The sequence below is a fragment of the Duganella sp. FT27W genome (genome assembly GCF_009295655.1).
GTDB classification, from domain to species: Bacteria; Pseudomonadota; Gammaproteobacteria; order Burkholderiales; family Burkholderiaceae_D; genus Rugamonas; species Rugamonas zoogloeoides.
The window spans coordinates 1375843-1417760 of record NZ_WHIV01000001.1; the positions used below are offsets into that span (position 1 = coordinate 1375843).

Consider the following 41918-nt stretch of genomic DNA (forward strand, 5'->3'; position numbering starts at 1 on the left):
TCGTCCATCGCCACTTCCAGCGCATGCACGCCGTGGGCAGCGCCCGGGGCGCGCATGTCCATCGGGCTGGCGTGGTCGAGATCGACGATCTTGTAGCCGAGGCGGATATGCTCGCACGCATACAGCTCGCCCGACCAGTTGACCACCACTTCCACGTAGTCTTCGTAGCGCGAGGTTTCGGCCACCGCTTCGTGCACGATCGAGGTCAGCGTGCCATCGGCATTGGCCGACAGTTTCAATCGCTGCTGGGTTTCCGGCCGGTGGCCGAAGGTGAACATCTGCTGGCGCGTGAGCACCACGCGCACCGAGCGCTCGAGCTTGAGCGCAGCCATCACGGCCAGCGGCAACTGGTACTGCGGCCGCAGCCCGGAGCCGAAGGCGCCGCCCACGTACGGGTTGCGCACGGTGACCTTGTCCTTCGACAGTCCGAATACGTGCGAAACGTACCAGCGGCTGTTCTGCGAGCTTTGCGTCTTATCGTAGATGGTGAGGTGGCCGTCCGCGCCGTGAATCACGGTAGTGGCGAACATCTCGAGCGGATTGTGGTGTTCCACGCCGCTGTAGTACGACGCCTCGACTTTCACGGCCGCCTTGTCCCACACTTCGTCGGGATGGCCCTTGACATCGGGCGGCGGCGTATAGCCGGCCTTCAGGCGGCTCGGCTTGTGGGCACGGCCCTGGTGTTCGAGCAGATAGGTTTCGTGCGGTTGCACATCGTACTCGACGCGCACCAGCGCTGCAGCGTAGCGGGCCGCCTCGAACGTTTCGGCCACCACCAGCGCCACCGGCTGGCCGCTGTAATGCACCTCGTTGTCGTACAGGGGCCGGTAGGGCGAGCCGCCCGGCGCCGTCATGTCCTTGTAAAAAATGTCGAACGAGCGGATCTTGGGACGGTTGTGGTGCCAGATCACGTCCACCACGCCGGGTACCGCCAGCGCGGCATCGGTGTCGATGGCCTTGATATGGCCCCTGGCGATGGCGCCGCTCACCACCACGCCGTACAGCAGGCCAGCTTCGGTGGCGTCGGGCACGTATTCGGCAGCATAGCGCGCCTGTCCGGTTACCTTGTCGCGGCCGTCCACGCGCGAGACGGCGTCGCCGATTTGAACCTGGCCAGTGCCGGGGTCCGCGCTCGGGGTGCGCAATGCGTGGATCAATTCGGTCACAGTGATGCCTCGTCGTCAGTCAATTCTTCGGTGTTGTCATGGGTGCCCTCGACAGCTTGCGTAAGGGCGCGGATCACGGCGCGGCGCGCCATGGTGAGCTTGAAGTTGTTCTGGCCCTGCCCCTGGGCGCCGGCCAGCAGGACGTCGGCCGCTTCGGCAAACGCTGCTTCATCGACCTGGCGGCCGATCAGCACCGCTTCGGCGGCCGGCACGCGCCACGGCTTGTGGGCCACGCTGCCCAGCGCAATGCGGGCGTCCCGCACCATGCCGTCCTCGCCCATGTCGAGCATCACGGCCACCGACACCAGCGCAAACGCGTACGACGCCCGGTCGCGGAACTTCAGATAGGCCGAATGACGGGCGAACTGCTGGGCCGGCGGCAGGTCGATATAGGTAATTAGGTCGCCGGCAGCGAGCACGGTATCACGCTCGGGCTGTTCGCCGGGCAGGCGGTGGAAGTCGGCAAAGTCGATGCGCCGTTCACCGGCGCTCGAGCTTACGCCGACCACGGCGCCCAAGGCAGCGAGCGCCACGCACATGTCGGACGGGTGGGTGGCAATGCAATGTTCGCTGGCGCCCAGGATCGCGTGCTGGCGCGTGAGGCCGCCGATCGCCGAGCAACCGGTACCCGAGGCGCGCTTGTTGCACGGCGTGGTCGTGTCGTAGAAATAGTGGCAGCGCGTGCGTTGCAGCAGGTTGCCACCGTTGCTGGCCATGTTGCGGATCTGCGGCGAGGCGCCGGCCAGGATCGCAGCCGTCAGCACCGGGTACTGTGCGCGCACCAGCGGGTGATACGCGGTATCGGCATTGCGGGCGATCGCGCCCAGGCGCAGACCACCGTCGGGCGTGGGCGTGATCTGGTCGAGCGGCAGCGCATTGATGTCGACCAGCTGCTGCGGTCCCATCACGCGCTCCTTCATCAGGTCGAGCAAGTTGGTGCCGCCGGCGATAACCTTGGAGGGGCCGGCATTGGCATCGACGCCCGCGTACAGGTGGGCCAGCGCGCCGCTCACGTCTTCGGCAGAGAAATAGGTGATCGGGTTCATGCGGGCACCGTGCCAGGCTGGAACGGACGGGCCGGATCGTCACGACCCGGGATGCCCATCACCTCGGTAACGGCGGCAACGATGCCGGGGTAAGCGCCGCAACGACAGACGTTGCCGCTCATCAGCTCGCGCACCTGGCCTGCGGTGCAGGCTTTGCCTTCGTTCATCAGGCCCACGGCCGAACACAGCTGGCCCGAGGTGCAGTAGCCGCACTGGAAGGCGTCGTGGTCGATGAAGGCCTGCTGCAGCGGGTGCAACTGGTTGCCGTCGGCGAGTCCTTCGACGGTGGTGACTTCCTTACCGTTTTGCATCACGGCCAGGGTCAGGCAGGAATTGATGCGACGGCCACCGACCAGCACGGTGCAGGCGCCGCACTGGCCGTGGTCGCAGCCTTTCTTGGAGCCGGTCAGGCCGGCATGTTCGCGCAGCAGGTCCAGCAGCGTGACCCAGGCTTCGACCTTGAAGTCGTGCCGGCTGCCGTTGATGTGCAGGGTAAGCGGATACGTTTGCGCTGCTGCGCCCAGGGGCGCGAGGGTTTCGGGAGCATTCATGGGGGGCTTTGCCAGGTAGTGGAGTAACCCCACTGTAGCCCCGCGCGTCGCCGCGCTTTGTGGGACAACTAACGCTGCCCCGTCCCCCACCTGAATTATTCGGCTGCCATACCCGCCTTGACGTCGCGACAAGACACTTTGTTGCCTTTTTTGAGCTCGGCAGCCTCGATGCGCTCGCAGTCGGTGTAGTCCGCCACCACCACGAACACGTAGCCGACGACGGACAGCGCCACGGCGGCCATGGCGCCGAGGATGAGAATCTTGGATAACTTCTGGGAGGACATGGTATTCATCTAGAGCAAAAAGGCGGATGTCGATGATACCACGCCCGGTCTACCGGCAAAATCGGGGCATGCGCTAGAATTTCGGCGGAAATCCTGCGCCCGTTCGTCTGGTTGCTGTTGAGCGCATCGCGCGGCACCACCACGGCCGGCTCATCCCCTGCGGCCGAACGCACCGTGTAACCCCGCAATGTAACGCCCCCCCCCCCAGCCGGTCACAACGGATTTCATGTTTGCGCTACCGAAAACAACAACATTGCTCGACAAGTTGACTATTACGCTCCTGCCCGGTTTGCGGCGGTAACTTGCATTTTTACTGAGGTAACTTACGCAGGCCCGCGCGACGGGCCCATAACCATATCCAATGGAGACAAAACCATGAATGTACGCATCGCCTCAGCGGTATCCATCCTGATCGCCACGCTTGCGGCCGGCACGGCCACCGCAGCGAACAAGCAGATCGAACGACTCAATCGCGGCGCCGTGGCCGTCACGTCGGGCAACGGCGTGTTCGTCAGCTGGCGCCAGCTGGCCACCGACGCTGCCGGCACCACCTTCAATGTGTATCGCGACGGCATCAAGATCACTGCCACGCCGTTGAATGCGCTCAACTACAGCGACAGCGTCGGTAACGCCGGCAACCAGTACGCGGTGCGTGCGGTAGTGGGCGGGGTGGAACAGGCCAGCTCGCAGTTCAGCGCCGGCGCCACCTGGAGCCAACCGTACAAATCGATCCCGGTGCAGGCGCCGGCCGGCGGCACCACGCCCGACGGCGTGGCCTACACGTATGAACTCAACGACGGCGCGCCCGCCGACCTCGATGGCGACGGCACCTACGAGATCGTCGTCAAGTGGCAGCCGACCAATGCCAAGGACAATTCGCAGTCCGGCTACACCGGCAACACCTACCTCGACGCATATAAACTCGATGGCACCCTGCTGTGGCGCATCAACCTCGGCAAGAACATCCGCGCCGGCGCCCACTACACCACGTTCCTGGCCTACGATTTCGACGGCGACGGCAAGGCCGAGGTGATGGCGAAAACGGCCGACGGCACCGTCGATGGTCAGGGCACGACCATCGGTTCGGCCACCGCCGACTACCGCTCCAGCGCCGGCTACATCCTGACCGGGCCGGAATTCCTCACCGTGTTCAACGGCCAGACCGGCGCCGCCATGAAAACCGTCAACTACCTGCCGGCGCGCGGCACGGTGTCGAGCTGGGGCGACAACTATGGCAACCGGGTAGACCGCTTCCTCGGCGGCGTGGCCAACCTCGACGGCGCCCGCCCGAGCGCGATGTTTTCGCGCGGTTACTACACGCGCGCCGTGATCGCAGCGTGGGACTGGCGCAACGGCAACCTGACCAGCCGCTGGGTGTTTGATACCGACGTGGCCGGCAGCGCAGCGCGCGGCCAGGGCGCGCACTGGTTCGCCACCGGCGACGCCGATGGCGACGGCAAGGACGACGTCGTGTATGGCGCGGCCACCATCGGCAGCAACGGCCAGTTGCTGTACACCACCGGCCTGGGCCACGGCGACGCCCTGCACTTCGGCAAATTCGACCCGAACCGCAGCGGCCAGCAAATCTACATGGTCCACGAAAGCCCGAGCAGCTACGGCGCCAACGGTTCCGGCCTGCACGACGCCGCCACCGGCGCGCTGATCTGGGGCGCCAGCGGCTCGAACACCGACGTCGGTCGCGGCGTGTGCTTCGACATCGACCCGAATCACGCCGGCGCCGAATGCTGGGCCAGCCGGGGCGGCCTGCACACGGTCACCGGCACCCAGCTGAGCACCAGCGCGCCCAGCTCGATGAACTTCGGCGTGTGGTGGGACGGCGACCTGCTGCGCGAACCGCTGGGCAGCACCATCGTGCAGAAGTGGAATCCGGCCACGTCGAGCATGAACAACCTGCTCGACCTGGGCGCCTATGGCGGCGCCACCAACAACGGCACCAAGGCCACGCCGGTGCTGACCGCCGACCTGTTCGGCGACTGGCGCGAGGAAATCGTGGTGCGCAACAGCAGCAATACCGCGCTGCTGGTGTTCAGCACCACGATTCCGACCACCACCCGCATCACCACGCTGATGCACAATCCGCAGTACCGCAGCCAGGTGGCGGGCCAGAACGCCGGCTACAACCAGCCGCCAAACCCGAGCTTCTACCTGGGCCATGGCGCCACCTCGTTCCCGCAGGAACCGGTGCAGGTGACGGCGCAGTAAGCGTTTGATCCAACGCGTGTTTTGCAGGCTTGAGGTTGCTTGACGATCGCAAGCCTGCGCTCTACGATGGTTGGATGGACATCGAAAATCGCTTCGTCAGGCTGGAGGAATTTGCTGCCGTTACCGGAGAACGGCTGGCGCGGATCGAGGCGCGCCTCGATCAGACGGCCACCAAGGCCGACCTGTCCGACCTGCGTGCAGAGTTACGGGCGGAAATCCACCGCAGCGCCAACGAAACCATCCGCTGGATCGTCGGCATGGGTATCGGCCTCGGCGTGGCCGGTATCACCATCATCACCTTCGTGCTCAACAACGCCACACCAAAAGTCCCGCCGGCACCTGGCGCACCAATCACCATCTATACGCAACCTGCGCCAGCCACGGCGCAAGCACCGGGATCGGCCGCGCCACAACAACCGTAGGTTTGCTCTGCTACACGGTCGCTGTCGCCAACTGCAAATCCTCGAGCGACGCCGGTTTGGTCAGGTGCAGGTCGAAACTGGCCGCATACGCGCGTTCCACGTCTTCCTTCTGGCCGTAACCGGTCAGCGCCACCAGCCGCACCGCCCTGCCGCCGGCTTCGGCCCGGATCGCCCCGGCCAGCGCGTAGCCGTCCATGTCGGGCAGGCCGATGTCGAGGATGGCCACCTGCGGCATGTGTTCGCGCACGGCCGCCAGCGCTGCCGCGCCGCTGTGGGCCGTGCGCACGGTGTGGCCCATCAGGGTCAGCAGTTCGGCGCCGGCGTTGGCGGCATCGACATTGTCGTCCACCAGCAGCACGTGCAACGCCGCCTGCGTCGCACCGGCCCCGCCCGGCGCCACGGCTTCGGGCGCCGCCGCCAGCGGCAGCACCACCTCGAAACGGCTGCCCTCTCCCAGGCCGGCGCTGCTTGCCGTGACCTGGCCGCCATGCAGCTCCACGATCTTGCGCACGATCGCCAGGCCGAGGCCGAGGCCGCCGGTACGGCGCGCCAGCGATTGCGGCGCCTGCTGGAACGGCTCGAACACGCGGGCCAGCAGCTCGGTATTCATGCCGATGCCGTCGTCGCTGACCACCAGCCGGGCGATGCCCTCGGCAGCGTCGGCGGTCAGCGTGACGTGCGTGGCAGTGCTGCCGAAGCGCGCGGCATTCGACAGCAGGTTGTTCAGTACCTGGGTCAGGCGGCTGTCGTCGCCCTGCACCCACACCGCCTGCGGCAGGCTGGACGACACCGGCTGGTCGGCCACCGCCGCCACCGCGTGGCGCACCACGTCGGCCAAGTTGAGCGGACGCACGTCGATCTGCAGCTTGCCGGAGATGATGCGCGAGACGTCGAGCAGGTCGTCCACCAGGCGCCGCAGGTGGTTGACCTGGCGCCGCATCACGCCGCGTTCGCGCCGGCTGGCGAGATCGTTGCGCAGGTCGAGCAGATCGAGCGAGGTGACGATGGGGCTGAGCGGATTGCGCAGCTCGTGGCCCAGCACGGCCAGGAATTCATCCTTGGCGCGGCCGGCCTGGCGCGCATCGGCCAGCGCCGCCTGGTGGCTGGTGAGGGCCTGGTTGAGCGAGTCGAGCAGCAGCTTGCGTTCGTGCTCGCGGGTATTGCGCTGGGCGTCGGCCAGCGCCAGCGCGCGGCTGATCTGTTCGACCTCGGTGATCGACGATGGCGACGGCGTGAGCGCAGCGCCCGACCCGAGCGCGGCGGCGTTCTGCTGCAAGGCGCGGATGGTATCGACCAGCCGCGCCGCCAGCAGCGATGCCAGCACCATCGCCACCAGCAGCGACACGGCGATACCGGCGCCGTACATGCCCAGTCCCTGCATGGAGGCGGCAGTCAATTGTTCGGCGGGCCGGCCCACGACCGCGAGCCAGTTAAAGTGCGACAAGGTGGTGTAGGCCGTGACCATGTCGCGGCCCTCGGTGGTGCGGGCCGAGCCCACGCCTTCGGCGCCGTGCTGCGCCATCAGTTCGATCAGCGACGCACTGGGCGGGCCGCCCACGCTGCCATCCTGGTTGCGCGACCGCGCCACCACCGCCTGGCTGCTGTCGCGGATCGCCGTCACGGCGCCGCCCAGCGCCTGCTGGCGGTCGAGCAGGCGCACCATGCGGTCGGGCCGGATCACGGCAGTCAATATATACAGTTTGCCGGATGCGGTGATCACCGGCACCCGCACCGGAAACGCCGGCTGGCCACGCTGGCCGCGGGCAATACGGCCCACCACCGGCTGGCGCGTGGTAAGCGCTTCGCGCAGGCTGTCGGGATCGGCAATCGGCGCTGCAGGTACGCCGAATTCCGTCATGGTGCGCAGCAGCGGCTTGCCGGCCTGGTCGGTGAGGATCACGCCCAGCCATTCCGGCTGGGTTCTGACCAGCGCCCGGGCCACCTCGTGGAACGTGCGCAAGTCGCCGTCCTGCAATTCCGGCGCTCGCCCCAGGCCGGTCAGAATGGCCACTGCGCTGTCGAGCTCGGCATCGGCAGCGCTGGACAGGGCCCGCGCCAAGTCCAGCATCAGGCGTTTTTGTTCACGCTGCTGGTATTCGCTGGCGTTGTGGATGCTCCACGCACCCAGCAGCGCCAGCGGCAGCAGTCCGATCGCGGTGAGCATGATCAACAGGTGCCGCAGGGGCCAGGTACGCCGGGAACGAGGAAGCATGGAATCAGGGAGCACAAGGATCGAAAGTCGGTGCAGCAGTTTAACTTAAGATAACTGTTGTTGCACCTCCGCTTCGAATCGTCTCCCCTGCCGCTGGTACTTCGGCTAGAAGCGGCTGCCCAGTTGCAGGTACAAGGTGCGCGGCTGGGCGATGTATTTGCCGAGGTTGTTGTCATCGAACGAGCGGGCGAAATACGCGTGGTCGAACAGGTTTTTCACGCCGGCACTCAGGCGCCAGGAGGCCGATGAGCCCGGACCGCCGCCCAGGTCCACGCTGCCGCGCGCGGCCCACACGCCGTAACCGGGCACGCGGCCATTGTTGCCGGCGGCATTTTCAGGCACGGTGTTGGCGCTGTCGGCAAACTGCGCGCCCTCGAACATGCCGTCCAGGCTTGCGCGCCACTTGCCGGCCTTGTAGCCGACGCCGGCCGTCCCCTTGTGGCGCGGCGAGAACGGCACCTGCAAGTCGAAGTTCGGCCCCGCTTCCCTGATCACGGCATCGACGTACGCATAGCTGGCATAGACGGTCACGCCGGGCAACGCCGCGCCCAGATCGTATTCGACGCTGCTTTCCAGCCCGCGATGGCGGGTTTTGCCGCGCGCATACACGCTGTTGTTCTGCTGATTGCTTTCGTACTGGTTGCTGAAGCGGATCAGGAACAGGTTGGCCTCGGCGCGCAGGCCGCCCTGGCGGTAGCGCGTGCCCAGTTCCCACGACCGGGCTTTTTCCGGCTCGGCGCCGCCGCTGACCACCGCGTTGGCCATTTTGCTGTACTGCACGGTGCCAAACGAGCTGTCCGAGCTGGCATACAGCTTCCAGGCGTCGCTGGCGTGGTACAGCACATTCAGTGCAGGCAGCAGCACGTTGTAATTGCCGCTGTCGCGCTTGCCGGTCAGGTTGTTGTCCTGGTAGGACCTGATGCGCTCGTTGCGCAGGCCGGGCGTGATGGTCCAGTTGCCGGCGTCGATGCGGTCGTCGATGAAGAAGGCGTGGGCGCGGGTGCTGCCCGACGTATCGCGGTCGAACGGGCTGCCCGTGGTGGGCAGCACGTTGTCGGTCTTCAGGCGCCAGTAGCGCAGTTCGTGGCTCGATTCGTCGATGTAGCGATGGCCCACGCCGATCTCGTGGCGCAGCTGGCCGGCGCGGAATGCCTGCGCATAGCGGGTTTCCACGCCGCGCACGGTGTAGGTGCGCGGCGACAGCGTGACGTTGCGGCCCTGGTCCAGGTAGCCGCTGCGCAGGGTGTCGGTGTAAAACGCCTGCACGCTCAACTGGCGCTGGCGGTCGGGCTTGTACTCCCAGGCCAGGCTGGCCAGGTTGCGGCGGCCCCAGAAATTGTCGAGCGGACGGGTGGACTGGTACGGATCGGCCGCAAAAGCTGCGCGCGTGAGGCCGCCCGGCATGTCGGCCTCGCCCTGGTAGTGCTGCAGCATGGCGCTGACGGTGCTGGCGCTGTCGATTTTATAGCGCCCTTTCAGGATCACGTCATCGATTTGCGTGTCGCTGTGCTCGCGCCAGTCGGAACCGCGCACGCCGCTGTACAGGATGGCGCCGCCCAGGCCGTTGTCCAGGGTGCCGCCCAGCAGTACGCTGGTGTGGGTCTTGATGCTGTCGCTGGTCGAGGACGGGCTGAGCTCTCCCTGCACGCTGACGTCGCCGGTGGCCTGCCCGGGAATCGCGCGGGTGACGAAGTTGACGATGCCGCCCACGTTTTGCGGGCCGTAGCGCACGGCGCCGCCGCCACGCACCACGTCCACCGCATCCATATTGCCCATCGAGATGGGCGCAAACGACAGTTGCGGCTGGCCGTACGGCGCGAACGGCACCGGGATGCCGTCCATCAGCACGGTCGAACGCGCTGCCAGGCGCGGGCTCAAACCGCGTACGCCGAAGTTGAGCGCCATGTCGTGGCTGCCGGTGCCGTTATTGGTCGGCGCCAGCACGCCGGGAATGCGGTTGAGGACATCACGGGCGTCGGTGGCGCCCAGGCGCATGAACTCGTCGCGCTCCACGACGCTGCGAGCGCCGCCATGATCCTGCACCGATTGCGCACTGGGATGAACCAGCCAGTTGCCGATCACGGTGATGACCGACATCGGTTCGGGCTGGGCCTGGGCCATCCTGGGCGCCGCGCGCAAGACATAGCTGCCGGGGGCGCGCTGCACGGCTTCGAGGCCGCTGCCGGCCAGCAGGCGCTGCAAGCCTTCGGCCGGCGTGTAGCGCCCTTGCAGCGCGGGTGCAGCTTTACCGTCGGTCAGGCTGGCATCGACCGACAGGGCCATGCCCGCCTCGCCGGCAAAGCGGCTCAGCGCCGTGCTGAGAGCGGCGGCCGGCAGATCGAACGACCGCGCAGCTTCGTGCGCGGCGATGTTCGCGGGTTGGGCGGTGGCAGTGACCGCGCAGGACAGCAGGCCGAGATGGATGGCAAGCGCCAGCTGGCGGCGGCGTGGGGCAAGGCGTAACGACATGGGATTCCCTTTATTGAAGTGGCTTTCCCCTGTATGCCAAGCGAAACCAGAAAAGCGGAACCAAATTTTCAAAAATATTTTTAGCGCGCGGTAATCGTCACCCACCACGGCAGGATGTGCCGCACTTTTACCGGCAGGCTGTCTTCCAGCATCGCGAACACGGCCTCGTGATCGCCCAGCGGATAGGCGCCGACCAGGCGCAAACCCGCCACCTCGGGCGCGCAACCCAGGTATCCACGCCGGTAGCGCGACAGCTCGCGCACGAAGTCGCCCAATGGCAGGTTATCGGCCAGCAGCAGGCGGCGGGTCCAGGCCGGGGCAGCATTGGCGGCGGGAGGAACGGTGCCGGGGGCAGACCCGCCGCGCCAATGGTAGTCGCCTGGCCGGGTAGCCGCGTGCGCCGCATTTGCAGCATCGGCACCGTGCGCTGGCAGCGTCTCGCCATCAATCGTCGACGTATCGAACTGCGCACCTGCGCCGGCCGGGACCACGCGCGCCACGTTCCGGTGCGGCGTGATTTCCACGGCGCCCTGCTCCACCCGCAAGCGGGTGCGCCCGTCCAATAGAGTGACCTCGAAGCGTGTACCCAGCGCGCGCAGCACGCCCTGCCCGGTTTGCACCAGCAGCGGCCGCGCCGGTTGCTGCGTATCGGGCGCGGTGTCGATATGGATGCGGCCGCGCCGCAGCACGATGCGCCGGGCGCCGGTATCGTAGGCGATATCGATCGCGCTGTCGGTATCGAGCAGCAGCGTGCCGCCGTCGGGCAGGCGCAGGCGGCGCAACTGGCCGACCACGCTGTCGTAGCCGGCGCTGGTGCCGGCCAGCACGTTGTCGGGTGCTGCCATGCCCGGCGCGAACTTCCACAAGGCCAGTCCGCCAACTGCCGCCACCAGCATGGCGGCAAAGGCACGGCGGCTTTGCGGTGCGCCCGTCATCAGCGCGGCGCGGGCCGGCGCCTGCGGCAGGCTGCGGAACTGGCCGCTGATCTCCTGCACCTGGCGCCAGGTGGCGGCATGCAGCGGATCGGCGGCCAGCCAGCGCTGCCATTTGACGTGTTCACGCTCGCCGGCCTCGCCCGATTCGAGCAAGGCATACCATTCGGCCGCCTGTTGCAGGACGATGAAGCGTTCTTGCGACACCGGGTTGGCCATGTCAGTCCGCCGCCGCCAGCGCCAGGCACTGGAGCATGGCCTGGGCCACGTACTTGCGCACCATGCGGTCGGACACGCACAGCTCAAGCGCGATTTCCGCGTAAGTGCTGCCATCGACCTGGTGCATGAGGAAAGCGCGGCGCGCCTTGTGCGACAGCCGCGCCAGCATGGCGTCAGCCTGGTGCAAGGCTTCGAGCACCAGCAGGCGTTCTTCCGGCGATGGCGCCAGGTCGGCCGGCAGCGTGGCCAGCAAGTCCAGGTAGGCCCGTTCGATATCCTGCCGGCGCCAGTAATTGACGGCCAGGCCGTGGGCGATGGTGCGCAGGTAGGCACGCGGCTGCAGGATGCCGGCCTGGGCCCGCGTGGCCAATACGCGCACAAAGGTATCGTGGGCGAGGTCGGCAGCCAGGTGGGCGGAGCCGAGCTTGTAGCGCAGCCACGACAGCAGCCAGCCGTGGTGCTCGCCATACAACCGCCCCACGGCATCGCCGTGCAGGGAGTCGGTGGAAAGGGAGCAATCGCTGGCAGGCATGGAAACGAGCTGCCGGCACGGCCAGCCAATGTAATGAGAAGTATTCGCATTATCGGGCAAATAACCGGGTGTGGCAAGCACGTTGCAAGGCTTGTAGCGCCGCGCCGAATGAATCTATAATAATGAGAATTATTCTCAACCATCGTGACGACGCATGACGGCATCTCCTCCCGGGCAGCCACAATTGCACACGCTGTACGCCGAGCACCACGACTGGTTGCAGGCGTGGCTGCGCAACAGGCTCGGATGCCTGTTTACCGCGCAAGACCTGGCGCAGGACACGTTTTTGCGGCTGATCGTGCGGCCGCGCGAACTCGATGCCGGGCAACATCCGCGCGCCTATCTCACCACCATTGCCAAGGGCCTGGTGGTGGATCATTGGCGCCGCGCCGAAATCGAACGGGTGTGGATGGCGGCCATGCTGGAGCGCCCCGAAGCCACGCAGCCGTCCGCCGAGCACCAGGCCATCGTCGTGGAAACGCTGATCGAGGTCGATCGCATCCTTTCCACCCTGGCCGACAAGCCGCGCCAGGCCTTCCTGCTGGCGCAACTGCACGATCTGACCTACGCCGAGATCGGTACGCAGCTGGGCGTGTCCGAGCGCATGGTCAAAAAATACATGGCGCAGGCGATGCTGCACTGCCTGTCGGCGGGCGCCGCCTTCCGCGCCGCGCTGGCCTGACCGATGGCCATGCACCGCCACGAACAGGACATCCCGTACGCCACGCTGGAACAGGCTGCCGAATGGTTTGCAGTGTTTCGCTCCGGCCGCGTCGAAGATGACGAACGCCGGGCCTGGCAGGACTGGCTGGCGGCCGATGCCGGCCATCGCCAGGCCTGGGCCCGGGTGGAAGCGATCAGCGACGGCGTTGCCATCGCCCGCGAAGCGCCGCAAGCGGCAAGCGCCGCCCTGCATGCGGCCAGCCAGGTGCGCCAGCGCCGCAAACTGCTCAAGGCGATGGCGCTGGCAGCGGTAACGGTGGGCGCGGGCTGGCAGGTGGCGCGCCAGGAAAGCGTGCAAACGCTGGTGGCCGGCCTGGGCGCCGCGCACCGCACCGGCACCGGCGAGCACCGCCAGGTAGTGCTGGCCGACGGCAGCCGGCTGTGGCTCGATACCGATACCGCGCTCGACGAGCAGTACGACGACAGCCAGCGCCTGCTGGTGCTGCACCGGGGCGTGATCCTGGTGGAAACACACCCCGATACCGCGCACCCGGCGCGACCCTTCATCGTGCACAGCCGCCAGGGCGCCATGCGCGCACTGGGCACGCGCTTCGCAGTGCGCCAGTACCACGGAAATACCGGGCTGGGCGTGAGCCAGGGCCGGGTCGAGATCACCCCGTTCAACGCGCCGGCGCGGGTAATCACTGCCGGCGAACAAACCAGTTTTACCCGGCACGCCATCGCCGCCGCCGACGCGCTGGAACCGGCACGCCAGGCCTGGACCCAGGGCATGCTGATCGCCGAGGATATGCCGCTGGCGCAGTTCCTGGCGGATCTGTCGCGCTACCGGCCCGGCCACCTGGGCTGCGACCGGCGATCGCCGGCTTGCGCGTGGTGGGCGCCTTCCCGCTGCGCGATACCGGCCAGGCGCTGGCCATGCTGGAAGCGGCGTTGCCGGTGCGGGTGAAATTCACGCTGCCGTGGTGGGTGACGGTCGTCCCTGGATAATATTTTCAGGAAAGCGGTTCCCTTTTTGCCGCGTGGTTCGGAAAGCTCTGTGAAGACCGACATCCTCCTTTTCCGAAAGCACGCATGACTTATTTCGCTCCCCGTCCCCTGCTCGGCCTGCTGGCCGCCGCCACCGCCACCCTGGCCTGCGCTGCCGATGCTGTTCCGCGCACCTACAACATTCCCGCCGGTCCGCTGAACGCCGTGATCGCCCGCTTCTCGGTGGAATCCGGGGTTTACGTGGCCGCCGACGGCGCCCTCACCGGCGACAAAACCAGCCCCGGCGTCCAGGCAACGCTGGCGCCGCGCGACGCGTTGAACCGCCTGCTGGCCGGCAGCGGCCTGGAAGCGGTACCGCAAGGCGCCGGCCGCTACATTCTGCGCCAGGGCGCGGCGCCGCAGGCGGCCGCCCGTACCGGCGTGCCGGCAGCCGCGCCGTTGCCATCGCTGCCGGCAGTGACCGTCAGCGGCGCGCGCGAAACCGCGCTCGGCCACGTGGACGGCTACGTGGCCCGCCGCAGTGCCACCGCCACCAAGACCGACAGCCGCCTGATCGACAATCCGCAATCGGTATCGGTGGTGACCGCCGACGAACTGGCCGACCGCAAGGTGGAAACCCTGGACGAGGCCCTGCGCTACACGGCCGGCGTGACGCCGAACATGAAGCCGTGGGCGGTCGATGAATTTTCGATGTTGCGCGGCTTCGAGCTGGGCACGGCCGGCATCTTTCGCGACGGCCTGCTGACCTCGGGCCGCGCCTACGCCGCACCGATCGAACCATATGGCCTGGAACGCCTGGAAGTGCTGCGCGGCCCGGCCTCGGTGCTGTACGGCCAGTCGCCGCCGGGCGGCATGATCAACGCCGTGTCGAAGCGGCCGTCGGCCAGCGCGATGCGCGAGATGGGCATCGAATACGGCACCTACGATCGCAAGCAGGTCAAGGCCGACCTGGGCGGCGCCATCGACGACTAGGGCGCCTGGCTCTGGCGCGTGACCATGCTGGCGCGCGAAGCGGGCACCCGCCTCGACCTCGACCGCGACGACCGCGTATTCTTCGCCCCGGCGCTGACCTGGCAGCCGGACGCCAACACGCGCCTGACCCTGCTGGGCCAGTACCAGAAAGACAACCAGGCCTATGCCTGGCCCAACCAGTTGCAAAACCCGGGGCCACGCGGCCAGGTTGCGCCCAGCGTCAACCTGGGCGGGCGCGACAATCGCTGGAAGCGCGAGAATGTCGCGCTCGGCTACGAATTCGAGCACCGCTTCAACGACACCTGGAGCGTGCAGCAGAACGTGCGCTACACCGAACTGGATCGCCACGAAACCAACGTCTTCCCGCGCGTGCTGCAAGCCAACGGCGCCATGACGCGCCTGTTCTACCCGCGCAGCTCGCACTGGCGCGGCCTGCAGGCCGATACGCGCGCGCAGGCCGCGTTCCGCACCGGCGCGCTCGCGCATAACGTGCTGGTCGGCGTCGATTACGCCGACAACAAGACCGTCGACCGCTTCCCGTACGCGATTTCGCCCATGCCGGCCCTGGACTTGTACAACCCGGTCTATGGCGACCGCCAGGCGCCGGTGGCCTCAGCCAACCCGCGCAACGAACGCTACCCGCTCAAGCAGGTCGGCCTGTATGTGCAGGACCACGTGAAATGGGACCAGTGGGTGGTGACGGCCGGCCTGCGCCGCGACCGCGCCGATAACTCGAACACCCAGGAACTGCCACGGGCCGGCACGGCCAACCAGACCTACGACCAGTCGGCCAGCAAGACCACCGGCCGCGTAGGCGCGGTGTACCTGATGCCGTCGGGCTGGGCGCCATACGTCAGCTGGTCAACGTCGTTCTCGCCCGAGATCGGCCGCGACATCAACAACAATCTGCTCAAACCCTCCACAGGGCGCCAGCTGGAAGCGGGCTTGCGCTACCAGCCGGACCAGGGCAATGCCAGCTACACGGCGTCGGTGTTCAACCTGGTGCGCAAGAACGTTACCACCGCCGCCGCGCAAGACCCGGACGCGCTGGTGCAAAGCGGCGAAGTGCGCTCGCGCGGGCTGGAACTGGAAGCGCGCGCCGACCTGGCGCGCAACCTGAGCGTGGTGGCACAGTACACCTACCTGGACACCGACATCACCGAGAGCAACAACGGCGATCGCGGCCTGCCGCAGCAGAGCGCGGTCAAGCACAGCGCCTCGGTATGGACCCGCTACCAGCACAAGCTGAACGACACCTGGCTGGCCAACGCCGGCCTGGGCCTGCGCTACTACGGCAAGGCGCGCTCGTCGCTCGACTACGACAACGTCAATCTCACCAATCCGTCGTTCGGCATGCTCGATCTGGCGTTCGGGCTCGAGCAAAAGTCGTGGCGCTACGCGCTCAATTTCAATAATCTGCTCGACAAGCAGGTACTGCTCGATTGCGACGGCACCTTCTGCTACCGCAGCGCCGAGCGCACCGTCAACGTGAGCGCCAGCTACCGCTTCTGATGGAAACCAGGGCGCCCGGCCTGCGCCAGCGCATGGCCGGCCTGCACGCGTGGGCCGGCGTGCTGGCCGGCTGGCTGCTGTACGCGATTTTCATTACCGGCGGCATTAGCTACTTCCGTGAAGAGCTGACCCAGTGGCTGCGGCCGGAACTGCCGGCGCGGCCAGCCGTGCTCGACCAGGCGGCGGCAGCGCAGCGCGCGCTGGCCACGCTGGCGCAACAGGCGGCCGGCGCCGACCGGTGGCAGATCGACCTGCCCGGCTGGCGCCACAACGTGATCGACGCCTCGTGGGAAAGCGGTGACCACCGTGAACGGGCCCTGCTGTCCCCGGCCGACGGCGCCGTGCTGCACCCACGCGCCACCCACGGCGGCGAATTCTTTTATTACTTCCATTTTTCCCTGTACTACCTGCCCGGCACGCTCGGGCGCTGGATCGTCGGCCTGTGCGCGATGATGGCGCTGGTGGTGCTGATCAGCGGCGTGATCGTGCACCGGCGCATCTTCAGCGACTTCTTCACTTTCCGCCCCGGCAAGGGCCAGCGCTCGTGGCTTGACGCCCACAACATCAGCTCGGTGCTGGGCCTGCCGTTTTACCTGATGATCGTCTATACCGGGCTGGTGACGCTGATGCTGACCTATATGCCGTGGGGCGCTGTGGCGGCATTCGGCCAGCAGCAGGCGCGACCGGCGATGGCGCAGGCGATGCAGGCGCGGTTCGAAACGCCGGAACGCACTGGCGTGATGGTGCCGCCCGCGCCCCTTGCACCACTGATGGCGCAGGCCGCTGTGCGCTGGGGCGACGGCAGCATCGGCCGCGTGATCGTGAGCCATCCCGGCGATGCGGCGTCGCGCGTCGCGCTCGTGCGCGGCGATGGAGGCCGGATCTCGGTGGCGCCGGCGTATTTGCTGTTCGATGGCGTGAGCGGCGCCTTGCTCGACGAGCGCGCACGCAGCGGGCCGGCGCTCACCACCTGGGGCACGGGATACGGCCTGCACCTGGGGCGTTATGCCGATCCGGCGCTGCGCTGGCTGTACTTTGGCAGCAGCATGCTGGGGGCGTCCATGGTGGCGACCGGGCTGGTGCTGTGGACGGTCAAGCGGCGCAGCAAGCCGGGGACTTCACTGGCGTGGCTGCGTTTTACCCAGGCCGGCAATGCCGCATGCGTGGCGGGTTTGCCGGTGGCGGTGGCCGTTTTCCTGCTAGCCAATCGGCTGCTGCCGCTCGGGTTGGCCAACCGGGAGCAATGGGAGGTGCACGGTTTTTTCCTGTGCTGGGGCGCCGCTACCGTTTATTCCGGATGGCGCGGCGGCATTGCGGCCTGGCGCGGGCTGTGGTGGCTGGGGGCAACGCTGTGGCTCGCGCTGCCTTTGGTGGATGCCGGCCTGCCTGGCCGGCCCGCGAGCGAACTGTTTATCAGCTTCGATAGCGCGTTTGTCGCGGTCGGATTGCTGTGCTTGTACCTGGGCTGGCGCACAGGCGCTGCAACGCGGTAGCGCCTGTCCCGGTGCAGTCACGGTCAGCGCCGCTGGGGCGAAGCGGTAGCGCGACGCCTTCCAGAATCGCTGCGGCCCTAGGGTGTACCCTAGTTAAGCGAAAATCGCCGCCGGAATGGTCTTCCGGCGAGAAACAGCACTAGTGGCACCTGGCGCCGAACGCGCCGTGACGTGGCGCCATGTTCATCACGTGTGCGCCGGCCTTGGCCGACACATTCCAGCCGCCCTCGCGCTCGAAGTCATCGAGTTCAGCGTCCAGCGGTCCCGGTGGCGCATCGCCGGCGTGCAGCCAGTGGTGCAAGATGCTGAAATACATTTTGCCGATCAGGCGGTCGTCGTGCGCGGCCATGGGACCGACCATGCCGGCGCCAGCCTGGAACGGCGCAAAGCGCAACCGCACGGCGCCGTCGTCACAGTTGCCGTCATTGGCGGACAGGTGCACTTCTCCGCCGGTATCGATCCACAATACGTGCGCGCCGGCAAGGTCGTCCGCTTCGGCAATCAGGCGGCGCAATTCGCCGATGGTGGTTGGTGTGGTCAGGTTCATGTCGATACTCCTTGTAGATGATCTCTCACATGCAGGGAGATTGTGCGCCTGCCCGAGGCCGGTTTGCGTAGGACGGACGCGTAGTGGCAAGTAGGAATGGGGCAAGCAGCCATGTCGTCCATTGCCAGCAGACGTCCACCCAAACATTTAAAACTTGCACAATTAAAATGGCTCTGAGACATTATCAGCGTATCCTGCCAACTGGATCCAACCCGACCACTGCAATGACATCGATGCCCAGCATATTCATTCGTCTGCGCCGCCGGCATGCCAGGGGATGGTTATGGGCCGTGTTTTTACTGTTCTGCCAGCCATGCGCCGCCGAGCAACTGGTGATCGATTACGTGATCTCCAACAGTCCCCAGCGTAGCGCCTGGCTCAGCATCATCGACCAATTTTCTGCGGCTAATCCCGACATCGAAGTCGTCAACAACGGCTTCCCACAAGAACAATACAAGCGCGATTTCACCACCCGGCTCCGCGAGGGCCGCGCCGACGTGGCGTTCTGGTACGCGGGCGAACGCCTGCGCGATGCCGCCAGCCACAAGCTGCTGGTGCCGCTCGACGCCGGCATGCTGGCGCTCCTGGAAAACAAAAAATTCTTGCCCGGTACGCTGGACGGCACCCGCATCGAGGGCCAGGTATACGGCTTTCCGCTGTATTACTACGTGTGGGGTTTTATTTACCGCAAGTCGCTGTTCCAGCAACTGGGCCTGCAAGCGCCAGCCACCTGGGACGAATTCCTGCAAGTGTGCGCGCGACTGAAAGCGGCGGGCGTGACGCCGCTGGGCCTGGGCGCACGCAGCGCCTGGCCGGCCGCCGCCTGGTTCGACTACCTGAATCTGCGCCTGAACGGCGTGGCGTTCCACCGCAAGCTGCTGCGCGGCGACATCGCCTTTACCGATGCCCGGGTCAGACAGGTATTCGATACCTGGGGCGGCCTGCTGCGCAACGATTACTTTTTTGCGCCCACCATCGACCAGGAGCATGAACGGGTGCTGCCCTATATGTACCGCAACCACGTGGGCATGATGCTGGCCGGCAGTTTCATCGCGGCCCGCTTTCCCAACGCCATCGCGCCCGACATGGGGTTCTTTCCGTTCCCCGTGATGCGCCCCGGCCAGCCCGTCTACGAGGAAGCGCCGCTCGATGTGCTGGTACTGCCGGCGAGGGGCCGTCATCCCAAGGCGCGCAACCGCTTCCTGGCCTTCCTCGCCGAAGGCGACGCACTGCGCCGCATCGCCGAGGCCGACCAGACCCTGGCGCCGCAGGCAGGCGCCACGTCACCGGCCGTGCTGCTGGGCGAGGCCACGGCAGCCGTCTGGCGCGGGGCGGCCGGCCACACCTACTTCTTCGACCGCGACGCCAGGGCCGACCTGGTGGCGCCCACCTACGACAACCTGCGCCGTTTTCTGGAAGCGCCCCACGATACCGACCGGGCAATACGGGGGATCGAGGCGGCGCGCAAGAAACTGCGCCAGCCCTGACTATTCCGCAAACGTCTGCGCCACCAGGTTGCGCAGCCACTGGTTGCCCGCATCCTGGCTGTAGCGCCGGTGCCAGAACAGCCGGGTCTGCAGGGTTGGCAGCGCCAGCGGCGGCCGCACGTAGGCGAGCTGGAATGGCGCGGCCGCGCGCTGCGCCAGCTTTTCCGGCACCGTCACCACCAGGTCGGTACTGCTCACGATATAGGGCACGGCCGTAAAGTGCGGTACCTGGAACGTGGTGGCCGCGCGCACGCCGGCCTCTTCCAGCAGCGTGTTGATGCGGTCGTACGGGCTTTCGGACGACGCCACCACCAGGTGCTCGACTGCCAGGAAGCGTTTGAGCGTGGGCGTGCCACGGGCCAGCGCGTGGCCCTGGCGGAACATGGTCACGTACTCCTGCTCGAATAGCCGCCGCTGGTACAGCGATGCCGACACGTCGTCGAAAGCGCCGATGGCCAGGTCCACCCTGCCCGCCTCCATCTCGGTCTTGAGGTCGATGGCGCTGGCGCGCACGGTGCTGACCTGGACCCTGGGCGCGCGCCGGCGCAACAGGTCGATCAGCACCGGCATGAAATACACCTCGCCCACGTCGGTCATGGCCAGGCGGAAGTGGCGTGCGCTGGTGGCAGCGTCGAACGCCTGCGGCGCGTTGACGGCATCGGTAATGCTGGCCAGGGCGCCGGCTACCGGATCGGCCAGTTGTTCAGCAAACGGCGTCGGCTGCATGCCCTGCGCAGTGCGTACGAACAGCTCGTCGTCGAACGTGCGGCGCAGCCGCGCCAGCGCGTTGCTGACCGCCGATTGGGTCAGATGCAGGCGCCTGGCGGCCAGCGAAATCTGGCGCTCGCGGTACACCTCGTGGAAGACCACCAGCAAGTTGAGGTCGATATTGCGGATGTCGATCATGTCCGGTTCCGGGGTAGTCAGGGCTCGGCCACAGGCTACCATTATTTACACCATAAATAGTCTGTATTCATTCATTTACCTCGTAAAACCCTGCTCAAAGTTTTACAGTGGTGCAAAAAACATGACCACGGAGACCGCCATGACCGCCAACTACCAATCCGGCTTCGGCAACGAATTCGCCACCGAGGCCCTGCCCGGCGCGCTGCCCGCGCACCGCAACTCGCCGCAGAATGCCGCCTACGGGCTGTATGCCGAACAGGTATCGGGCACCGCTTTCACGGCGCCGCGCAGCCACAACCGGCGCTCGTGGTTATACCGCATCCGCCCCGCCGCCATGCACCAGCCGTTCCGGCGCCTCGACAACGGCCGCATCGTGGCCGACTTCGGCCTCGTCGAGACGCCGCCAAACCAGCTGCGCTGGGATCCGTTGCCCATGCCGGAGCAGCCCACCGACTTCATCGACGGCTGGGTGACCATGGCCGGCAACGGTTCCGCCGCGTCGCAATCGGGCTGCGCAATCCACCTGTACGCCGCCAACCGCGATATGGCGGGTCGCTATTTCTACTCGGCCGACGGCGAACTCCTGATCGTGCCGCAGCAAGGCCGGCTGCTGCTGCGCACCGAGCTGGGTGTGCTGGACATCGCGCCGCAGGAGATTGCCGTGATCCCGCGCGGCATCCGCTTCCAGGTACTGCTGCCGGATGGCGCGGCGCGCGGCTATATTTGCGAGAATTTCGGCGCCCTGCTGCGCCTGCCCGACCTGGGGCCGATCGGCTCGAACGGCCTGGCCAATCCGCGCGACTTCCTGACGCCCTGCGCGCACTACGAGGATATCGAAGGCGACTTCGAACTGGTGGCCAAGTTCTGCGGCAACCTTTGGCGCGCCGCCATCGGCCATTCGCCGCTCGACGTGGTGGCCTGGCATGGCAACTACGCGCCGTACAAATACGACCTGCGCCATTTCAACACCATCGGTTCGATCAGCCACGACCATCCCGATCCGTCGATTTTCCTGGTCCTGCAGTCGCCAAGCGACACGCCCGGCGTGGACAACCTCGACTTCGTGATCTTCCCGCCGCGCTGGCTGGTAGCCGAGGACACGTTCCGTCCGCCCTGGTTCCACCGCAACGTGGCCAGCGAGTTCATGGGTCTGATCCACGGCCAATACGACGCCAAGTCCACCGGCTTTCGTCCCGGCGGCGCCAGCCTGCACAACTGCATGAGCGGCCACGGTCCGGACGCGCCGACGTTCGAAAAAGCCAGCGCCAGCGACACCAGCGTGCCGCACAAGGTCGATAACACCATGGCCTTCATGTTCGAGACGCGCCACGTGATCCATCCCACCGCCCAGGCGCTGGCGTCGCCCCAGCTGCAACCCGACTACGCGCAATGCTGGATGGGCATGCGCAAGCGCTTCGATCCAGTGCGCGCCGACTTATAGCGCTTCCGCATACACCAGCCGCGCCGGCACTTTCAGTTCGACCACGGTACCCTGGCCGGCGGCGCCGCCGATCTCGAGCGCGGCGCCAACATGGCGCGCACGCTCGCGCATGCCCACCAGGCCGAAATGGCGGTCCTTGAGACGCTCGCGGACTTCCTCGTCGTCGAGGCCGCGACCGTTGTCGGCCACGGTCAGCACCAGGGCGTCGTCGCCATAGCCGATGCGCGCGGTCACCTTGCTGGCATGCGCGTGCTGGAAGGCGTTGCGCAGCGCTTCCTGGGCGATGGCGCACAGCTCTTCCTGCACCGGCGGCGACAGCGCCCGCGCCGTGCCATCGATCATCAGTTCGAACCCGGTCGCCTCGTGCACGGCGGCCAGGCTGGCGCCGCAGTGGCGCAGTTGCTGTTCGAGATCGAGCCCGCTGCGCAATTGCTGGACCTGGTCGCGGCCTTCCTCGATGGCGCGGTCGGCCTCGTCGAGGATCGCTTCGAGCCGGGTGCGCGGCTCGCTGCCTTCCGGCAGCTTGGTCAGTACCGAATACACGCGCAGCACCAGCGCCTGTACGCTTTGCAGGAAGGTGTCGTGCAGGGTGCGGGCGATGCGTTCGCGCTCGTCCATGCGCACCTGCAACTGGCTGGCGATGGCGGCCGTGGCTTTTTGCAGGCGGTACCGCCAGGCGCCATACAGCGCCAGCAGCGCCAATGCCAGGCACAGCAGTTGGAACCACCAGGTTTGCACGATCGTGGGCGCGATCTCGATCTGCATCGAGGCCACGACGTCGCTGGCCATGCCGTCTTCGTTGGCCGCGCGCACGCTGAAGTTGTAGCGGCCCGGCCCCACGTTGGTGTAGTAGGCGGCACGGCGGGTGCCGGCATCCTGCCACTGCTGGTCCACGCCGTCGAGCTTGTACTGGAACTGCATGCCTTCCGGCTTGCGCAAACCTGGCGCGGTGTACTGGATATTGAAATTGTGCGAATCGGGCGGCAGGCGCAGCACGGCCGCCGCCGGGTAGGCGCCCTGGTCGGTATTGACGCGCAGCAGTTGCACGATGGGCTTGACGGTATTGGCGCGCAAGGCGTTGGTATCGAGCCGCACCAGGCCGCCTGTGGCGCGCAGCCACAACACGCCGTTGCCCATGTTGTAGACCGAGGTTTGCCGGTTGCCCACGGCAGCGCGCCCCGGATAGCCTTCGAGCGCATCGATCAGTTCGTACACCAGCGGGATCGATGGCTGGCGCACCGAGTTTTCCCAGTCGCTGCGCCGGATATGCACGAGGCCCCGGGCGCCGTTCAGCCAGCGGTCGCCGTCGGGCGTGACGGCCATGCCACTGACCATGCGCAGCGCCTCCGAATTAAGCGGCCCCAGCTGTACGAAGCGGTTGTCGCGCATGACGACGATGCCGCGCTCGCCGCCCACCACCAGTTGCTGCCCCGGAAAAATACCGGTCTCCAGTCCGACCGCAGCGATGTCGTACCGGGTCGATTTGCCATTGTCGTACAAGGTCAGGCCGCCGTCGTTATGGCTGAGCCAGAGCTGGCCCGGACCGCCGGCTGCCGACATATAGATGCGCTGCGGCAGGTTGAACTCGCCGCGTGGCAGCCAGCGGCCGTCTTTCAGGCCCATCAGGCTGGTCTGCAAGGCCGCCATCCACAACGTGTTGCCGTCGTCGAGCACGCCCAGCACGGTCAGATCGACCGGTTTTCCGCCCGGCATCGGCAGCGAAATCTTGCTCGATTTGCCCTGGTAGATGCGTTCGATGTCGCGCGTGCCGGCGATCAGCACGGCGCCGTCGCGGTCGCGGGCCAGCGAAATGCCGCTGCGGTGCGGATCGCGCACGGCCACGCCGTCGGCGCCGATGGTCCAGATGCCACGCGTGGCCCAGTCGGCCAGCCACAGCTTGCCGTCATCGTCGCGCGTCACGCTGAGCTCGCCGCTGGCGCCCGCAATCCTGGCAGGGATCAGCTTGTTTTCGCGAAAGCGGTCGAGCCCAGACCGGGTGGACACCCAGAGATTGCCTTCGCGGTCTTCCAGCATGCCGCTGGTGGCAATGTCCGTCAATTGCCAGGCCTGGTCCAGGCGATCCGTGGCCTGCTGCGCGGGATTGATCGGCCGGTTGGGCAGGCTGCCGGCGCGGGCCACGCGGCAAATGCCCTGCGGGCACAGCAGCATCCATAAATTGCCATCGCGGTCGAACTGGGCCACTTCGCGCGATTCCGACTGGTTAAAGTCCGGCAACCGGGGCATCTGCTGCCCCGGCGCGGGCATCGGCACCGGGCGCAAATTGCGGTTGTCATCGACGGCCCACAAGCGGCCATCGGGCGACTGCAGCAGCCGGCCGCCCATGCCCTCCCCCTCCACCCGCAGCAGTTTCTTCGCTTCGCGGTCATAGCGGTACAAGGCATGGCGGGTCGATGCCCACACCCGGTCGTACTGGTCGATGGTCACGTTCTGCACGCTGTCGGCCCAGTCGGGGCCAGTGGCGACGGTCTCCCATTTGCCGCCGGCGTAACGGTACACGCCCTCGAAGGTGGCGGCCCAGATGGCGCCGCTGCGGTCCATGTCCATGGCCCGTATCGCGCCCTGCTGGCGCGGCGGCGACGACAGCTCGGTTACCTTGCCGTTGGCGTGGACAATCAGCAAGCCTTCCGGGCTGAAGCTGACCAGCAGATCGCCATTGTCGAGCGCGTGCATCGCCAGCACCTGGTTCAGCTTGAGCGGATAGCGTTCGAAGGTGACGCCGTCGAACCGGTACAAGCCATCGGGCGTGCCGAGCCACAGCCAGCCGTCGCGGGTTTGCGCCATGCTCTGAATATCGGACGGCACGCCATCCTTCTGGGTCCAGCTGGTACGGTTGAGGTCTTCCAGGCGGATGTCGGGATTGAGGGCGTGGGCAACATGCCACGACCAGAGCAGCGCCAGTCCGAACAACAGCTTCCAGCAATATCCGCGCATGACCATCCTTGGGAGCAAAGGATTGATTCTAATTTGACAGCCGGTTTTGGCGGTATGCCTTTAGGCGGAGGTGGTTGGGAATACAACGGTTGGCTACGAATTCACCGGGGCGCGGTCCGTAAAATCGGCCATCGGCAAGATGTAGTCGGGATACCTTTCGCGCAAGCTGTCGAGTTCGGTCAAGGTGCCGGACAGGTGGCGCCGTACCCACTGCTGGGCGCCGGCCGGGTCGCCGGCGGCGATCGCTTGCGCGATGCCGGTGTGTTCTTCCAGCACGGTCTGAGCCTTGCCGTTGACGGGCACGTGCAGCCGCCGCAACCGGTCGAGGTTGCCGCTGGCGCCACGGATCATGTGCCATACGCTCATCAGCTGGGCCGCGTGGTACATGGTCTTGTGGAATTCCTGGTCGAACAGGATGAAGCCGCCGATATCGTCCGCCTCCAGGCAGGCGCGCTGCTTGATTACGGCGCCCATCAGCAACTTGTCGATGTCGGCGCTGCGGGTGCTGGCCAGACCGTGCACGATTTCCAGTTCGACCGACAACCGCAGCACGTGGGCCTGGCGCGCCGAGTCGAGGTCGATGGCGCGCACGCGCGTCAAATGCTGCGGGAAAATTTCCACCAACCCTTCTTTTTCCAGCCGCGACAACGCATCGCGCACCGGCATCGGCGACAAGTCGAGCGCTTCAGCTACCTGGGTGCGCGACAGCGACGTGCCCGGTTCCAGCGCGAGCGTGACGATGGCCTCGCGCAAATGTTCATAGACCTGGGAAGCGGCGCTGCGCGAACGGTCGAGGCGGAACGAAGCGGTCAGGCTTTCTAAACTCATTGTGGGGCGTCAAAGTTGGTCGCGGAGGCGCCGATTTTAGCATGGCGCCCCGGGCACAGGCCCCGCGCGGCCCGGCGATTGCCGATTGCGGCGTGCAGTGGCGAAACAACATTGCATGCTGAAACCTTCAAATTTTGATGGCGTGCGCGGCAAAACATGCGTTACACTCGACTCCGTTACCTAGGATCCTAGCTCAACTTTCGTGGATTAAAACTCATATGCAACAATCGAAAACTCCGGTTATTACCGAAATGCAAGTTATCCCCGTCGCCGGCCACGACAGCATGTTGTTGAACCTGTGCGGCGCCCATGCGCCCTGGTTCACCCGCATCCTCGTGTTGCTCAAAGACAGCTCGGGCCATACCGGCATGGGCGAAGTGCCCGGCTCGGCCGGCATCCTGCGCGCGCTGGAAAAAGCCGTGCCGCTCGTGGTTGGCACCGAGGTCGGCCGCTACAACCGCACCCTGAACACCATGCGCGACGCGATTGCCGGCAAGGACAACCACCAGGTCACCAATGCCGGCGAACAGGCGGTCATGAAGCAGCCGCACGAAATCAACCTGCGCCTGGAAAACGTGGTGACGGCAGTGGAAGCCGGCCTGCTCGACCTGCTGGGCCAGCACCTGGGCGTGCCCGTGTGCGAACTGCTTGGCGCCGGCCAGCAGCGCACCCACGTGCCGATGCTCGCCTACCTGTTCTACATCGGCGACCGCCAGCGCACCGACCTGCCCTACCTGTCCGGCGACGGCCAGCAAGGCTGGTACGGCCTGCGCCACCAGGAGGCGCTGACACCGCAAGCGATTGCCGACCTGGCCTCGGCCAGCGTGGAGCGCTACGGCTTCCGCGACTTCAAACTGAAGGGCGGCGTGATGCGCCCGGAAGAAGAAATTGCGGCGGTAGCGGCGATCAAAGCGCGCTTCCCCGACGCCCGCGCCACGCTCGACCCCAACGGCGCCTGGTCGCTGGAACAGGCGATTGCCGCCTGCCGCGGCCAGGGCCACGTGCTGGCCTACGCGGAGGACCCGTGCGGTCCCGAAAACGGCTACTCGGGCCGCGAGATCATGGCCGAGTTCAAGCGCGCTACCGGCATTGCCACCGCCACCAACATGGTCGCCACCGACTGGCGCCAGATGGCCCATTCGCACCTGCTGGGCGCAGTGGACATTCCACTGGCCGATCCGCATTTCTGGACCATGCAGGGCTCGGTGCGGCTGGCGCAGCTGTGCCACGAATGGGGCCTGACCTGGGGCTCGCACTCGAACAACCATTTCGACGTGTCGCTGGCGATGTTTACCCACGTGGCCGCTGCCGCACCGGGCAAAATCACGGCGATCGACACCCACTGGATCTGGCAGGAAGGCCAGGAACGGCTTACGCAGGAACCGCTGCAGATCGTCGGCGGCCAGGTGGCGGTGCCGGACCGGCCGGGCCTGGGCATTACGCCCGACATGGAACGGATCCACGCCGCCCACGAACTGTACAAGCGAGTGGCCGGCGGCGCCCGCGACGATGCGGCCGCCATGCGCTACCTGGTGCCGGACTGGACTTACGATCCGAAGCAGCCGAGCTTCAAACGCTGATTTTCACAGCGTGGATGCCTTCGGGCTTTCCTCACCGTGGACGTCGCCGACATGGACGGAATCACGCCTGCTGAAAAAACGGGGTCAGTACCTTGACCAGGACTTCCGGCGTCGACTCCTCCCATGCGTTGCCATCGATGGTGCGCCCTGTAACGACACCATCTGCAGAGAGCTCGAAAAATACCGGGATCGAGTCAAATTGCGGCAGGTGCAGATCGTCGAATTTGCGGTCCCATGCCTCCAGGTCGAGCTTGAGCAAATGAATACCTTCGAGGGTGGCAGCCATGCGTGGATCGGTGAACGATTCAAACATTTCCAGACACGGGGTACACCACGTCGCACTAACGCAGGCGAAAGGTTTTAATCCTCTTGCCTGCACACGCGCCAAGGCCTCCCTGACGTCGATATCAAGTGTTGCGCCATGCGGCGCCAGTTCTTCAATGCGAAAACGCGCGGTATCGATCAGCAGCGTGGGCGCCGTTTCTGCCTGGTCCGGCCAGGGCATGGTGGATCCAAACGTATAACCGCAAAGGTACATCGACTTGCCCTCAAAAGGGTAAGCGGCGACGCTGCGGTCGGCCTGCATGGCGACGGCAAGGTCCCGTCTGCAACTTAGCCCTTTGCGGCGACGCGAGGGTAATACATCTCGTAAAACCAGCCGTAAGCGCTCTCGATCTGCTGCTGGATACGCGGCGGTATCGCATGCGGCTGCGGTGCGCGGATGGAGGCAAACTGCCGTTGCGGATATTTCATGCGGTAGTGACTGTCGCTTTCGCGCAAACCCATGCGCAGATTGTCCGGGTCGATCCGGAACGGCGCCAAACCCAGCCAGGCATACAGGTGCGACATGCATTCGTCTGGCCGTGCCATCAAATCCTCGAAACGCACCACATACAGCTTTTGCTGCACCGCCAAAGGCAAGTCCAGCACCGCCTGCAGGGCGCTCAAGGGCGAGCCGATGGCGCGGTCCTTGGCGAACAGCATGTCGGCGCGGCCCAAGCGGTCGTAGTCGGCCAGATGATCGATAAAATCGAGCAGGATGGTACGCTGTTGCTGGGCTTCGACCGAGCCATATACCTGCCCCAGTTCACGCACGCAGACAATCAGCTTCGCTTCCGGCGCCAGTTGCAGCAGCATTTCCACCGCGTGCAGCCAGGCGCGGTTCTTGTCGACCACGGCCAGCTTGCCGCAATCCTGGTACCAGCCCCGCAGAAAGCCCTGCATCGCCGTCTTCAGGTGAGCATAACTGGCGTCGAAAGCGGTATCGAGCTGGGACAGGAAAAACGGATCGTCGCTGATCGTGCGCCGCATGTTTTGCAGGGCACTGCATACGGGGGGTCCTGTTGCCTTCGCTGTGCACGTCCGGATGCTGCGCCAGCAACTGGCACATCAGGGTGGAACCCGCGCGCGGCAAGCCGCTCACGCCGATAAAATTGGGGGTCATTGCACTCCTGTCAGATTGAAGATGGCCATGGACTGATTATAGGGTGCCGGCAGATGGCGGGGAGGCAAAAAAAACGCCGCTTCGCATGGTTCACGAAGCGGCACTTCAAGCGGCAAGCCCGTTAGCGCATGCTTACTGGCTTTCGATGCTGGTGTTGCCAGTCTCCATCGGCAAGCGCAGGCCCGTATCGACCACGCTCAGGCGCAAGCCTGGCAAGACATTGCTGTTCACCGAGGCAGTCGTTTGCACCACCGGCGCGCTGCCCTGCTGCGGCTGGTTGCTCTGCACCACATCTTCCTTGCTGGTGACAGTTTCGCCTTTCGCCACCACCTCGGCCTGCACCATATTGCCTTGCGATGGCGCCAGATTGACCGCCGAGATCACGCTGGCCACCGCGCTTTGCAGCGCCTCGGTCGGATTGACCGTCAGTACGCCCGGCGTATAGGTCAGCGCATAGTTGGTGGACGCCTGGCCGGCTGCGGACACCACGTAGCTGCCCGCTGGCGAGCCGGTGGTCGCCGGCGTGCTGAACGCCAGGTTGCCGCTGACTTCGTTCGCCAGCGTGTCGCCGCCCAGCAAGCCCGTGTAGCTGGCCGTGAAGGCCGGATTGGCGCGGCCCTGGTCTTTCTCGGCATTGTCCACTTTGACTCCCAGGGCGGCCTGCGTGATGCTGGCCGTGGTGGTCGCCGTGGTGTTGACAATATAGTTGTCAGCATCCGCGCCGCCGAGCGCAATGCCGTTTACAGTCACCGTCTTGTTGGCGCCGGCGTTCTTGTGGGCAAAGCTGGCGCCGCTGTTGCTGATGGTCAGCACGTCGCCGGCGATACGATTGTCGCCCAGGGTCACGCTGGCATTGGTGGTGGTGTCGTACACACGCGACGCGGCATTCGTGGCGCGCACCAGCAGGCTGGCCGGCGTGATGCTGGCCGTCAAGCCGGTCGGGTTGCTGACCGTATAGTTGCTGGCCAGGCCGGTGCTGGTATCGACCAGCGTCGTGCCGGTCACCGTCACCGCCTTGGCGGTGGCCGCGTTCTTGTCGGTAAACGTCGCCGACGTATCGCGCCGCCAGGAGCAGGCGGCAGCACGCGTCGCGCGGCAAATGCAGAAGCTCGTGCCGGTGGACGAGCCGACGCCGTACATGCAGGCCAAGGGCATCGCCCCGCACGCCGGCGCGCTGACCGACAAGGATGGCGGGAAGACCTACGTGCCGGCGGTCGATGCCGATGGCAAGCAGTGGAGCATGCAGTACATCCAGGAGGACGGCACCAAGCGCTTCGCAAAGGACAGCAGGAAGGACGGCTGCTTCCACGCCGTCGGCGGCATGCAGCAGCTGGCTGCCGCCCCTGTCCTTGTCATCGCCGAGGGTTATGCCACGGCAGCGACGCTCAAGCAGGCGCTCGGATTTGCGACGGTGTCGGCATTCGATGCGGGCAATCTGGCGCAGGTGGCGCGGGCGCTGCACAACAAGTTCCCGGACAAGCCAGTGGTGATCGCTGGCGACGATGACCGCCATCTGGTCGCGACCCAGGGCGCCAACCCGGGCCGGACCAAGGCGGAGGAAGCGGCAAGCCTGGTCGGCGGCAAGGTGCTGCTGCCGATCTTCGCGCCCGGCGAGAACAGTTTTCCGGCGGGCGTGGAGCCGGTGACCGTCAGCGCATTCCGCCAGCACAGGAACGGGTTGAACGCTCTGAGCGAGGAGCAGACCGATGCGCTTAACCGGATGAAGCAGTTCACCGACTTTAACGACCTGGCCAACAAGAGTTCGCTGGGCATGGCTGGTGTCGAGCGCCAGGTACGCTCGGCCGTGAACGACGTCGTGAACAGCCACCGTCAGGCTGCGGTGCATGAACAGGAGGTTGCACTCACGCCGGCGCAGGAAGAATCGGTGGGGCTCAAGCCGAAGCGCAAGCGTGCGGCTGCCATTGCGTAATCTTCAGCACCGGTCCGGTGGCACTGGCCGGGCCGGTGGCTGAAAACCTGGACTATAATGAAATGCATACGTCAATTGAAGGGAGACCATCATGACACTCAAGATTCGCGGACCTCGCAGGTTCGAGTCCCCGGGCGTATTGCGCGGCGATGCGCCGTTTCTTGGCGCCACCGTGGCTGAATGGGACAGAGCGATCCTCGGCAACATGGAAAAGACGCTGGCAGAGATCAAGCTGCGCACGACGAACGCGCCAAAACGCGATGCTTCCAAGGCCGTCACCTCGGACCTGGCCAGCTCGGTCAGCAAGCGCCTTGCTGGGATAAAATAATATCTGCCATCCCTCGGGCGCGTCTGCATACGTCCAGCGGCGTTGGCATATGTCCGATCAAAAATACTCCGCCATCCAGGCGCCGCACGTGATGATGTGTGTCGGACCTGATGGCTCCGGCAAAACCTCGCTGATCGACGACATCAAGCAGACTGTTCGTTCCACGCTGCGCGGCCGCTACCCCGTACCTGAACGCTTCATCAATCCCGGAACGTCCGACAATGAAGCCTTCACGCGCGAACACGTCTTCGCGTGAGCAGGCGCGCCGCCCCGGGCTTGAACAATGCGCACCTGATCGCCTTACAGGAGCTGACGCAGCAACTGGTCGTCTCCGGTCAGGCCGTCAGCAAGTCGCTCAGATCCGGACCGCTCGTGACCCTTCGACGGGCAGCGGCGGCAGGCTGCACTAATAACTGGAATAACCGGAGGTTTTGCTGCTGGCTAACTGTTGAGCTTGCCAAAATAAAACAACATTCAAGAAATTTTAAAGTTGGAAAAATAAAACTACCGGGATAACATACTTCGCGTTCATTGAATGATGGTCTTAAGCGGACTGTTCAATAAGTCGACGTGGAGTGAACGTGGCAGCTGCAGAATATATCCAGCAAGCACCCCATGCCCCGCCAGGGGACGCCCCGATACCGCCAGATAGCGGACTCATTAGTTTGATCACGATCGCCGGGTTTCATGGTATCGCTGCCGATGCGGCGCAGTTAAAACATGGGTTCAGCCGTGGGCCGGCCTTCTCCGATGAAGAGATTCAACTGGCAGCGGGCAGCCTTGGCATGAAGACACGTATTCTGCAACAGCCGTTTGCGCGGCTCGGCAAGGCCCCCCTCCCTGCCATTGCGAAAAGTGACGACGGCCGCTACTTCATCGTGGCAAAAATAGAGCATCGTCCGGCGCGCCAGTCCGGCAATGACCATGCAGCGCAACGCGACAATATGGAGGCAGACGTCGGCCTGGCGCGGATTCTGATACAGCATGCGAACGAGCCCGTGCAGATAGTCGACATGAAGACATTCGCGGAGCAATGGAGCGGATGGCTGATCCTTTTCACCAGCAAAGCCAGTTTCGCCGGCGAGGTGGCCAAATTCGATTTCACCTGGTTCATTCCGTCCGTTATCAAGTACCGACGCCTGCTGGCGGAGATCCTTGCCATTTCGTTGGTGTTGCAAATCATTGCATTGATCACGCCCATGTTTTTCCAGGTGATCATGGACAAGGTACTCGTCAACCATGCGATGAAGACGCTGGACGTGATCGTCATCGGCCTGGTGTGCGCCGTAGTGTTCGAGGTCGTACTCACCGGTATCCGCAGTTACGTGTTTTCCCATACAAGCAGCAAGATCGACATTGAGCTGGGTGCGCGACTGTTCAGGCACGTGCTAGCCCTTCCTCTAAGCTATTTCGAGACCCGCAGAGTCGGCGATTCTGTCGCCCGTATCCGGGAACTCGAAAATATCCGGGCGTTTTTGACAGGCAATGCCATCACCGTACTGCTGGACCTTAGCTTCTCGTTCGTGTTTTTTGCCGTGATGTTCGCGTACAGCCTGAAACTGACATTAGTCGTAGCCGCGTCGTTGCCGTGTTATTTCATCCTCACGCTGGCGTTCACCCCGCTCATACGACGGCGGCTTGACATCAAATTCAGCAGGAACGCCGAGAATCAGTCATTCCTGGTCGAAACCATCAGCGGCATCGATACAGTCAAGGCGCTGGCCATCGAGCCGCGCTGGCAGCAGTCATGGGAGAAGCAGCTAGCCGGATATGTGACCGCCGGCCTTTCCGCCACCGTGGCGTCAACTGTTGCCAGCAACGGGGTGACGCTGATCGGCAAGCTGACCACCGTCGGCATCTTATGGATAGGCGCCAACCTGGCTCTGGCGGGCGATCTGACCGTGGGTGAGCTGGTCGCCTTTAACATGCTGGCGTCGCAAGTATCGATGCCGGTGCTTCGGCTGGCACAACTATGGAACGATTTTCAGCAGGTGGGCATCTCGATGCGCCGCCTCGGTGATGTGCTCAACGCCCCCACCGAGCTTGGTTCGCGAAAAAGCCGCATCCCGAAACTGCAAGGTGCAATTGACTTCGTGGCAGTCTCCTTCCGTTACCGTCCCGACATGCCCGAGGTTATCCGCAACCTGCACCTGCGAATCTGTCCTGGTGAGGTCATTGGTATCGTGGGACGCTCCGGCTCAGGAAAAAGCACGCTGACCAAGCTGGTTCAGCGCCTTTACGTTCCAGACTGCGGCCGTGTCATGGTAGACGGCCACGATCTCGCGCTGGTCGATGCCGCATCGCTGCGTCGCCAGATCGGTGTGGTGCTCCAGGAGAACATGCTATTCGCCCGCAGCATCCGTGAAAATATTGCCGTAACTGCCCCTGCCTGCCAGCTGGAAGCCGTGGTCGCTGCCGCCACCCTGGCCGGTGCGCATGAGTTCATCTGTGAGCTGCCCGAGGGATACGATACCATCATCGGCGAGTTTGGCAACGGACTCTCGGGTGGCCAGCGGCAGCGGATTGCCATTGCCCGCGCGCTGTTGACGAACCCGCGCATCCTGATCTTCGATGAAGCCACAAGCGCACTGGACTATGAGTCGGAAAGCATCATCCAGAACAATATGCGGCGCATCAGCCAGGGACGCACCGTGCTGATTATCGCGCACCGGCTATCGACTGTGCGCCATGCAGACCGGATCGTCGTACTGGAGCGTGGAGAAATCATCGAAACAGGATCACATGCGGAGCTGATGACGCATCCGGGCGGTCTGTACGCCCAGTTGCATCAGTTGCAGTCGATCGGCAGCCAGGCTGCCGGAGCAGCTCAGTGAGCGTGCGTCTTCGTCTTCGTCTTCAGGCGCACGGTGAACTGCTGCTGCGGTACGTCAGGCTCACTGCCCACCATTGGCAAAACCGTCGGCACATGGCACCGGGGACTTACAGGAGCACAGAAGCAGAATTTCTTCCGGCTGCGTTGTCACTGATCGAACAGCCTGTCTCTCCCACTATACGGTGGAGTGCCAGGACCGTCCTGATAATGACGGTCACTTCAGTTGCCTGGGCCATCGTCGGACGCGTGGACATCGTCGTCGTCGCTGCTGGTAAAGTCATCCCGAGCAGCCGGGTAAAGACAGTTGCCTCCGTTGAAACCGCGAGTGTCCGGGCCATTCATGTGAGAGAAGGACAGGCGGTCAAAGCAGGAGAATTGTTGCTCGAACTCGATGCAGGTGTCACCGAAGCAGACAGCGGCAAAGCGAAGGCAGATCTGCAGCGCGCCACGCTGCAGGCTGCTCGCGCCGCAGCAATGGTCGCCGCGCTGGAGCGGTCCAGCCGGCCGGTACTGACTGCGCATGCGCAAGCACCGGGAGCCGCGATGGATATCGCTCCCGAACGGTGGCGCGCCGAGCAACGCCATCTCGACGGCAGCTACCTGGACTTCGTGGCGAAGCGCCAGCGGCTTGATGATGAGATTGCGCGTTGCCAGCAAGCCTTGCCGCTCGCGGCAGCCCGTGCAGAAGAGCTGCACGCACTGCTGCAGGATCGCGATGTAGCCCGACATGCATGGTCACAGCAGGAGCAGGCGCGCGTCGACCTGCAGGGGCAGCTCGCAGGCGCAAGGAATATGCGCCAGCAACTGCTGTCGGAAACGCGGCGGGAGGCGCTCGACCAGCTTAGCGAGGCCACGGCTGTTATCGAAGCGACGCGCCAGGATGTGGCGCGGGCGGAGGTGCGCAGGATGCTCATGCAACTGACCGCCAGCGTGGACGGAACCGTGCAGCAGCTCACCATGCACACGGTAGGTGGCGTGGTCGCCGCCGCACAGCCATTAATGCAAATCATACCGCTAGGTGACGCAGTGGAAATTGAAGCCTATATCGACAACCGTGACATAGGCTATGTTCAGCAGGGCCAGACAGCTGTCGCGAAAATCGAGACTTTCGACTACAGCAAACATGGAACAATTCCGGCAGTGGTGGAGCAAATCGCTGGCGATGCGATGGAAGATCAGAAGAAAGGGCCCGTCTACGCCACCAGGGTGAGGCTGCTGAAAAACTCGATCATGGTGGACGGCCACCCGCGCCCGCTAGTTCCAGGCATGGCTGTGAACGTCGAAATCAAGGCGGGAGACAGGCGCCTGATCGATTACGTGCTCTCGCCACTGATACGCCACACCAGCGAGGCCATGCGTGAACGGTAAGCTGGCGCTGATCGCAGGCGGGCACCTGGCGCCGATCACGCTCGCGTGTATGACGTTGTGGACGTCCCCGACCGACTGCGCAGCGCGGCCGTCGAACACCATCGTCCCGCCTGCATCGATATCACCCCATGGCCAGGTATTCAGCAAATGGCTGGCCGATCCACTCTCCGCAATGCCTGAAGCCGCGCAGCGTTATGGAGCAACCGCCGACGGCACTGCGCCAAAGTGCGCGGAGGAAACTAACGCAGCGTCCCCGCTGACGCTCGCCGTTGCAGTCGAGCTCGCTATATGCCGTAGCCCTGACCTGGTTTCCACGTGGGCAGGCATCAAGCTTCGCGCCGGTGCCTTGGGAGAGGCGCGCGCAGCCTACCTGCCAACGATTTCGACACAGGCCAGTCGGCAGCGCACGGATAGCACCAACGCGGATGAGATGCGGACTTCGGTTCGCGGCTATGGCATGTCGATAGGCATGAACTGGCGCCTGTTCGATTTTGGCACCCGCTCAGCGCAGCAACGGAAGGCAAACGAGTTATTGCTTGCTGCGCTGGCTGAACACGATGCGACTTTGCAAAAAATGTTTGCAGAAACCGTGCAAGCCTATTTTGACACTGGCACTGCCCGCAGCGCTTGGCAGGACAGCATCCACGCATCTCAGCTGGCCGAGCAAACGGTGGCCAGCGCCATGCGTCGCGAAAGTGCAGGCACAGCGTCCCGCGGAGACGCCCTGCAGGCAATTGCCGCACATGCCAAGGCCCGGCTGGACCAGGGGCGGGCCCACAGCGCATACGACAAGCTGGCGATGGCGTTCAACATCAGGATGGGGCGGCCGGTAGACTTGCCGCTGGTGCTTGCACTCGACAACGATGAGGAGAATGGCGAGCCCGGCCTGGAGACCGTCAGCGAAGATGTTGTGGGTGACCTGAACAGCTGGCTGATTGCGGCGCGCTCGCATCATCCAGCCATGCACGCGGCTCAGGCACGCTGGCGTGCTGCCAGCGCCGCCTTGGCGGCAGCGCAGGTCGAAGGTGCGCCGGCGATAGATTTATCCATCAATGCTTACCGCAATGGCTACCCTGGACAAGGCCTGTCCAGGAACCCGTCGCACGTCAGCACGCTGGGGATCGCGGTCAGCTTCCCCCTGTTTGACGGGTTCGCGCGCGGCTACCGTATCAAGCAGGCGCGCGCCCAGGAACAGCAGGAGCAGGCAGTGATGGACAACACCGGCCAGTCTATCGTACTTGACGTCGTCAACCTTCATACCGAGGCGCGCACCGCCATCAGCAACCTGCGAGCTTCAAGGCAGCTGATTGAAGCAGCCGATGAGGCGCTGCACAGTGTAAACCGAAAATATGCGGGTGGCGTCGCTGATATCCAGGAGCTGCTTACTGCGGAACGCGCCGCTTCCGAAGCACACCGGGAGCGGACCCGCTGCCTGGCCGAATGGCGCGCCGCCAGGATGAGGCTGATGGCCTCCGCAGGACTGCTCGGCTTTTCGTTAATGCAGGACGCAACCTTTGAACGACATGACTGACCAAAAATTTCTGGACACTGAAACGCTGGCCTCTGAGGCATCCTCCTTGAGATCGGTAGCACAATTCAAGGACTGGACGCGCACCAGGCTGCGCCGGGTATTTCCACATGGCGCGCTCGGATGTGGGTACGGCCGCTTGCATGCCGGTGGCGTGGCGATCGATGGCATCATCGCGGTCGACTATCCGCTGGCGCACCTGCGTAACATTTGCAACGCAGCCGGCGGCATCGACACACCGATCCTGCGAAGGTGGCTGATAACCCGTGAACCGCAGTTATTCGACGCATCCGCCCCCGAGCCTGATACCCCGCCGGACTGGCTGGCCAACTTTCGCGCTGCCGACATGCGCAATGCAGCTGCGCATGCCGTGTACGACACGCAGCGGTGCATGGGCACCTATCACAGTTTTCACCGCATCCCCGGCCGCCTCGGCGCCAGCCATGCCCTTCAGCTCAAGGAACTTGCGCCCATTCTGCACGAAACCATGTGCCGGCTGGTTGGACCGCTCTCGCCGCAACTTCAGGATACGTCACCGCTGGCGGGCTTGTCTCCGCGTGAGCGGGAAGTGCTGGCATGGGTGGGCCAGGGAAAGCTGAATAACGAAATCGCCCAGCTGCTTTTCATCAGCGAAATCACAGTGAAACACCACCTGACCAATATCTTTCAAAAGCTTGGCGTCTCCAACCGCGTCCAGCTCGTCCGGATCGCTCTGGAAGAGGAAGCTCGCATGAGAGACGGCTACGGCTTGCGCGTGCTGTAAACCGGCACCAACGTGCCATTGCCGCGTCCCGGCAAGCGGCGATAAGCTTGCTGCATGACGGTTACTTTGTTGCGTCGAAAGGATTACCTATGAAGACTTCTATGGCACGTTTTTCGGCAGCATTGGGACAACGCATGGTGCACCACGTCCTCATGCTCGTTACGCTGGCATGCTCTTGCGTCTGCGCTCTCGCACAGGAGGGCCAGGCCATCGAATACCTGGCGATGGACAGCAAGGGAACGCGGTTTGTCATCCAGTACCGCAACGCATCCAATCACCGCCTGGTGTTGGCAGATACAGGCAGCGGCGCGATGCAGATCATTGCCCAGCCCGCAAACGAGCGCTGGCGGTGGCCTGTTTTTTCTGCTGACGGCAAATGGATCGCCATCAATAGTTGCGCCATCGGCGGCGACGGCCGCGTGCAGGAAGAAACCTCGCGCATCGATGTGATGCGTGACGACGGTAGCGAACGCCGGACGATTGTCGCGGCCGATGGGAGTGCCCATGGCCCGTTCTCGTTTTCGCCTGACGGGCAGCGTCTCGTGTTTGGCAAGGGCCGCGTGCGAGACTCGCGTCGACCGACAGACTTCGACGTGTATGAAGTTCGTCTCGATGGCAGCGCGCCGAGACAGGTGTTCAACACGCAGTTCTACCAGGTTTCCAGCGTGGGCTATTACGCCGAAAAATTCTATCTAACCGGCCAAGCTCCGCTGCGCTACCTTGTTGGCACACAGCCAGCACCTGCCACGTATGTCCCGAATGCGCCGCAAGCGGACAAGGCGCTATGGGGTATGCAGAACAACAGCTTGCTGTATATCCCCGGTGACACGTCCAATGCGCTCGTTCCTTTCGTCAGTTTTGACTACACGGGCGGCGCGATCCTGCCATGGCAGCAGCAACAGGAGATCGAAGCAGTGCGGGTGGCGGCCGGTACGCAACGTTTGTTTGCCGTCATGCGCCATCGTGAGTACCCGCAGAATCGGAAGATCAGACACTACATCCGCGACGTGTTCGTCATGGAACCGGACCGAAGTTTTCGCCGCCTCACTCACTTCAATACCGTGCAGTTCAAAGGTTTCGACGTCACGCCTGACGGACGTTACCTGGCGGTCGTACCCGTACCCGAGCCGGGGGATGCATACAGGACTCCCGCTTTTCACCGCATCGATACTTTCAGTGGCGACGACAGGGTTTTTCAACTCGATTTTTCCAGACTATTTTTAACCAGCCATTGAGGAGATTGCGCCATGCCAGGAATTTCGATCATCCCGGGAACAACGTTTCGCGCCAGTGATTATGTCCCAGTCTACGGCAACTACTGCGGTCCTGGCTGGACAGGGGGACAGCGGGGGGGCGACTACAGCGCGGCCCCCATCGACGCCATGGATGCGCTCTGCCGCGATCATGATATCCAGTACGGGTATGCTGCGAACGATGCGGCAAATTCGGCGCGTATCATCGTTGACGCGGATATTGCTTTATTACGCGGCATCAGTAGCCTGTTGGCGCAAAACGCCTTGCCGAATACGCCGCCTGAAATGCAGCTCGATGCGGCGGGAATCGCCTACGCAGGGCTTGCTGCCCAGGCATTCTCGGCCAAGGTCATGACTATCGATACCTACAATGGTTTCAAGGGCGAAATCCAGAACATGCTTCAGGGAATGTCGGATTTTATCCGTCAACGCAGTGGTGTGCCGCTCAGTTACACTGACCAGTTCGGGACCACCGGCACGCTGACGCTTGATGACACCGGCCACCTCCTGATGACGAGTCAAACCACGCTCGATGATGGCTCAACGTTGTTTTCCGAAACGATTTCCTCTGCTTTCGAGGACAGCGCAGGCGAGGTCGGATACGTTACGGCACTCGATGGCAGCGTCGCTGCATTCGCCAATGGCGATGGCGAGTCCGTATCGCATGCCAATGCCGAGGTATGGGTTGCTGAAGACTCGACCGTCGCGATCGACCAGCCGGGCAATACGGTGCATGCTGCGGGCCAGGATGAGATTAACGTTTACACCAACAATACCACCGTCTCGGCGAACGACTCGGAGATCAACTTCTGCTACACCGACTACGAGAACAACTATGTCGAAGGCTACGACAACACGGTCGAGTTTTACTATACGCCGAGTTGCTATTCCGGCGCGTACGGATTCCGCCATGAAGGAGGCGACAGCCGTAACGTTGGCTTCACCTTCGAAGAGCTTGACGATACACCGACTGTTGGCGCGGGCCATGGCGGCATCCGGCACGCATCGGTGAAGGTGTCATCGGCAACCCCGGTGTCGGTCGAGCAGTTAATTCAGTCGATCGCCGCCTTCGGCACGCGCTCCGAGGGCGTTATTGATGGCTTCTCCTTCAGTACGAGCGCCGTCCCGGACCCCGCCGCACGGACATCGTGGCGGGGTTCTGACCTTCTGGCGATGTCGCGATAAACACCATGGCCGGCGACATCTTGCATGACATGGCGGCTTCCGCCCGCTACGGACCGCAGGGACCGCGTCGCCATGTGACAGCGCCCCCCTCGCGAATACTCAGGCAGGTCGTTGGCAGCCGCTGCCGCGATGTGCTGTTTTCCCTGTTATGCGGATCGCACGCGACGGGAAATGCGCATAGCGAATCGGACGTCGACATGCTGGTAGTCGAACGCCAGGTTTTCAGCGCCCGGCGCATGGTTTTCCAGCAGGAGGGATATCTCTTCGACCTCCATATCCATGATCCGGAAACGCTGACCTTTACGCTGGCGGGTGAGCGCCGCGCCGGCCCCATTCCAACGTTGCACATGGTTGCGCATGGGAAGCCATTCGGGCCAGCAGACGCGATTTATGAGGATATACATGCCGGCGCAAGGGCCATGCTTGCTGCCGGGCCAACTGATCCCAACTGGATACTGGTACGCCATCAGTTGACGGAGCTGTTGAGTGATCTTGCGGCATGCGAGAGCCAGGAAGTCTGCCGATGGCTCGCAATGAGCTTGTATCGCGAGATTATCAATGCCTACCTGCTGCACCGTGGCCGCTTCCCGTGCGAGTTTGGAAACATTGCGCGTTCGGTGCAAAAGCTGGCACCAGCATTCGGCAGTCTGCTGACCGGCGCGTGCGACCGACTTTTTATCGGCCAGGACGCTGCGGATCTGCTAACCATCGGGTACCAGGTTCTGCAGGAAATCGGTGGTCCGTTGACCGCTGGCTTCAGCTTCCAGTTCCCGGCGCACTTTCGTGCCCCCGCTGCAACCTCGCCTGCCAGACCTGCAGCATGACCGCCGATCTTCGCGACCGGGTTGACAGAATTGTCCGAGCGCGGTATCCCGGCCACGCGTTTGTCTTGTTGCATGGTTCAAGCCTGCGCGGCGCTGCGCGCGCCGACTCCGATATCGATCTGATTGTGGTCTACGCCGAAGAGACCGCGCCGTACCGGCAGTCGTTCGTCGACGCCGGAAAAATATTTGATGTTTTCGTCTACGATGCTCAATCTTTGCATTACCTGTTGCATGCAGGCCGACAAAACCAGCAGACGGTGATCATCGATATCGTGTGCACCAGCATCACGCTGCCCAAGGAAACGGAGGTTTCCGACTACCTGAGACGTACCGCCCAGCGGCTCAAGCTGGCGCCACTACCCCCGCAGTTGTTGCCGGATTGCGGCCTCCTGCCCTTTCGCGTGGCAATGACCAACTTGCTACGCGACCTACGCGCAGCAACACAGCAACGGGAACTGACGTCACTTGCGATTGAATTATTCATGTCGGCTTCCACTTCCATGCTGCGCAGCCGGGGAGTCGGCGGCCACACAAGGAAGCACTGGCGCCGCGCACTGGCCACGGAGGCTCCGGATCTGTTGCACGATCTGGAATCAGCATTTGAGCTCGCTGTGCGGACCAACGACGCTACCGCCCTGGCCCTAGTCGGCGATCGTGTACTGGCGCAGCATGGCGGGCCACTTGTGTCTGATTACACGATCCCACTGGGGAAAATACGCCGACTTCCTCTGCGTTTGTAGCTATCCGATTTTCTGCGTTCAATTCAATCGGCACAAGATCACCAATGGCTGGAAGTCTCCATCAACCGATTTCTCCTGTGGCCTGGAACCGTCCGGGATACAGCGTCTTTTCCTCATCGAACTGTATCAGTTTTAAATCGCCGTTGACACTGTCAACAGCGATTGAAAACTGATACAGTTTTGGCGCTCGCAGCGATTTAAAACTGATACACCTCCGTCACCAGCACGCGCTGGATTTTTCCTCTTTTCGTAGCCCGGTCAAGCAGCCAGGTCGCCC

The 41918-nt window shown here is 64.3% G+C and carries 35 protein-coding genes and 2 pseudogenes (1 of these 37 running past the window's edge); 21 read left to right on the forward strand and 16 right to left on the reverse strand.

Translation table 11 applies throughout. The features are described from left to right. From F8197_RS05815 to F8197_RS05830, 4 genes are all read right to left on the reverse strand, one after another. Positions 1-1166 carry the 5' portion of a xanthine dehydrogenase family protein molybdopterin-binding subunit gene (locus tag F8197_RS05815; RefSeq protein ID WP_373996798.1) on the reverse strand. Its footprint begins 1126 nt before the window's first position, so only the first 1166 of its 2292 coding nucleotides appear in the window; its start codon is at positions 1164-1166; the stop codon falls past the left edge of the window. Next, complete coding sequence (locus tag F8197_RS05820) at positions 1163-2212, reverse strand: xanthine dehydrogenase family protein subunit M (protein ID WP_152880663.1); 1050 nt, start codon at positions 2210-2212, stop codon at positions 1163-1165. The genes F8197_RS05815 and F8197_RS05820 overlap by 4 nt, the downstream gene beginning before the upstream one ends. Then, entirely contained in the window at positions 2209-2763 is a 555-nt protein-coding gene (locus tag F8197_RS05825; protein ID WP_152880664.1) for a (2Fe-2S)-binding protein, read from the reverse strand. Before F8197_RS05825 ends, F8197_RS05820 begins: the two co-directional genes overlap by 4 nt. 95 nt (positions 2764-2858) lie before the next feature. Further along, a complete protein-coding gene (locus tag F8197_RS05830) occupies positions 2859-3047 on the reverse strand; it encodes a hypothetical protein (RefSeq protein ID WP_040377580.1) in 189 nt (62 codons plus the stop codon). Between the two features lie 375 nt (positions 3048-3422). On the opposite strand from F8197_RS05830, the gene F8197_RS05835 reads away from it, so the two are divergent. Beyond that, positions 3423-5270 carry a rhamnogalacturonan lyase gene (locus F8197_RS05835; RefSeq protein ID WP_152880666.1) on the forward strand — a complete coding sequence of 616 codons (1848 nt, stop codon included), beginning with the start codon at positions 3423-3425 and terminating at the stop codon, positions 5268-5270. Between the two features lie 74 nt (positions 5271-5344). Then, positions 5345-5692: a hypothetical protein gene (locus F8197_RS05840; protein ID WP_152880668.1), complete on the forward strand. Its 348-nt coding sequence runs from the start codon at positions 5345-5347 to the stop codon at positions 5690-5692. Positions 5693-5702: 10 nt separating this feature from the next. Here F8197_RS05840 and F8197_RS05845 read toward each other — a convergent pair whose 3' ends face one another. From F8197_RS05845 to F8197_RS05860, 4 genes are all read right to left on the reverse strand, one after another. After that, positions 5703-7856, reverse strand: coding sequence for an ATP-binding protein (locus tag F8197_RS05845; RefSeq protein ID WP_227012087.1), 2154 nt, complete (start codon positions 7854-7856; stop codon positions 5703-5705). Between the two features lie 153 nt (positions 7857-8009). Then, positions 8010-10373, reverse strand: coding sequence for a TonB-dependent Fe(3+) dicitrate receptor FecA (gene fecA / locus F8197_RS05850; protein WP_152880670.1), 2364 nt, complete (start codon positions 10371-10373; stop codon positions 8010-8012). Between the two features lie 80 nt (positions 10374-10453). Beyond that, positions 10454-11524, reverse strand: coding sequence for a FecR domain-containing protein (locus F8197_RS05855; protein ID WP_193333340.1), 1071 nt, complete (start codon positions 11522-11524; stop codon positions 10454-10456). A 1-nt stretch (position 11525) separates the two neighbouring features. Further along, entirely contained in the window at positions 11526-12056 is a 531-nt protein-coding gene (locus tag F8197_RS05860; protein ID WP_152880674.1) for a sigma-70 family RNA polymerase sigma factor, read from the reverse strand. A gap of 154 nt (positions 12057-12210) precedes the next feature. Here F8197_RS05860 and F8197_RS05865 point away from each other — a divergent pair, with 154 nt between their 5' ends. The 5 genes from F8197_RS05865 to F8197_RS05885 all read left to right on the forward strand — a co-directional run bounded on the left by F8197_RS05865 (position 12211) and on the right by F8197_RS05885 (position 17704). Beyond that, the gene (locus F8197_RS05865; protein ID WP_152880676.1) at positions 12211-12738 is read left to right on the forward strand and encodes a sigma-70 family RNA polymerase sigma factor; all 528 of its coding nucleotides are present in this window, start codon (positions 12211-12213) and stop codon (positions 12736-12738) included. 9 nt (positions 12739-12747) lie between these two features. Further along, a complete protein-coding gene (locus F8197_RS05870; protein ID WP_227012088.1) occupies positions 12748-13686 on the forward strand; it encodes a FecR domain-containing protein in 939 nt (312 codons plus the stop codon). A gap of 125 nt (positions 13687-13811) precedes the next feature. Beyond that, positions 13812-14699: a TonB-dependent siderophore receptor gene (locus F8197_RS05875; protein WP_152880678.1), complete on the forward strand. Its 888-nt coding sequence runs from the start codon at positions 13812-13814 to the stop codon at positions 14697-14699. Between the two features lie 24 nt (positions 14700-14723). Further along, entirely contained in the window at positions 14724-16211 is a 1488-nt protein-coding gene (locus tag F8197_RS05880; protein ID WP_152880680.1) for a TonB-dependent siderophore receptor, read from the forward strand. Next, on the forward strand, positions 16211-17704 hold the full coding sequence (locus F8197_RS05885) for a PepSY domain-containing protein (RefSeq protein WP_152880682.1): 1494 nt from the start codon (positions 16211-16213) through the stop codon (positions 17702-17704). The genes F8197_RS05880 and F8197_RS05885 overlap by 1 nt, the downstream gene beginning before the upstream one ends. Before the next feature lie 139 nt (positions 17705-17843). On the opposite strand, the gene F8197_RS05890 is transcribed toward F8197_RS05885, so the two are convergent. Further along, the gene (locus F8197_RS05890) at positions 17844-18251 is read right to left on the reverse strand and encodes a hypothetical protein (RefSeq protein WP_152880684.1); all 408 of its coding nucleotides are present in this window, start codon (positions 18249-18251) and stop codon (positions 17844-17846) included. A gap of 290 nt (positions 18252-18541) precedes the next feature. On the opposite strand from F8197_RS05890, the gene F8197_RS05895 reads away from it, so the two are divergent. Then, the gene (locus F8197_RS05895; RefSeq protein WP_193333341.1) at positions 18542-19738 is read left to right on the forward strand and encodes an extracellular solute-binding protein; all 1197 of its coding nucleotides are present in this window, start codon (positions 18542-18544) and stop codon (positions 19736-19738) included. Here the strand turns inward: F8197_RS05895 and F8197_RS05900 are convergent, their stop codons facing one another. Next, positions 19739-20644, reverse strand: coding sequence for a LysR family transcriptional regulator (locus tag F8197_RS05900; protein ID WP_152880688.1), 906 nt, complete (start codon positions 20642-20644; stop codon positions 19739-19741). It abuts the gene before it with no gap. Positions 20645-20783: 139 nt separating this feature from the next. Between F8197_RS05900 and hmgA the strand changes: the two genes are divergently transcribed. Next, on the forward strand, positions 20784-22085 hold the full coding sequence (gene hmgA, locus F8197_RS05905; protein ID WP_227012089.1) for a homogentisate 1,2-dioxygenase: 1302 nt from the start codon (positions 20784-20786) through the stop codon (positions 22083-22085). Here the strand turns inward: hmgA and F8197_RS05910 are convergent. Together F8197_RS05910 and F8197_RS05915 are read right to left on the reverse strand one after the other, a co-directional pair. Then, the gene (locus F8197_RS05910; RefSeq protein WP_152880692.1) at positions 22080-25037 is read right to left on the reverse strand and encodes a sensor histidine kinase; all 2958 of its coding nucleotides are present in this window, start codon (positions 25035-25037) and stop codon (positions 22080-22082) included. The two genes, hmgA and F8197_RS05910, sit on opposite strands and share 6 nt — an antisense overlap. A gap of 93 nt (positions 25038-25130) precedes the next feature. Further along, positions 25131-25865 (reverse strand): GntR family transcriptional regulator, encoded by a 735-nt coding sequence (locus F8197_RS05915; RefSeq protein ID WP_152880694.1) that lies wholly within the window; start codon positions 25863-25865, stop codon positions 25131-25133. Between the two features lie 218 nt (positions 25866-26083). Between F8197_RS05915 and F8197_RS05920 the strand changes: the two genes are divergently transcribed. Further along, on the forward strand, positions 26084-27445 hold the full coding sequence (locus F8197_RS05920) for an enolase C-terminal domain-like protein (RefSeq protein ID WP_152880696.1): 1362 nt from the start codon (positions 26084-26086) through the stop codon (positions 27443-27445). A gap of 61 nt (positions 27446-27506) precedes the next feature. Here F8197_RS05920 and F8197_RS05925 read toward each other — a convergent pair whose 3' ends face one another. The 4 genes and pseudogenes from F8197_RS05925 to F8197_RS05935 form a co-directional block, all read right to left on the reverse strand. Then, positions 27507-28031 carry a hypothetical protein gene (locus tag F8197_RS05925; RefSeq protein ID WP_152880698.1) on the reverse strand — a complete coding sequence of 175 codons (525 nt, stop codon included), beginning with the start codon at positions 28029-28031 and terminating at the stop codon, positions 27507-27509. Between the two features lie 26 nt (positions 28032-28057). Further along, complete coding sequence (locus tag F8197_RS05930; protein WP_227012090.1) at positions 28058-28756, reverse strand: sulfotransferase; 699 nt, start codon at positions 28754-28756, stop codon at positions 28058-28060. Positions 28757-28799: 43 nt separating this feature from the next. Then, positions 28800-28889 (reverse strand): annotated as a pseudogene (locus F8197_RS29430) (sulfotransferase); the annotation flags it as partial. A 132-nt stretch (positions 28890-29021) separates the two neighbouring features. Further along, the gene (locus F8197_RS05935) at positions 29022-29894 is read right to left on the reverse strand and encodes an MBG domain-containing protein (RefSeq protein WP_152880700.1); all 873 of its coding nucleotides are present in this window, start codon (positions 29892-29894) and stop codon (positions 29022-29024) included. Between the two features lie 61 nt (positions 29895-29955). Between F8197_RS05935 and F8197_RS05940 the strand changes: the two are divergent. From F8197_RS05940 to F8197_RS05990, 11 genes and pseudogenes are all read left to right on the forward strand, one after another. After that, positions 29956-30819, forward strand: a pseudogene (locus F8197_RS05940) (toprim domain-containing protein); the annotation flags it as partial. 91 nt (positions 30820-30910) lie between these two features. Next, positions 30911-31147, forward strand: coding sequence for a hypothetical protein (locus F8197_RS05945; protein WP_152880702.1), 237 nt, complete (start codon positions 30911-30913; stop codon positions 31145-31147). Positions 31148-31196: 49 nt separating this feature from the next. Beyond that, a complete protein-coding gene (locus tag F8197_RS05950) occupies positions 31197-31403 on the forward strand; it encodes a hypothetical protein (RefSeq protein ID WP_152880704.1) in 207 nt (68 codons plus the stop codon). Between the two features lie 343 nt (positions 31404-31746). After that, positions 31747-33981, forward strand: coding sequence for a type I secretion system permease/ATPase (locus tag F8197_RS05955; RefSeq protein ID WP_373996804.1), 2235 nt, complete (start codon positions 31747-31749; stop codon positions 33979-33981). Between the two features lie 206 nt (positions 33982-34187). Next, positions 34188-35348 carry an HlyD family type I secretion periplasmic adaptor subunit gene (locus F8197_RS05960; protein ID WP_229214464.1) on the forward strand — a complete coding sequence of 387 codons (1161 nt, stop codon included), beginning with the start codon at positions 34188-34190 and terminating at the stop codon, positions 35346-35348. Beyond that, positions 35338-36879: a TolC family protein gene (locus F8197_RS05965; protein ID WP_152880708.1), complete on the forward strand. Its 1542-nt coding sequence runs from the start codon at positions 35338-35340 to the stop codon at positions 36877-36879. Before F8197_RS05960 ends, F8197_RS05965 begins: the two co-directional genes overlap by 11 nt. Continuing rightward, positions 36872-37639 (forward strand): helix-turn-helix transcriptional regulator, encoded by a 768-nt coding sequence (locus F8197_RS28825; protein WP_227012127.1) that lies wholly within the window; start codon positions 36872-36874, stop codon positions 37637-37639. Before F8197_RS05965 ends, F8197_RS28825 begins: the two co-directional genes overlap by 8 nt. Before the next feature lie 89 nt (positions 37640-37728). Beyond that, complete coding sequence (locus F8197_RS05975; protein WP_152880710.1) at positions 37729-38874, forward strand: PD40 domain-containing protein; 1146 nt, start codon at positions 37729-37731, stop codon at positions 38872-38874. Positions 38875-38886: 12 nt separating this feature from the next. Further along, positions 38887-40077, forward strand: a complete 1191-nt coding sequence (locus tag F8197_RS05980) for a hypothetical protein (protein WP_152880712.1) — start codon at positions 38887-38889, stop codon at positions 40075-40077. Between the two features lie 197 nt (positions 40078-40274). Then, complete coding sequence (locus F8197_RS28515; RefSeq protein ID WP_193333343.1) at positions 40275-40901, forward strand: hypothetical protein; 627 nt, start codon at positions 40275-40277, stop codon at positions 40899-40901. After that, positions 40898-41641: a nucleotidyltransferase domain-containing protein gene (locus tag F8197_RS05990; RefSeq protein WP_193333344.1), complete on the forward strand. Its 744-nt coding sequence runs from the start codon at positions 40898-40900 to the stop codon at positions 41639-41641. Before F8197_RS28515 ends, F8197_RS05990 begins: the two co-directional genes overlap by 4 nt. The last annotated feature ends 277 nt before the right edge of the window (positions 41642-41918 follow it).

Coding starts and splice junctions, on each gene's coding strand:
- F8197_RS05825 (WP_152880664.1), bottom strand. CDS start 2,763: ATGAATGCTCCCGAAACCCTCGCGCCCCTGGGCGCAGCAGCGCAAACG.
- F8197_RS28515 (WP_193333343.1), top strand. CDS start 40,275: ATGCTGGTAGTCGAACGCCAGGTTTTCAGCGCCCGGCGCATGGTTTTC.
- F8197_RS05960 (WP_229214464.1), top strand. CDS start 34,188: ATGACGGTCACTTCAGTTGCCTGGGCCATCGTCGGACGCGTGGACATC.
- fecA (WP_152880670.1), bottom strand. CDS start 10,373: ATGTCGTTACGCCTTGCCCCACGCCGCCGCCAGCTGGCGCTTGCCATC.
- F8197_RS05860 (WP_152880674.1), bottom strand. CDS start 12,056: ATGCCTGCCAGCGATTGCTCCCTTTCCACCGACTCCCTGCACGGCGAT.
- F8197_RS05820 (WP_152880663.1), bottom strand. CDS start 2,212: ATGAACCCGATCACCTATTTCTCTGCCGAAGACGTGAGCGGCGCGCTG.
- F8197_RS05870 (WP_227012088.1), top strand. CDS start 12,748: ATGCACCGCCACGAACAGGACATCCCGTACGCCACGCTGGAACAGGCT.
- F8197_RS05980 (WP_152880712.1), top strand. CDS start 38,887: ATGCCAGGAATTTCGATCATCCCGGGAACAACGTTTCGCGCCAGTGAT.
- F8197_RS05880 (WP_152880680.1), top strand. CDS start 14,724: ATGCTGGCGCGCGAAGCGGGCACCCGCCTCGACCTCGACCGCGACGAC.
- F8197_RS05990 (WP_193333344.1), top strand. CDS start 40,898: ATGACCGCCGATCTTCGCGACCGGGTTGACAGAATTGTCCGAGCGCGG.
- F8197_RS05890 (WP_152880684.1), bottom strand. CDS start 18,251: ATGAACCTGACCACACCAACCACCATCGGCGAATTGCGCCGCCTGATT.
- hmgA (WP_227012089.1), top strand. CDS start 20,784: ATGACCGCCAACTACCAATCCGGCTTCGGCAACGAATTCGCCACCGAG.
- F8197_RS05910 (WP_152880692.1), bottom strand. CDS start 25,037: ATGCGCGGATATTGCTGGAAGCTGTTGTTCGGACTGGCGCTGCTCTGG.
- F8197_RS05830 (WP_040377580.1), bottom strand. CDS start 3,047: ATGTCCTCCCAGAAGTTATCCAAGATTCTCATCCTCGGCGCCATGGCC.
- F8197_RS05855 (WP_193333340.1), bottom strand. CDS start 11,524: ATGGCCAACCCGGTGTCGCAAGAACGCTTCATCGTCCTGCAACAGGCG.
- F8197_RS05915 (WP_152880694.1), bottom strand. CDS start 25,865: ATGAGTTTAGAAAGCCTGACCGCTTCGTTCCGCCTCGACCGTTCGCGC.
- F8197_RS05875 (WP_152880678.1), top strand. CDS start 13,812: ATGACTTATTTCGCTCCCCGTCCCCTGCTCGGCCTGCTGGCCGCCGCC.
- F8197_RS05900 (WP_152880688.1), bottom strand. CDS start 20,644: ATGATCGACATCCGCAATATCGACCTCAACTTGCTGGTGGTCTTCCAC.
- F8197_RS05975 (WP_152880710.1), top strand. CDS start 37,729: ATGAAGACTTCTATGGCACGTTTTTCGGCAGCATTGGGACAACGCATG.
- F8197_RS05845 (WP_227012087.1), bottom strand. CDS start 7,856: ATGCTCACCGCGATCGGACTGCTGCCGCTGGCGCTGCTGGGTGCGTGG.
- F8197_RS28825 (WP_227012127.1), top strand. CDS start 36,872: ATGACTGACCAAAAATTTCTGGACACTGAAACGCTGGCCTCTGAGGCA.
- F8197_RS05835 (WP_152880666.1), top strand. CDS start 3,423: ATGAATGTACGCATCGCCTCAGCGGTATCCATCCTGATCGCCACGCTT.
- F8197_RS05950 (WP_152880704.1), top strand. CDS start 31,197: ATGTCCGATCAAAAATACTCCGCCATCCAGGCGCCGCACGTGATGATG.
- F8197_RS05925 (WP_152880698.1), bottom strand. CDS start 28,031: ATGCAGGCCGACCGCAGCGTCGCCGCTTACCCTTTTGAGGGCAAGTCG.
- F8197_RS05885 (WP_152880682.1), top strand. CDS start 16,211: ATGGAAACCAGGGCGCCCGGCCTGCGCCAGCGCATGGCCGGCCTGCAC.
- F8197_RS05865 (WP_152880676.1), top strand. CDS start 12,211: ATGACGGCATCTCCTCCCGGGCAGCCACAATTGCACACGCTGTACGCC.
- F8197_RS05945 (WP_152880702.1), top strand. CDS start 30,911: ATGACACTCAAGATTCGCGGACCTCGCAGGTTCGAGTCCCCGGGCGTA.
- F8197_RS05930 (WP_227012090.1), bottom strand. CDS start 28,756: ATGCGGCGCACGATCAGCGACGATCCGTTTTTCCTGTCCCAGCTCGAT.
- F8197_RS05840 (WP_152880668.1), top strand. CDS start 5,345: ATGGACATCGAAAATCGCTTCGTCAGGCTGGAGGAATTTGCTGCCGTT.
- F8197_RS05920 (WP_152880696.1), top strand. CDS start 26,084: ATGCAACAATCGAAAACTCCGGTTATTACCGAAATGCAAGTTATCCCC.